Source organism: Flavobacterium suzhouense (genome assembly GCF_042684765.1).
In the GTDB taxonomy this organism is placed as follows: domain Bacteria; phylum Bacteroidota; class Bacteroidia; order Flavobacteriales; family Flavobacteriaceae; genus Flavobacterium; species Flavobacterium suzhouense.
In genome coordinates, this window is the sequence record NZ_JBHUMD010000002.1 from 1 (window position 1) to 47,926 (window position 47,926).

Consider the following 47,926-nt stretch of genomic DNA (forward strand, 5'->3'; position numbering starts at 1 on the left):
TGGTACTGCAATTTGTGGGAGAGTATGTCGTCGCCTTTCTTTTGAAAACCCTTCATCATTTACGATGAAGGGTTTTTTGCTTTATAACATTATTGGTACTGCAATTTGTAGGAGCCCCAATAGCTATCGGGGGTAGTCGCCTTTGCTGCGCCAATTCGGCCGAAGACCTCGTGCCTTTTGAAGACCATTCATCATTTACAATGAAGTTTTTTTGTTTTATAATACTATTGGCACTGCAATTTGTGAGAGCCCCGATAGCTATCGGGGGTAGTCGCCTTTGCTGCGCCAATTCGGCCGAAGGCCTTGTGCCTTTTGAAAACCCTTCATCGTAAATGATGAAGGGTTTTTTGCTTTATTGCACTATTGATACTGCAATTTGTGGTAGCCCCGATAGCTATCGGGGGTCGTCGCCTTTGCTGCGCCAATTCGGCCGAAGGCCTCGTGCCTTTTGAAAATCCTTCATCATTTACGATGAAATCAGATCTTTTGAAATCCTATACGGTGCGATAGGTTTTATGGGTGTTAACATCATGTTAAGCAGGGTTTAAGCCACATCCAGAATAGCATTATATACGTAATTAAAGTTGTAATTTAAAATGAGGTTATATGTTGTTTTTTGGATGGTATATTTTTATTTACAAAAGGATTTTAGATAGAATAAGAATAAAAAAATTGTGCTTAAAAATTTAATTTAAATAGTAAATAATATGCTTTATGATTTTTTTAATGTATAAAGAAAGAAAATTCCTTATTTGATGGTTTTTTTATAATTATTTTAATTTTAATATCACTATTTTTTTAAGTTAATTTCTTTTTATATTTCAAAAAAAGATGTAAATTTAAACATGTACAATTAACATTTAAGATTATTTAATGTTAGTTGTTTTTTAAATGTTCAAAAATCCCCCCATTTTAATTTATTGGTAGTCAGTGTTTTAAATTCTAAACAGTTATTTAAAATACGAATATTGCAGTTTTTATCGATGAACTACATTGTTTATTTTTCTGTAAATCAATAAGTTATAGTTTTAATGATTATTATTGCCGAGATAATGAAGGCGAAACCAGACTCATAATTAATTGAGTACTGGTTAAATGTTTTAAATGGGGGTTTGTATGAAAAGATTTTACTTGCTTGTTACATTGTTGATGTTCTCATCATCAGTATTTTCTCAATTGTCTGATTTTACATTTAGTGTTGTTAAAACCAACGAAACGTGTTTAGGAAACGGGTCACTTACGTTTATGGTTACTAATACTACACCAAATGCTTCGATATTATATAAGGTGTTTATCATGCCTGATGATGTAAATCCGTTTACTGTTACTACATCGGATTACTTGGGCAGCCTTTCTGCAGCAACCTACAAAATAGAAGCTATACAGTCTTTAGGCAATCAATCTAACAGGAAAGATATAACGATTACAATTGAAAATAAGATTGTACCTTTTGCTTTTGAAGTTACGACATCTTCACACCATTGTGAGGACGTTGGAAGTATAATTGTAAATGCCACATCCGGGGTTGGAGAATCATATGAAATTATTTATGGACCTGTTACCAGACCATTACAGTCATCAAATGTTTTTGAAGGTCTTCCTCAGGGAACTTATAATATCAGAGCTTTTGATAACTGTGGAGTGGGTAAAGTAAAGACTTATACATTGGTTGTGGTTTCAGGGGCAATCAACATATCAGCGACTAGCTATCCCGAAACGGTAAGTACTGTTTGTGACTCTATAAAAGTAATGAATACACTTAATGCTACAACTGGTACATTAGGTTATCCTTTAACTGTAGAGAGTACACTTTCACCTTTAGATATAGGAGGTAATCCAATAGTAGTTAATCAAACATTTACTACTGGTGATCCGTATGTTTTAGATGTAGTAATGACAGTTCCACGCTATCAAACGGAATCGTACACTTATAATATGAAAGTTACTGATGTATGTCAGTATGTTTATGAAAAGAATGATAATGTTGTAGACCCTAATATCTCACTTACATTAGGTACCGGTAAAGTACCTTGTGCTGAAAAGTACATTAAGCTTGATGCTTCAAAATATACAACTTCTTATACTGTAAATTTTTTGAGTGCTCCTGCAGAATTTGTTGCTGCTGATTATAATAGTACACCCAATGGTCCTTTTACACAGAATAATATAAACTATGGTAGTGAAACCAATTCTGTCCCTTTTGGTGATTACATTATTGAAATAACTGATATCTGTGGTAGAAAAGCAATTGATACACTTAAAATAGAGTTTATTAAACCTATACCTACCCAATATGGTGTGAATAACGGCTGTTTTTCTTTGTTTGGATACATCAGGGCAAGTGTGCCAGATTCTAAACTTGTATCGGCTATAATTACTGATGCTCCGTCATCATATCAGGCTACTTTACCTCAAAATGTATCATCAAGCATTACGCTTGACGGTATCCTGGCTCTGGACGATCTTCCGTTAGGTATTTATACTATCACTATAACTGACGATTGTGGTTTTGTTTATGAGATTATAGTTGAAGTACCGCCGTATATAGAAAGGGCTTTTGCTAATGCTATGCTGCCTTCTTGTGATGTTGGGTATGGAACGCTCAGTGCCAGTAGCGGCAACGGGATTTTAACTGCTGCATCAGTAATTAGTGCTCCTTCGTCGTTTAATCATCCGTTACCTTATAATGTTACTTCTAAAATAGCTGTAGATGGTATTCTTTATATGAATGCACTTCCGGCAGGAACTTATATTGTTAGGGCTACAGATATATGTGGTTTGGTTAGGGATCAGGAAATTGTTGTTGAGGGTTATGTAGCTCCTGTTGATCCATTTTTGTATACACCTAACTGTGGAACTTTTACGGTAGAGCTTAATGATACCAGCAATGGAGAATCAGGTAGTGGCTATTGGTTACAGCTTTTTGATCCGGTTACACATACATGGATGCATCCTTTAACATTTGCTGCTTATACAGAAGGAAGTGTACCTGATAATACGACTGGTTTATCACTTGAAAATAAAGCGGTACGTAATAACCTGAACTTTAGTGGTAAAATGAGAATCATTAAAAAGTTTGAGTGTTATGGTGACGGTACAAATGAAAAAACTAAATGTGTTAGCGTTTTAGGCGAGTTTACTTATACAGAACAACTGGAAATTATGGCAGCTTATACACTTGCCTGTGCCGGTCAGCCTAATGACGTTATTCTGGATATAATGGGTTATCCTGTTACTTATAAAATTAAGTCCAAAAATGGTCAACCGTTTTATGTTGATAATGGACCAAATAATATTTTTACAAATCTTGAACCTGCAGAATATCTTTTCCAGATTGAAGATGCATGTGGTAATGTAGATGTGAAAGGTTTCAATGTGCAAAGTCTTCCTTCTATAACTGATGCTACAAAACCTGATGATATGATTGTTTGTGTGGAGCAGGGAGAAACAGATAATTTTGAATTCCACCTTACAGATCAGAACGCACAGGTATTAGGTTCTTATTATCCATCTATGTATACAGTTTCATATCATGCTTCTCAGGCAGATGCTGATAATAATGTTAATGCGCTTCCTGAATTTTATCACAACATCGATAACGGGCAGATTATTTATGTTCGTTTGATACATAATGAAATCGGTGTTTGCTATGGTACAACTTCCTTTAGATTGTTTGTTGGCGAAAAACCGGTACCTGTACTTAATACTAAAGGGACTATATGTAATGAAGGCGTAGTTTCAATAACAGCCGAAGCTGGCTATAAAAGCTACGTTTGGTCTACAGGAGAGACTACCAGAACTATTGTTGTAAGCGAGCCGGGTACATATACCGTTACCGTGGAGAAAGCTTATGGTAATGAAAGAACGTGTTTTGGTGAAAATAGTGTTGAAATCAAAACGTCTGTTACTCCTAAAATTGTTAAGATCGATACATCAGACTGGACCAGAGAGCAAAACAGTATTACTGTTCAGGCAGAAGGTTCGGGTTATTATGAATATTCGTTAGACGGAATAAACTATCAGGAAGATAGCACCTTTACCGGTCTTGAGACAGGAGTTTATCAGGTATATGTTAAAGATGCTCTGGGTTGTGGTGAAGATGTTCAGGAAATAGTATTAATGACGTATCAAAATTTCTTTACGCCTAATGGAGATGGTAGCAATGACTATTGGAAAATAGAGTATTCTGTAAAAGAACCACATTTAAAAGTTGATATCTTTGATAGATATGGCAAGCATGTTAGTTCGTTTGGACCTATGAGCCAGGGGTGGGATGGTAAGTTCAATGGAGTCGATCTACCTTCGTCAGACTACTGGTTTGTGGTAACCAGGGAAGATGGCAGAATATTCAAAGGGCACTTCTCAATGGTACGTTAAATTGATAATATAAAAAAAGTCCTGCGCCTACAAGTGCAGGGCTTTTTGTTTAGATAAGTTTTATAGACTGTTTGAATCTTTCAAACTCAAGTTGAGCTGTTTGATTTTGTGCATAAGACTGATGTAGGTTGAAGTCATAATAAAAGCCGTTATGTTCTGCTTTTATAGATGTAAGTTCAACTTTTAAAGGATAGGAAATATCTATATGCTCAAACATATATTCACATTCAAATTCATGGAATGTAATGCCAGATAACTGGTAGGGTGTTTTCCTTTTAATAACCCTGAAATCTTTTAAAAATGCTTCAGTTCCCATTGCAGAATCTTCTATTACTTCTTCAAGGGTTCTGCATCCAAATGGATATAAATCCTCTTTTGGAGTAATATTCAGCATTATGGTAGGAGAGAATATCCCTTTATTTTCAGGCGTATCTTCATAGTATTTGGTGGCAATACATATTGGGTATCCTATGTCTTCCCATTCTATATCTTTGTTCCAGCCTTCTTCAAAGATTTGTTTATCTTTTAATTTTCCGAAATCAGATACTTTAATAAATCCCCAACCATGAGGTTTGTCAAATATTACTCCAAGTTTTTTGTTTACATAGGTATCATTATTTGTGAATACAGAAAGATAAGGATCTAATAAAATGCCTGTTGAAGCTAAACCTATAAGTTTTAAGAATTCTCTTTTTCCAATACCCATACTTTAAGTGTTTATCTCAAGGTCTCTGATGTAATCTTCATACTCGTAGAAGAAACGCTCAAAGGCATCCATGCTTTCATAAAAGAAATCAAAGATCTCGTTCCAGGTCGCTTTATTGTAAAGGCTGATGCCTCCTGTCTTTTCTACCCAAACACGGCTAATTACTTTTCCGGTATCCGGCAGATGATAATTTCTTTCTAAAATAGCTTCGGATAAAAACTCTTCGTGCAGTATGTTTTTAAGCGATTCAATCTTTTCATAATAAATGATTCTTTTATCGTCTTCTTTGGGTTCTATGTCCAAAAGCACCTGGGCTTTTTTATTATCTACATAGAATTTGAATGATACATCCTTGATCTTGGTATCATACAACAACCATTTACGCGGATAGGCTTCGGCGAATGCCGTCCAGAATTCTTTTTTTATGATTTGGGCTTCTGCTTTGCTAAACATACACTGTGCTTTTGTGAGTACTTATAATTGAGTATCTTTATGGTAATTAAGATTGATGCCAAAATGCTCTTTACCGAATTCCTAAAATACATCCCAAAGATAGTAAATCAACAGCTACCTGCCTTAACCGCTCATGCAAAAATGGCCCCGGTATCCAGGCTCCCAACTTTAGATCCTGAATATTATAAAGATAATAATCCACGTCGTTCGGCTGTCATGATGCTTTTTTATCCAAAAGATGAAAAGGCAAACCTCGTACTGATAAAACGTAATGCTTATGAAGGCGTGCACTCATCGCAGATTTCCTTTCCGGGAGGTAAGGCTGAGCCTGAGGACAAAGATCTTGCAGCTACAGCAGTTCGTGAAACTTTTGAAGAGGTAGGGGTAGTGCCTTCTGACATTGATGTGATAATGCCTTTTAGCGATATTTATATTCCGCCAAGTAACTTTCTTGTATCTCCTTACCTGGGTATATCACTCGCGGAGCCCAGTTTTATTCCTAACCCTGATGAAGTAGTGGAGATTATTGAACTTCCGCTCGATGTATTTTTGGATGACTCTATAGTTATTGAGACCGATTTACAAACATCTTATGCCCAAAGAATGAGTGTGCCAGCCTTTAAAGTAGGTCAGCATATTGTTTGGGGAGCTACTGCCATGATACTCAGTGAGCTTAAAGAAACAATAAAAAGCGTACTATAATGGCTTAGTTTTTGTAAGTTTGCAGGATATTTTGGTATAAATCATGGGTTTATTTAAAAGAAATCCCTTCGGACATATATTATTCCTTAAAAAATGGCTAATACGCGTTTTTGGGATACTTACGCACAGGCGATACAGAGGATTTAACGAATTGCAGATAGACGGCTCTGAAATCATCAGGGCGTTGCCGGATAGAAATGTCCTTTTCATATCAAATCACCAGACATACTTTGCCGATGTTGTGGCAATGTTCCATGTGTTTAATGCTGGTCTTAAAGGCCGTGAGGACAATATTAAGAACGTAGGATATATATGGCATCCAAAACTTAATATTTATTACGTAGCGGCCAAGGAAACGATGAAAGAGGGGTTATTGCCGAGAATACTCTCTTATGCAGGTGCTATTACAGTAGAGCGAACATGGAGGGCTAAAGGGCAGGATGTGCAACGTGAAGTTAATCCTAATGACACTGAGAATATAAAAATTGCTTTAGAGGATGGCTGGGTAATAACATTCCCTCAGGGAACTACAAAGCCTTTTAAGCCTATCCGTAAAGGAACAGCTCATATTATTAAACAGCATAAGCCACTTGTGGTGCCAATCGTGATAGATGGTTTCCGAAGATCTTTTGATAAAAAAGGATTAAGACTTAAAAAGAAAGGTATACTTCAATCATTCATCATCAAGGAACCGCTGGATATTGATTACGACAACGAAACTGTTGATGAGATAGTTGAAAAAATTGAATATGCCATAGAACAGCATCCGTCTTTCCTGAAAGTTATTCCGGCAGAAGTTATGGAAGCCCAGGAGGAACTGAACAAGAGACAATGGAATTATTAAAAAACAAAAGAGCGACCCATTTGGTCGCTCTTTTGTTTTTCTAGTTGCCTAAAATATTTTGTTGTTCCTGTTTTTTGTCATTATTCAGAATGTCTGTTTCCTGAGAGTTTTTATTCTTAGAAGGTATTTTATACGTCAGGGAAAAACCTATTCTTCGAGTGTCATATTTGGTTTTGTAGTTCAGGTTAGTTCCTGCCATGGCAAATTCTTGCCTATTTGTATTCAGGGCATCATTCAAATATAGTGACACAGATAAATTGTCAGAAAAAAACTTTTTGGCAAAGGTCAGGTCGAGCTGATGATTCATGGGTTTTTCTATGGAGTAGTAGTAATAATTTCCGCCGGTATTAGATGTCGAGTAATTGGTAGTAAACTTTATCTTTTTAGGAAGCAGTAGTTGTACCATGGCGTTCATGTTCCATATTCCTTTAGTGTCAAGCCCGTCGATAATTTGTTTCGAGTTTCCTGCATAGATATACATAAAGTTTATCTCGTCAGGATTAAAATCCATTTTCAAAGTCTCTGTTAGTCCTTTCGTAATAAGCATAAAAGGAAGAGGGATTCCGAAGTTGAAATTACGGTAAGTTACTTTGGGTACATTCTGGGTTATACTCGCAGCCCCGTTAGGAGTTGATATTATACGATTAATGATTTGATTATCGGCATGGGTAAACGAATAGCCTATAGTGAAATATTCAAAGGCGCTTAGTTCAACCTCATAATTGTTATAGATTGTTGGATCTAGATAAGGGTTGCCATAAAAGCCAATGTTCGGATTTTGATAGCTGGTATTGTTTGGATTTAGTGCTGAAGTATTAGGCAGGCTGATTTTTTTATTATAATTGGCTTTAAAATATACCTGAGGTATTAAAGTGTACTGAATGGTAGCATTTGGGAAAAATCTTGTTTGCCTGAATGGTATAAGATCATCGGTATCAGTAGTACCTTTTACATCATATGATTCCAGGCGGGCTCCTAATATAAAATCGAATTTTTTATAATTAGCCTGACCTTCAGAATAAGCAGCAAGTATCGTTCTGCTATAATCCAGATTCTCGATGCCAAAATTTTTAGCTTCAAAGTCCAGTTGTTCAGCTAGTATGCCCGCACTGAATTTGGTTTTATCCAATAAATCAATTTCCTGAGAATAGTCCGTTTTGAACTGATAATATTTTTTATCACTGTTATTGTCTAATACAGGGTTGTTATCAGCTCTTGAATTAAGATCAAAGTTACTATTCCCATCATTATAGTTAAAACGGAAGTCGAGTTTAGTTTCCGGATTTTCAAAACGTTTTTGATATATAGCCATTACATCATTGTAATAGCGTTTAGATTTGCTTTTGTCATCTGATGTAAAACCATTACCGTCAGCCTGTACAAAAGAGTTATTGTTATTTCCGTTAATGTCATAATTAAGAAGTAACCTGTCCTTTTTAAAATCGAATTTAACACCTGTTTTTAAGTAGTAAAAACGGCTAATATTGTCGGAGTAATTTTGGGTTACAACAATGTCATTATCGGTAAGTCTGGTTTTGGTATAACTTTCACTATAGTTTTGCCCACCCTGTATCTGCCAGCTAAAAACTTTATTGGCAGCACTCAACATAAGGCTGTTATTAAAGCGGTTTCTTGATTTAGTATATTTTGTATAACTATATCCGTTAGAGTAGGTAGCAGTCAGATATCTTTTGGCATTTTTAGCTGTTACAATATTTATAATAGCTCCGCCCGATGTTGCCGGAAATTCCGCGCCTGGATTGGTTATAATCTCTACTTTTTCAATGGCGTTAGCCGGCATTCCCTCGAGATAGGCATTCAGCTCATTAGAATAGATGTTTAACGGACGTCCATCCATATATACCTGAAGCTGTTTACCCTGATACATCATTCCTGCAACTTCTGAAATAATAAGTCCCGGAAGTTTTTTTAAGCCTTCCATTAATGAGCCGGAATTTAAGTGCGACTGATCTGAAAAGTTATAAATAGTCCTGTCAGCCTTTCTCTCAACTGCTTTTTTGTTTTTCTGGATAACCACTTCGTCAAGTTCCTTATCCATTTTTTTAATGGTATCAGTGGTATTTTCCTGAGAGAAAATACTAAATGAAGTTGCTAATAAAATAGTCGTAAAAAGATGTTTCATTGTCGGCTGATTGATGATTTTAATTACAATATCCTGTTGTTAAATTATATAACAAGCTTATAGGATACAATTGTAAGAAAATTAAATCAGAATAACTGTGGAAATACAATTATTTTACAGCTTCAACTTTATAACCTTTTTTACGTAACAACATAATTACACCGTTCTCACCGCCTAAGTGACCGGCACCTACACCAAATAAAGTAGGTTTCTCTTTGGCAATTTTTTCAATACGCGGAATCCAGTTCTTGTTGCGGTTTATAAGTAGTACATCGTCGTGTGAAGCGGTTTTGTTTTTAGAAGACTTCATAAATGCCATAAGCTCATTAAGCTTTTGAGCATTATATAGTTCCATCATTTTGTTGTATTCGGCTCTGTCATTAGCCATATCGTCTTTTGCCGAAGCTAACAGGTCTTCCATTTGTTCTTTGTATGGAATCGCATCAAAGACATGGAGTTGTTCCTGTACCGTTTCTAAACCAAAAATTTCTTCGTTTTGTTTTTTGCTTGCATCTATAAGTGACTGTTCTATAGATTGCGCCTTGCAGTCCAACATTGCCGGCATAAGCATAGCACTTACCAAAAAAGGTTTATAACTGTCCAGCATTTTGAGCGGCATACCCGTTTTAGATTTAATAAAATCTTCTACCAGCTTATAATCTTCAGTGCTAAGTAGTGATGTCATGGTAACACCATCTTTCATGGTCATACCTCCCATCATTTCTTTCATCATGTTTGGGTCATCCATATCAAGTTCAAGGTATAGCTGCCTGGTAGCATCCAGAGCAGCGTTCACTTTAGGGGACAATGTAGCATCGCAGGTAATGTGAACTGTTCCGAAAAGATAGGAAGGCTGACTCAGCCCATTACCGGATATTTTCCATAAAAGGCTATTGTCAGGATTTTGGGCATTAACAAAAAGAGAAATAAATCCAAAAGTGACAATCAATAATCTTTTCATTTTTTAGAAGTCTATTTTTTTAAGTTCGTCGTAATTTTTCTTCAGACGTTTAAGTAAGAGTCCGTAAATAAGCTTGTAAAATAACAATACAACTCCGGCAAAAACAGCTACACTTATGGCTACAGCGGCAAAATAAACGAGGCATACTATAAATAGTTTTCCTTTTTCTTCAGCAATATGCAGCGTGTTAATCATCTCAGGTTCATTATAGAAGAATAAAACAAACATAATTATAAGCAATATAACCATAAAGAATATCTTAACAAAGATGTAGTTAGATACGGTTTTGCGTGTTTTTAAGATGTTTGACATAAGGTTCTTAACCTTGTCAGTAGTAGTGATTTTTTTATAATTGATATAAAACAGGCAGAAGAAGTAAACCATGATTGCATAATCAAGTATCGTAACAACGGTGGAAAAGCCATTCAGATAGCTCTCCATTTTTGTGGTGCCTGCATTATCATTGAATAATAGAGTAAGAGCAAGAAAGAAAGCAAATTCCAGTATACTTATTACAAAAATCCATTTTACTACCGAAGTAGAATTCTTATGCAACATCGCATAGATTTCCTGTTCCGAAAGTTTCGGGAATTTATTTTCGTTCTTTTTCCAGTCCTTCTTTAATAGATCTAACTCTTCCATATGTCCACTTACGGATTTAATATCGTTTTTAGTTTGCCTTTTATCCTGTTCATTTTTACGCGGGCATTTACCTCACTAATTCCAAGGGTTTCGGCTATTTCACTGTAGTCTTTGTCTTCCAGGTACATAAATACCAATGCCTTTTCAATGTCGTTAAGCTGTTGTACAGCCTGATAGAGCAATTTTATATGCTCTTCTTCTTCATAGTTGTATTCGTCCTGATCAATTTTGTGCAATTTGCTGTCAAATTCAATAGTACTAACAGACTTTGTCTTTTTTCGGTAAAGTGTAATGGCAGTGTTCAGTCCCACGCGGTATGCCCAGGTGGTAAATTTAGAATCGCCCCTGAATTGAGGATAAGCTTTCCAGAGCTGTATGGTAATTTCCTGAAACAGGTCTTTGTGAGCATCTTCACTATCGGTGTAGAGCCTGCATATTTTGTGTATCAGGTTTTGGTTTTCCTGAAGTTGTTGTACAAAAGACTTTTCAAGTTCTGAACTCATATTGCATAAGTAGCTAAAAGCTGTAATTTGTTACAACTAATTACAATTCTTTGTCTTTATAATAGTTAACCAATAATCCTACAAACTTACTGTATGCTTCCAGTCCATCTTTTTGTTTGTTGATTTTTAGGTAATTATCATAAAAATATTTGAATATAGTTTCTACAAACGATTCATATTTTTTATTGAATGCTTCGCTTTCTTTAAAATTGGCAAGCACACCGGGTAAAACAAGTTTAGCCATGCTTTTAGCTTTCTTTTCATCAATTTTATTAATGTTGCGGAGGCAGTATTTTAGCGCAAGCGTATAGCCTGAATACTGAAAGTATAAATCTTTGTTGTGTATCGAAGCCATATAGCCAATAAAATTGGCTTCGCTTTCGCTGGCATAGCCTATTTGGTGCGACATTTCATGGCAGGTTGTAGCCGGATACCCGTACAATGGAAGATTATAGTTTACCTGGGCTTCATTGGTAAATGGGTTTAAATAGCCTCCAAACCCCATATAGGATAAAGGTGTACTGATGAGCGATGATTTTATGCTTTCATGCTCAAAAGCAAAATAAGGGAACTGTTTTTCTATTTCTTTATAGCCATCCGTCGATTTGCTGTAAATCTCATCAATGGTATAAGGGATCACAATTTTTACGCTGTCATTTTTTTCTATTTGGCGATGTATTGCATTGGTTCTGTCAATCATCCTTTTGGTAAAGGCAATCAGCTCGTCGGGAGTGTATTCCTTTTCTATGCCCATTTTCTCATTAAGAGGAACACGATGATAATTCATTGCCCAAAGTAAATGGAACAGGAAGTAAAATACCGAGAATGCTCCAACCATTCTTAAGATGTTGTCTTTATAATTTTTACGCCATGTCTTTCTTGTTTTCCAAAACCAGCGAAGTGCTAAGATTATAACAACTCCATAAATCAGGTCGCCAATAGAAAAATTAAACATGCCAAAGAAGATGCGTTCTGCTTTAGAAAGGTAAGGAAAGAGTCCGTTGCTGTAATAACGTTCTACAAATTCAGGAAAGAACGAGAGTATGTTTATGATAATTATTTGTAGTAACAGCAGCAGCGGGAGTATATATTTTTTCTTCATCAGGAAGTAGTAATTCGATAGCGGATTGTAAATATAAGTAGTATTTTTGTATGGATAAATTAAAATTAACCCCATGAAAAAGTTAGATGCTCCGGAAAAGGTTATTTTTATTTGCGATGGCAAAAAATGCGGTCATTATTGTAAAGAACTCCGCAAAGGTTTCAGGATCGAGCTGAAAGAAAGCGAACTGAAAAAAGAAGTTGACGTAGTACGTATGACCTGTACCGACAATTGCAAACACGCTCCTGTAATCTCAATACAGCCTAAAAATGTATGGATAGGGGAGGTCGAGGAAAAGGAAATCCCGAGGATTGTAAAAGAATATTTTAAATAAGAATAAAACAACAAACACACATAAATATAAATGAGCCAGGAAATAAGAAATCTTGAGCCTAAAGCGCTCTGGAATAAATTTGCCGACCTGAATGCAGTACCGCGTCCTTCTAAAAAAGAGGAGAGGGTAATTGCTTTCATGAAGGATTTCGGAAAACAATTAGGCCTTGAAACTATCGAGGACGAAGTTGGTAACGTTATCATTAAAAAGCCTGCTACCAAAGGAATGGAAAGCCGCAAAACAATTGTTATGCAGTCGCATCTTGATATGGTGCACCAGAAAAATGCGGGTACAGACTTTGATTTTGATACACAGGGAATTGAAATGTATGTAGACGGTGACTGGGTTCGTGCTAAAGGAACGACTCTTGGAGCTGATAACGGACTTGGTGTTGCAACTATAATGGCGATACTTGAAAGTACTGATATTCCGCATCCGGCTATTGAGGCGTTATTCACAATTGATGAAGAAACCGGAATGACCGGTGCGATGGGGCTTAAAGGCGGACTGCTTCAGGGTGAGATACTTCTTAATCTTGACACAGAAGAGGATGATGAGATTGATATCGGTTGTGCCGGTGGGGTAGATGTTACCGCCACGCGCGAATACCATGAAGAAGAGGTTCCTGAAAACTCTGTTGGTTATACAATCACGGTAAATGGCCTTAACGGAGGTCACTCAGGAATGGATATCGATAAAGGACTTGGCAATGCCAACAAAATAATGAATCGTCTTTTATTTGATGGTTTTGAGAATTTCGGGCTTCAAATTGCTGAGATCAATGGCGGTAGCCTTCGTAATGCCATCCCTAGGGAAAGCGTTGCAACAGTAATTATCTCTGAAATTTTTGATGAAGCTTTCGTATTCGACATGCAGGAAGTGATCAATGATATCAAAACAGAGTATAAAACTACTGAGCCTAATCTTAAGATAACTATAGAAAAAGGCGAACTGCCTGCTAAGATTATGGAGCTTGGCGTTCAGGAAGGGCTTATACGTGCATTATATGCTGCCCACAATGGTGTGTACCGCATGAGTGCCGATATGGAAAACCTTGTTGAAACGTCTAACAATATTGCAAGGGTTATCGTAAAAGATGGTAACATTCACGTTGGCTGTTTAACACGTTCATCGGTAGAGAGCTCTAAGTTTGACCTTGCTAATGCACTTCGTTCTACGTTTGAGCTTATAGGCTGTGAGGTTATTTTTGCAGGCTCATACCCGGGATGGACGCCAAATGTCAGCTCTCCGATACTTGAAGTACTAAAAGATATCTACGAAAAACAGAACGGAAACCAGCCACATGTGGTAGCATGTCACGCCGGATTAGAGTGTGGTATCCTTGGAACCAACTATCCTGATATGGATATGATTTCTTTTGGTCCTACGATCAAAGGAGCGCATAGCCCGGACGAAAGAGCAAGTATTAAATCGGCTCAGAAATACTGGAAATTTGTATTGGAAATTCTTCAGAACATTCCGTCTAAGAACTAAGTTTAGTCTTTTGAAATACAGTAAATTAAATCCCGCGATAAACGTGGGATTTTTTTATGAAAAATATGAAGGGAAACATATAATTTTAATACGATTTTACGTTACTGCTAAAAACCACCAAACACCATGAAACATATCTTTTTGCTGCTGGCACTTTCGGCAGTAGTTGCCTCCTGTTCCCACAAAGCTGAACATGTGGAGAAGGCTTTTTATTACTGGAAAAATAACGAATACAGCTTCAGCGAATCCGAAAGGAACCTACTGGAAAGTACGGGGGTAAAAAAAATGTACGTCAAATTTTTTGAAGTTGAAAAGAATGAGGTTATGGGGAATATCCCTGTAGCAAAAACGGAACTCCATATGTATAATAATATGGAGGACGTCAATCTCGTTCCTACGGTGTATATACGTAACGAAGTTTTTAAGGGCTGTACTAAGCAAAGTCTTGATCTGTTAGCAGACAATGTAAATTTTCTGATAAACAAATACCGAACGGACTATAAATTCAAGAATATTCAAAAAGTAGATGAATATCAGATGGATTGCGACTGGACAATAAGTACGAAAGACAATTATTTCTATTTCCTGAAAAGATTAAAAGAACTCTCTCAAAAAAAAATAAGCTGTACATTAAGATTGTATCCGTATAAATATCCCGATAAAATGGGAGTTCCCCCTGTGGATAGGGTAATGCTTATGTGCTATAATCTTATAAAGCCATTGGAAGACCACGAACGAAATTCTATTCTGGACAACAAAGAGTTCTCGGCTTATTTGGATACTGATGAAAAATATCCTTTACATATTGATATTGCACTACCGGTTTACTCATGGGTTCAGGTGTATCAAAACAATCATTTTCAAAAGCTGCTATATACCGATACCAAAAGTATTAAAGCAATTTTAAAGCCTGAAAAGGATTTTTGGTATCAGGTGCAAAACGATACTGTTATCAACGATTTTTATCTAAGGCAAGGCGATAAGATTAAAATTGAAGAGATAGGAGGTGAACAATTGAAAGGAGCGATTGATATAATTAAAAAGAGAGTAAAATTGGATAAGTCCATTACAGTTAGTCTTTTCCATTTAGATGACGAACAATTAAAAAGCTACAGCAATGAAGAAATTAAAGGTTTTTATAGCCGTTTTACTGAGTAGCAGTATTACAGCCAATGCCTGCGGATATTATCCGTATGGTGAAGATATACGTTTTTGCTTCTTCAAGCCGGAGTTTTATGGCTATAATGAGTTCTCTGAATTTGATTACACATCGGATTCTTTTGATGATAAAAATATTTTTGAAGGTAAAGCAAATCCTAATGAAAAGAACTGGTACAGCTACTGTAAAGGAAAGGTATCCATTGATGCTATAAGTGATGCTGTATACAATCTGCGCCCGACTGATTTTACTGCTGCTTCTAAAAATGAAATGGTAAAGTACTTTTTTAAATGCAAAGACAATGAAGCTATTGAATACCTTAAATATGCAAAGACCTGTGAGATGGCAAACGAATTTTACAGCGATCCCTGGGAAAGAACGGAATATGTTAAGTTACCTCAACGCCAAAAACTTATTAATAATGCATTAAAAGCATCTGAAAAAGTAAATAATAAAGCCATACAGCTAAGATATATTTTCCTGGCAATACGCATGGCTTTCTATGATGGCAATTTTGATAAGATCAGTCAGCTTTACAATACTTATTTTGCCAATTCTACGGATAAGGATATAGTGTATTACTGGAGCTTGTATTTTCAGTCTTATGCAGAGAAAAATCAGTCATTGGTCAATTTTTACGCAGCTCAGGTTTTTGCAAAAGCACCCGATAAACGATTTGCTGTAATTGGCAATTTCAAAGATTCCATACCTGTTGCCGAAACGCTTAAATATGCAACGAACAACAGAGAGAGAGCTAATGTATATCTCCTTAAAGGAGCGAGAAAATCAGACAGGGCGCTTGACGAAATAAGAAAGATATATTCATATAGTAAAAGTAGTGAGGGATTATCTTTTTTACTGTTGCGTGAAGTAAACAAGATAGAAGACTGGATTTATACACCGTACTATTCTTATTTTGAGCCCGCTCTTGGATTTGAATCGTATGGTGATGAAGAAGAGACAAGTGTAAAGTTAATTCTAAGAAGAGTAGAAAAAGACAGGCAATATGCCGGTCAGGTTTTGAATTTTGTCAACTCTGTAGATTTAGGAGAGGTTAATAATCCTATGTTTTGGCAAATGGCCAAAGCACAATTGCAATTTGCTGTAAAAGACTTTAACGGAAGTTTGGCGACCATTGAGCTACTTGAATCTAAGATCAATAAAAATGAAAAAACTTATAATGAGCTCCAACTTATTAAAGCACTTGCGCTAACCGCATCTCAGGAATATGGAAAGGCTGAGATTCCTGAAGAGGTAAAAGCCATACTACTTAAAAATAGTGGGAATCAGAAATTTGTTTTCACTATTGGAAGGGAGCTTGAATATAAAGGAAACACTACCGATGCGGCTTTGCTTTATTCCTGCCTTAGCGATGGCTATTCGGAGGATTATTATACTAATACGGCTTACTGGAAGAATAAAAAAAATGTAGGGTATGGCTATGAAGATTATTATACTGATTATTTCGGTTACATAAATTCTACATATACTCCTGATCAGGTTAAGGATTTGATTACCGATATAGAGCAAAACAGATCAAAAGATAAATTTTCAATGTGGAAATATAATAAACTTGCGTCTCAATTACCGGTATTATATGATTTGTTAGGGACAAAGTATATAAGGAAAAATAAGCTCCAGATGGCATTGGTAAACTTTAACAAAGTTGATAAAACATATCTGGATGGCAATCAGGCTGCATGGGAACGTGTCGAAAATTACGGAGATGTGTTTGATAAAAATCCATTTTATCAAATAAAATATACTCCTGATTTTATTCCGATAAAAGATAATATTAAACTCAATAAATATACAGTTACAAAACAGCTTATTAAGTATATTAAAAGAGCAGAGAATGTAAAGGAGAAAGACAGGGACTATTATTATTTTCTGGTTGCCAATTGTTACTATAACATGACGCAATATGGTAACTCATGGATGATGCGACGTTACTCTTGGAGCAGTAGCTATGCGACAAGTGTGGTTGAGGATGAAAAAGAGTTTAGAGAATGCAATTATGCACGACATTATTATGAACTTGCGCTGAAGAATGCTAAAACTGATAAGTTTAAAGCTTTATGCATTAGGATGATAGCGTTATGTGATACTAACAGGGCAGACTATAGTGCAAGGGATGTATATCCTCAACCGGACTATTTGAGCCCGTATTATAATACCCTTAAGGTTAAGTATCCTCTGTATTACGATGACCTTACATCTAACTGTACAGCTTTTGCGGATTACTTTCAAGCCCGTAGATAAAAAAGAAACCCTTCGCAATCACGAAGGGTTTTATTTTTTATTTCTTGTCTACAACAGGGCGGTTTTCTCTGTTTGCCAGTTCCCATGCAGTTACAAAAGCAAGCTGGGCTCTTTTTGCCAATAGGTCGTACTCAATTTTTTCAGGTTTGTCACCAGGCTGGTGATAATCATCATGCACCCCGTTAAAATAGAAAATGATCGGAATTCCCTTTTTCGCAAAGTTGTAATGGTCAGATCTGTAATAGAACTGATTTGGGTCGTTTACGTCGTTAAACGTGTAGTCAAGATCCAGCTTGGTATATTTTTTATTAGCATCTTCATTGATGTTATGAAGATCGGTACTTAAACGGTCAGAACCGATAACATATACATAGTTGCCATTGTCTTTATGCGCATCATCACGACGGCCAATCATATCAATATTAAGGTCGGCAATGGTATTACTTATCGGGAACAAAGGATTCTCGGAATAATAGCGTGAGCCATGAAGTCCGTGTTCTTCACCGGTAACGTGAAGGAAAAGTATAGAGCGTTTGGGTCCGTAACCGTCCTTTTTAGCCTGTGTAAATGCCTGTGCAATTTCAAGCAGGGCAACAGTACCCGAACCATCATCATCAGCACCATTGTAAACTTCACCGTTTTTCATGCCTACGTGGTCATAGTGTGCTGAAATAACAAGAACCTCATCTGGTTTTTCAGTACCTTCAATATAGGCCCATATATTTTCGGAATCACCAAGTTTTGGACTAAATGGGCGCATCATAAAAGATGATGGTACTGGCTGATAAAAACTTGTAGCACCTTTAGGGTAGGAGATACCGTCTTTTTTATACTGTTCTATTAAATATTTACCGGCTTTTTTTTGGCCTTCTTCACCGGTATTACGTCCCTGCATTTCATCACCAGCAACAATATACAGGTGCTTTTTTAGGTCGCCCGGAGTAATGGACTTCATGTATTTTTCAACATCGGCCTTAGCATAGTCTTTTTGCTTAGGAGCCTGAGCAGTACTGGAGCACGATACTATAAAGCACGATACGGCAGCAAGCAATAGTGTGTGTTTCATTTAAATCAAGTTAGTATAAAAGTAAATATAGGGATTATATTAATGGGGATATGCCAATAAATAAAATAATATAGCTGTTGTTGTCAATAGAATTAAAATAACATTTATAATGAATAGTAAAAAACTTTTCAGTCTTGAAATAGCTTTTGTTTCACCATAAAATTTACTATGCGCCCTAAAGAAATAAAAAAATGGATATATACAGGATGCAATACCAATCACGATGCCAATTATGATAAATATGGTGTCATAAACAGGGTGGTTAACCAGTTTTGATAGCCATGAAATAATAAGATTAATTGTTGTGATTAATAACAGAAAGGAGAAGTAGTGTAAAGTAAAGATTCCATGATCAAAGAAATACCAACGCCTTTTTCCGTGGAAAAGCCATAGCCAAAATGCAAAAATAGGCATATAAATGAATAGCACTTTAGGTAATAAATGCGCTAAAGCAATCACTAAATCTTTACTGTTAAGCGCTTTGTTTTTTTGGTTTAGTTCAATCCTATGACCAATATATTTTATGAATGGAATTTTTTTATCATTTTTGAGAGTCGCCCTGAGAGAATCTAACTGATGAATATTATTTACCTTCACTCCCTCAATAGTGAGAATACTGTCTTTTTCTTTTTTTATTGATTCTAACTTTTTATCATCCAGATCCTTTTTAAAAATATCTGAAACCGTAAGTGTCACGGTTGTATCTTTCTTTACAACCGGAGTTGTCCTGGCTGGTTCAGCAGAATGCTCTGTCTTTTTTGAGCCATGAGTATTTTCATGTAGTTCTTCATCGCTTGGAGCCATCAGCGCCATAATGAAAAAACACACAAAACTTATAAAAATATAAAGTTTTACCGGTGCTACATAACGCATTCTGTGCCCTAACAGATACTCAATGGTAAGTTTGCCCGGCCTGAACAGCAGGTACTTTATAGTTTTCCAAAAGTTACTGTCATAATGGGTTATATCTTCAATGGTATGCGTTATAAGGTGATGAAATGGCTGCCTGGTTTCAATATTGTGTTGTCCGCATTTGGAGCAATAAGCAACCTCAACGGTATGGCCGCAGTTTTGGCATTCCTTGTCATGGCGAAGGTCGTGATGTCCCATTATTCAGATAGTTTGATTGGAGGGTTAAAACTATTAAAAAAATGTGTAAATAGCAGTATATGTTTAAAACTTGATTTAAAAATAAAGAGTCTTAACAAAAAAGCCTCCCATAAGGAGGCTTTGTAGAATAATTTGTTTAATTATTTTGAACCAAACAATTCGTTTAAGAACACCATAAAATCGCTCCATGAACGTTTATCGGCTTTTTCATTATAGGCAGCACCTTTAGAGTTATCGTTTCCTGATTCTTTTTCAGTAAATGCATGTACGGCATTGCCATAATATACCATTTGCCAGTCGGCTTTTCCGTCTTTCATTTCCTTCTGGAATGCATCAATATCTTTTTGAGGAACATAGGGGTCATCTGCACCATGAAGCACAAGTACTTTTGTTTTTACAGGTTCATTTGGTCTTGAAGCATCTTTGCCAAGTCCTCCGTGAAATGAAACCACTCCCTGAACCGGTAAACCGCCACGAGCAGCTTCAAGAGCACCAGTACCACCAAAGCAATAACCGATGATAACTATATTGTCGGCATTTGCACCGCTTTTTACCAATTGCTCTAAAGCTAATGAGATGCGTTTTTGATAGAGTTTATAATCATTCTTATATTTTCCCGATTGTTTTCCGGCTTCTTCAACATTTGATGGGTAGTTACCTTCACCATATATATCGGCAATAAAAGCATGGTAGCCAAGTCCTGCCAGTTTCTCAGCAGTTTCTTTAGAGTGGTTGCTTATGCCTTTCCAGGCAGGTAATATAAGTATCCCCGGTTTTTTACTTAAAGATTTTGAAGGTTGGGAAGCAAAGCCATTAAGCTTTTGGTTTCCGTCATGGTAAGTTACGGGTTTAAGTTGTGCATTAGCCTGTAAAGCTACAAGTGTAAGCACAATTAATAGTTTTGTTTTCATTAGTATAAATGTTTTAGTAAATATAAAAAAGAAAGCTTTTATACACAATTGGTATAAAAGCTTTCGGGGAGAATCAAAGTTTCAACCTTGGATTAGCTTCTTTGCAGTTCATGTTTACCTTCTTTAATTTCTTCTACCATCTTTTTATTAAAAGCAGGCAAATCATCGGGTGTACGGCTGGTTACAAGTCCGTTGTCAACCACAACTTCTTTATCTGTCCAGTTGGCACCGGCATTTTCCAGATCTTTTCGTATTGACATGAATGATGTAAGCTCCCTGCCATCTACTACTTCTGCATTAATAAGTATCTGCGGACCGTGGCAAATGGCTGCTACAGGTTTTTTCTCGTCAAAAAAAGCCTTAACAAATGCAATCGCATTATCGTGTCTTCTCAGCAGATCGGGATTAATAACTCCACCCGGTAATACCAATGCATCATAATCTGATGAGGTTACTTCGTCAAGGGTCTTGTCTACATTATATTCTTTACCCCAGTTTTTTTCCGCCCATGCTTTGATGGTTCCGCTTTTCAGGCTGACAATCTCTGCTGTCCAGCCCTGTTGCTCTAAATGTTCTTTAGGTGATTTTAGTTCACTTTCTTCAAAACCGTTGGTTGCCAGTATGGCGATTCTCTTGCTCATAATTGTAATTTTTTGATATTAGTAATTTCTATATCATAAAATTACTTTGCTGATTTTCAGTTAGCTTATAATGCTCTATTAAACTTGTGCTAATGTTTGTTAAGACTAAAAACAAGAAGAGCATCACAAATAGTTTGCAATGCTCTTCTCTAAATATAAATAGAATTAACTTAACCTCGTCTTCCTCCACCACCGCCACGTTGGGCAGGGGCTGATGCAGGAGTACTTTGCCTTGCAGGAGCTGAAGAAGGTGTACTTCTTACGCTTGGCGCGCTGCTTCTGGACGGTGTACTCATGTTGTTTGCCGGTGCAGATCGTTGTACGGGAGCGCTGCGTTCAACACTTCTTATTGGAGCAGGGGCGCTACGTTCTACTCTTGCCGGCTGAGCCGTTTGTGTTCTTGTATAAGAAGAATTGTCACGGCCATTATTATTTACTGTTCTCGAAGGAGAATCGGCGGTTCTTACATTTTGTGTGCCTCTCGACGAACTGTTTTCATAACCTCCTCTTACAGCATTTCCGTTTTTACGAACAGTATTAATGTTGGAAGTATTCACATTGTTCGATCTTGACGAGTTGCTGAAAGAATTTCTTGATGTAGTAGTTGTTCCACGAGATCCTTTAACTGTACCTCTGCTTTGCTCTAAGGCATAGCGGTTACTTACATTAGTATTTCTGCTTGCGAAAGAAGTATTAGGGTGCTGTCTTTCATAGCTGTTCTGTCTTCTGCTACTGTACATGTTCTGAGCCCTCGAGCTATTTCTTACAGTAGTATACGCATAAGAGTTTCTTGGGTTGATGTAAGTACGCACATGGCTTCTGTATCGGTATACAGGACATGGAGCCCAATAGGTATAATAAGTAGGATAGTAACCCCAATACCACGGTGAGTAATAAGGACGATAGCTACTTACCCAAAAAATGTCGAATATAAAAGGATTGTAGGCATATACCGGCTCATATATATAGTTGGGGCCATACATGTATACATCTCCTACTACCTGAACCTGTACATTGTTACTTCTGTCTCTTTCAACCTCTACAGTTGCTATATCCTGAAATACATCGGCACCAAGTACTGCTTGTATGATAATAAGGTGCGTATTGTTTTCTGTTGCTTCTATAACCCTAAGGTAATCTACCCTGTTGTCTCCGTTCAGGTCAAGGTTCGATATCTGAAGGTCTGGGTCATTCAGTCTTCTTTCAAAATCTTCAAGGTCGCTGGATTCACCAAATATAGATGCAACAGCCCTTAAATCTAAGTTATCGCTTATGTCGCTATTGTTAGCTCTCACAGTAGTTATATCCTGTGCAAAAGCATCACCTGCAATAAAAAAAGCGAAAAGTGCTATATGTTTAAAAATCGTTTTCATGGTTTAGTAAAATTAGGACTTGCCCGGCAATTTTATAAGTTATTTGGTAATATCCAATTACTGTGCCAATATTTTTTTTATACCTTTATCACCTTCCAAAAAACCAATAAAAACAAGGTTTTTTAATTTATACAAATAATGCAAATACGTAAAGCATCGCTTGAAGACTTTCAGATTATTAATGACTTAGCTATTAAAACATGGCATGTAGCATACGATAAAATACTTTCGCCAGAGCAGTTGAACTATATGTTAGAAATGATGTATAGCCTCGTGGCAATAACAGAGCAGATTGCCGTTAAGGGGCATCATTTTCTTTTATTGTCAGAGAATAACAAATATCTGGGCTTTGCTTCTTATGAACTGAATTACAAACCAGGTGTTACCAAACTACACAAATTATATGTGCTTCCCGAAACACAGGGCAAAGGTGCCGGAAGGTTACTCATTCAGAAGATAGAAGAAGCTGCCAGAGCCAATACTAATCATAAGGTGAGCCTAAATGTAAACCGATACAATTCGGCAGTTAATTTTTATCTTAAGAATGATTATGCTAAGATTGCCGAAGAAGATATTAATATAGGTAATGGCTACCTGATGGAAGATTTTGTTATGGAAAAAAGCCTATTGTAGTACCATCTATTTTTGAGTTTATATTATGATGCCTGTAACTTATGTTTAAGGCTTTGGGAGTTAACTTTATGGCTATAACTATAAAACCAAAAAATCATGATAGTACAAATTCCGGATCTGCCAGCTAGTATGGTAGGTTTTCGTTCAGATGGAGAAGTCACAAAAGAAGATTTTGATATTGTAAAACTTCAGGTTGCCAATTTGGTTGAAAAAACCGGTCAGCTTAACTATCTTTTGTTTCTTGATAATTCTCCAGCTGATTTTACAATTGGTGCCTGGATTCAGGATGCCTTATTAGGTATAAATCATATTACAAGGTGGAACCGTGCAGCCATAATTTCTGATTCGGAAACCGTTATTAATTTTACTTCAGTATTTAGTAAAGTAATGCCGGGCGAGTTTCGTGGTTATCATAAAGCCGATTATCAAAAAGCGGTCGACTGGGTATCGGGTAGAAGTGAAGATTAGCCATTTACAACATTTATAAATAAAAAAACTCCCTTTAAGGGAGTTTTTTTATGACAGTTTAATCCTCATGTCTGGGAGGAATGAACTTTACATTTTTCTCTGTTTCTTTTTGTTCTACATATACGGCATAGTCTGCGGGTTCAATTTTTGAGCCTTTAAAACAGGCGTACTCACGGGTATATTCTGCACCAAAATATAGTATCGCTGCTGTATAATATACCCACAATAATATTACTATAATCGATCCGGCTGCGCCATAAGGAGATCCGGCTGCGGTAGTTTCTATATATAAACCTATAATATAACGCCCCAATAAAAATAGGAGGGAGGTAAAAAATGCTCCGGCCCGAACATCTTTCCAGCCAATTTTAGCATCCGGAAGCACCTTGAATATTACCCCAAACAGAACAGTTATAACCAAAAAGCTGATTACGATATTGGCGATATTAAGTAATATAATGGTAAGGTCAGGAAAATAAGCCTTTAATATATCATTAAGCGCCATGAGCGCCCCGTTGATTATTAACGAAACTATCAGGAGGAAACCAAGCCCTACAATTATAGACCCCGATAAAAGCCTGTCTTTTATAAGTTTTAGCCAGCCTTTTTTAGGTTTTGCCTTTACCCTCCATATCATATTAATAGAATCCTGTATTTCGCCAAATACTGTGGTGGCACCTATTACAAGTGTAATACCCCCAATAATTGCAGATATAGTTGATTTGCCTGAAAGTTCGAGGTTCTGGATTATTTGCTGAACCTGTATGGCCGCCTGACTGCCTATAAGGCCATTTATTTCTTCAAAAACACGTCCTTCGCTTGCTTCCTGGCCAAATATGGCACCAGCCAATGATATTATCAGCAGTAGGAGTGGGGCTAATGAAAAAATGGTGTAATAGGATAAGGAGGCGCTTAGTTTAAGTCCTTTGTCTGCCATAAAACCTTTAAAGGTGTTTTTTAGTATTGTTGCGGCATTTATTAGCGATTTTTTTCTGAAATACTTTATCATAGAATACAAATTACTCATATAAAAATACGCATCGCATAAGGTAAATGCTATGATATTAACATAACTATAAAATTCTGTGATAAATTATGCATGCATATTTATTATGCGTGCAATATCTCTCAGCAAAACCCAATTATTTCATAAAAGTGATTTCTGAACCACTCTATATCATCCTCGTTAACACTAAAATACTTAACTTTATAGTGGTATTAAACGCGGTTTTTTTGTGCGTTTTAAATAGAGAAATCCATGAGAATAGTGATAGTAGGAGGTGGCTTTGCAGGTATTAATCTTGCTAAAGGCCTCGCAGGTGACAAAAACTTTGATGTCACCCTTGTAGATAAGAACAATTACAATTTTTTCCCTCCGCTAATTTACCAGGTAGCAACTGCTTTTCTGGAACCTTCAAGTATAAGTTATCCGTTCAGGAAGTTATTCCGTAAAAATGAAAATATTCATTTCAGATTGGGTGAAGTACTTTCAGTAAGGACTGAAGACAATGTTGTTGTATTAAATAACGGGGAGCTGGAATATGACCGCCTTGTTTTTGCTACGGGTGCAGAATCAAACTATTTCGGGATGGAGAATGTTCGTAAGAACGCTATTCCTATGAAAACGCTAAATGATGCTATCGAGATGCGTAACAAGTTGCTTCAGCGCATGGAGAAAGCTGCTATCTGTAAAAATAGCCGTGAACGCCGTAAGTACCTGAATATAGTTGTAGCCGGTGGCGGACCTACCGGTGTTGAGGTTTCAGGGATGTTTGCAGAAATGCGTAACGGTATCCTTAGAAAAGAATACCCTGAATTGTCTACCAGCGTGAGTAATATTTACCTTGTGGATGGGGGAGATGCTCTTTTGGCTCCTATGAGCAAAAAATCACAGAAAGATACTTATGAAGCCCTTGAAAAGCTTGGTGTAATAATAAAACTAAATACACGTGTTGTCGATTTTAAAGATGACACGGTATATTTTCATAATGGTGAAACCATACAGTCTAAAAATCTGATATGGGCGGCAGGTGTTTCTGCTAAGACATTTGACGGTATTCCTGAAACAAGCTATGGTCGCGGTAAAAGATTTAGTGTAGATGGTTACAATAAAGTGGCCAACACAACTAATATTTACGCGCTTGGCGATACCTCAATTATGGAGGGTGTAGATAGCGCTTTTATGGGAGGTCACCCACAGTTGGCACAGGTTGCTATACAGCAGGGAACGCTATTGGCCAAAAACCTTAAGCGAGAGCTTAAGAATGAAGCCCTAAAAACCTTTAAATATAACGACAAAGGATCGATGGCCATTATTGGGAAAAATAAAGCTGTTGCCGATCTACCCAAGCCAGAGATGCACTTTAAAGGTTTTATAGCATGGATTATGTGGTTATTTATTCACGTTATGTCGCTTATCGGATACAGGAACAGGATTATTACAGCCTATAACTGGATGATTGCATATCTTTCTAAGGACCAGTCTTTAAGGATGATCATAAGACCTGATAAGAGCAGAAAGAAGGGGGAAGTCAATCCTGATTAATATATAGAAGGCATTCACCACGGTGAATGCCTTTTTTAATTTATGTTAGAACGGATATCCTATCGCTAAATTCAATACAAAATTTTCCTTTCGCCAGTATTTACTGCCCACGTCTATATCGTCCAATACCCAGCGGTCACCGTCGGGCAGCCAGGGCTTTCGTAATGGGAATGCACCATCAAGCCTTAATATAAGGAAAGACAGGTCTAGCCTTAATCCGATACCTGTACCTACGGCAAATTCTTTATAAAAGTCTTTAGAGATTTCGGCACCTTCCATTCCGTCTTTTTTGTTCCATAACCAGATGTTACCGGCATCTACAAATATGGCTCCGTGTACAACGCTGTATAGTTTCATCCTGTATTCAGCATTAATTTCCATCTTTATATCTCCCGATTGATCAGGAAGGAAAGAATTGGCAGTAACTGTAGTATCTCTATAGGTTCCGGGACCAATAGATCTAGCCCTGAATGCCCGTATACTGTTTGTTCCTCCTACAAAAAACTGTCTTATATAGGGAAGCTCTGAAGAGTTTCCGTATGGATATCCAAAACCTATGGTAGCTCTTGTTGCCAGTTGAGAGTTTTTACTGAATTTATGGTAAAATCTAAAGTCGTGTTCTGTTTTTGCATATTGGCTAAACGGAACTCCAAATACAGATATAGTGTCTCCTTTTTTAATATTGGCACCTGTGACTAACCCTGTAATATTTCCGGCAAGATCCAGGGAACCTTTGTAATAAATAGTATTCTTTTTAAACTGCCTCATCGTATTTGTATAGGTATACGAATAGGTTGGGCCAAAAATCAATTGTTTGTCTATGGCTCTTTGCAATGATCCACTTTGGTCATCTTTAATACGGTTTCTGTATTCCTCAGTTACATGGCTAGGACTAACAAAAATGGCATCAAATACTTTCAGTTCGTGCTCTTTGGTAATGTCTTCTTTCCACAGGTAACCAAACGATGTTTTGAAAGAATTCAGTGAATACAGTTTTTGCCTGTTTTGGTATTCATAACCTATAGCAACTTTGGTGCGTGGTACATAGGCACTTGGTGTCTCAACTTTAATAGGTGTAATAAATCGTGGCCATGTAAGGCTCACATCACTACCTATACGATATACATTATAACCCTTATTTTGCCCTGCCATTTGTACCTCAAGTCCTCCAAAGGCAGATATGCTCAAAAGTTCTGCAGCCTTAAAAGTGTTGCGGTTACTCCAGTTTACAGTTAGCTCACTACCATTATAGTTAGCAGAGTTTGTTTTGGCAGAAAGCTCCATCTGAATCGACTTTTTAGGCAGCGGAGTCAGAAAATAATAAGTATCTAGGGCTGTATCCAGTGAATCAGAAATTTTAAACTGGTTTTTTACGAATCTGAATGTACCCAGGTTAACCAGTCGGTTTAATGACAGGTTATGGTCTTTACGGTTATAAATATCTCCTTTGTGAAAGTATAAGGTACGATCATAGATTATAGGACGAAAGTTATGTTCTTTATCTATTATGGTATAATCTTTATATCTGGTAACAGAATCGTTTTCGGTAGGAGTGCTAAGGGTATCGCTCGCTGCACTTAATGAATAGTTTGGATAGATAAAAATGTTATTGATGGTATATACCTTTTTAGCCCTTTCAGGCACATCATCTTTCAGGCGAATCCTTAAATCTACCTGATGGTCGCCAACAGTACTGTCTACCCTTATAATGAGATAGTCTGGGTTAAAAAAGAAATAGCCTTTCTCTTTTAGTCTTTCATCTATACGGTTGCGCTCATCTTTAATCTTGTCCAAATCATAAGGAGAGCCTTGTTTTAAACGGGTTCTTCTTTTGGTTCGAGTTACGGCACTGTCAAGTCGGGTACCTAATGAGTCAGGCCATATCACATTGCGGATGGTATATTGTTTTCCTGGCTTTACAGTATATATGGCTTTAGCCTTCCTGTTGGATGAGGTAGAGTCGGCACTGGTACGTGATTTAAAATATCCTCGGTTTTCTGCTCTGTTTTGTAATACATCAGCATTATAATCCATATCCACCTGACTGAAAGTAACCGGTGGTTCGCCAACTTTATTCCTTAACCAATACTGAAAGCCTTTCTCTTTCTTAGGTTCTCCGGCAAAGTTGTACATACTCAGTTTAAAGCGCCATCCTAATATTGTCCTGTTAGGTTTAGGGCGCAGCAATTCCTGCATTTCTGACTTTAGTGCTTTTTTATCGCTTTTGCTCATCAGGCTGTCTTCAATTTTTACTTCAGCTCCGGTGTAAAGCATTTCACCCTCAGGCAGGTATTTCGTATTACTGCAGCTATATACAAGCAGTAAAAGAAAAGGGATGTAATATATTGGTTTGATTTTCATGCTTAATTTTCTTTTGGCGTGTCTTTATCCTTTTCTTCTCGGGCTTTACGTTCTTCCTCTTCTTTTTCCTGTTGTTTTTTCTTTTCTCTTAATTCTTTCTCTTTTCTAATCATTTCTTTTTCTTCTTCGGTCCTGTGGAAAAGCTCTCTGAATTTATTGTAATCAAGCGTAAATATCAACGATACTCCTGTTTCTATAACCTGTCCCTGTACAGCGGCATCATATTCATCTTTGCTGTAACCTCTAACAGTATAGCGGCCGTCTTTGGTTAACTGATAATCCACAGCAACGTCTCCGGCTATGTTATTGGTCTTTTCGTTAGTCTGTCCCTGACCTTCAACACCAACAGTACTGCCGACGGTAACTTTTAACCTGTCGTCAAACAATCTTTTAGAGGCACTGACATTCAGGTCGGTTCTGTTTTGCCTTTCTCCACTAGTGTAATCTTCAGACGATTCAAGATCAAAATTCAGTTCTACTCCCTGTATCAAATCGCTTGCAAGGTTGTTAAGCTGTTGCGAAAGTATTTTGCTCACACTCTGCCTTGCCAGCATTCCTGTAGAAGTTCCTGCTTCAGTAGAAAATGGGTTTTCTCCCACAAAACGGTTTAGTAACAGTACTGCAAACACCTGCTTGTTTAGCTCAGATGGCTCCTGACGTAATTGTTCCAGTTTGGCATTGGTAGTGTTTACCACTTTGGTCGATACATTATTACTTCCTTCGTCTAGCTCGATATCGAATGATAATTCAGGCTTAAGCAGTTCACCTTCCATTTTCAGGATGGTATTAAACGGAATTTTTTGTTTAAATGTGTTTTGTATCGACTGCTGTTCACCGGCGATCTGAGGGCCAACAAGATCAATAGGAGCAATGTCGGTTTTATAAACCGCGCTGATGTTTATATTGGCATCGGTAGGCTCGCCGGTCCATAATATGTAACTGCCGGATTGAATCTCAAATTTTCTTTTAATAAAGTTAAAGGTCATTTGGTAGGCACCTTCGCTAAATTCATAACGTCCGGTAAGTGTTGTCTTTCCTGATTTATCAATTCCGCCGGTAAGCTGTGCTTCCCCTTTAAGTTGAAGGTAATCTCCGTTTCCTTTATCAATAACCAAATTGAGTTCAGCTTCTTTAACCACTTCAATATTTACGAGTACATCCATGCCTTTTAATTCAGTAGAATTTACAGTCTGCTCAATTTTAAGGCGCTCCATCATTTCCTTATTGTCTTCATCTACAAACTCAACAATGCCCTCCCTGTCTGCAATCGACGGATCCTGTTGCGGCAGCACAACGGTAAATTTAGTATCGTCGTCTATTTTAAGATTACCACCTATTATTGGGCTTTCCGGTGTACCTTTTATGTTTAAATGCGTATCAAAGTATAGAGTGCCATAGTAAAAATCATTGTCTTTAGCCGTTGAATTCACAGCCCTGAAATCATCTGCATCTACGGTTAGGTTAAAAGCAAAATCCCTGTAATTTGTTGTGTTTACGGTTCCGTTAACATCAAGTGTATTATTTTCTTCATCATTTACCTGAAAGTTGTTCAGTACAATTCCGGTATCGGTAAAACGTATCTCATCATTCATGCCTTTAAAATATGCATTGAGCTGTTTTACTCTCAGGGCTACGTCATTAAAGTTCAGGTTACCGTTTATATCAGGATCGGTTGTTGTACCGGCAATTTTAAAATTGCCGGATAAGTATCCCTTACCATCTTTAATCTCGCCCATGCTAAATGCCTGAAGACTTTCAATATTCAGTTTGTTAATGTCAACATTCAGGTCAAAACTTTCAGCTTCAGCGTTATAATTACCGTCTATGGTTGCCTTGTTATCACTGCCGCTAATTTCAACATTGGCGGTATAAGTGTTAGCAATCTCATTGTTCACTTTAATTTTAATGTTTCCAACAGTGTCTTTACTTATTGCAAGGTTTTCAATGTTTAGGTCTGATGTAAATACAGGTTTAGTAGTAAGGTTTCGAAGTTCGGCCTTACCGTCAAGAGTTCCTGTTATTTTAATTTCCTGTTTATTGATGATATTAGTAAGCGTCTCGATCTTAAAATTATCAAGTTCAATGTCCAGCGGGGCATTTGGAGTTTCCGAAGCCGATTGTAATTTTAGTTCACCACTATCGCTCTTAATGTCAAAGTTGTTGGCATAAATACCATCTTTACCAAAGCTTATACTATTGTTTTCGTCTATTCTCCATTCCTCATAATTAAGCTTCAGTCCATCAGGGTTAAGTGAAAGTTCTGTATTCTTATCAGTAGCTTTAAGCTTACCGGCTATCCTGTATTGTTCTTCTTTTTTCTTGTCTTCTACCTGTAGTTTATAGTCAATAATGTTATCTTTTACACTACCGGTAAGTCTGGTATGCTCCAGCTGAAACTGTTCGCTTTGTACCTGACCTATTTCCACATTATAAGCCAGAGAATCCTGTTGGGTTTCTACTTTCAGATCAACGCCTGAAATGGTGTAACTGCCATAAACTATCCTCGGGATAGCCCCGTTTATTTTCAGGCTGTCAGTAGTACTGTCATAACGGCCTTCAATTTTAATAGGTTCTAATCGTGTTATCTGCGGAACCAGTTTATAAAGTATAGGGTCATTATCCACAACCAGTCCGAAATCAAACTGTTGCGGAACATTAGATTTTTTAGGTGTAGTAGGATTTGTATTGTAATATTTAGCAATAGTGGCCGAAAGGGCAGGACCAACCTGTGTGAGTTTATAGTTGCCTTTCATATAGGCCTTAAGGAATTGCGACTTGATCTGAATAGCGGTAGTATCAGGCTGGCTGATGGCCACTATGTTGATAGAATCCAGTGCGAACTGCTCTTTTTCGTTGGCAAACATAAAGCTATGCAGCTTAATAGTACCGTTAAGGTTATCCGGATCGGCATCAGCTATGTCAGCATCTACATTACCACGTAGTTTTAACGGCCCGGCATGCAGGTTCAGTTTGTTCAGATCGGCAATGTCAACATTAAGCCTTATTTTTCCGTTAGGATATTTACCGTTAAAGCCCCCATTGGCCAAAAGCTGGAACTCCAGATTAGGATCGGCCATATCTGCTTTGGCATCAAATTTACCATTACTGATGGCTCCGTCTACATTCAGGTTTTTATAAATGTAACTATTGTATTCAGCACTAACTATATTTGCCAGTACTTTGGCATTAGCAGTTTGAGGGTCGAGTCCCTTACCTTTTACTTTAGCCTTTAGCGTTATCCTTCCTATAGAGTCATTAGTAATCAAGGTTCCAACATCAAAATTATCGATGTCAACATCGGCATCATAAATTTCGCTGCCCTTTTTGCGCTGGTCAAAAATGGCTTTTACTTTAGCATTACCAAAGCTGCTGGTAAGATTTACATCTGTAGCAAAGTTGTTTATTTTTCCTTTAAATTTGGCTTTCGCCGAAAGATTACCCGGTAATTGTATGTTAGCAGGTAACGTACCTTTAGGGATGTAGGTATTGATGTCTTTTGATGTTGAGGTAAAAGCACGAACGTTCATGTCAAACCATGCTTTTTGCACATCAGGCAGGCCAATAATCCTTCCGCTGGCTGCAATTTTTGTTGCTCCTATACCACTTACTTCCAAATTGTCAATCTTAATGTCGCTTATCTTACCTTCTACACGGCTGTTGATGTTAAGTACACCATTGGCATTTCCTTTAAACGGAGCAGTGTCGGCAAGAGTAGGCACAAAGAGCAATACATCTTTAAAACCAATACGACTGTCTTTAATATCGGCATCTACTGTAAGGTTACCAATATCTTTTGTAATGGCATCCAATGAAGGATAAGAGACCGAAATATGGTCTTCAATCTGAGTATAGGGTGTTTCAAGATATAAATCATTAAGCTCGGCGCCTTTAGTTCCATACGAGAAACCTGTACGCAATTCCTCAACGTTCAGTCCGCTTTTTTCTTTTACGCTAAATGTTGCGATGTTTCCTGAAATGGCCTCAGTACTGTAAGACAGATCTTCAGCTTCCAAGTTCAGGTCGGTAATGTCAAGGTGTTTATAATCAATGCCTTTAGTGACTGGGGCAGAATTCTCATCATCAAATTTGAATGCCACATCTTTAATGTCTGTATTGGCAAGTTTAAATTTCCACTGTGCCTGTTGCACGGCAGTGGTTTCTTCTGGCAGCGATTCTTTAACCTGCTTTTCAAATTTCCCTAAGGCCAATTGCCCTTTGAGCCCTTCAATCTCAAGATTATCCAGGTCAATAAGCTGCTTTTTAAGATCAATGTCGTTAACCTTAGCAAATAGTTTTTTTAGTTTTAATCCGGTATCAAGGCGACTGCCTTCGTTGTCATAACCTACATCAATATTAGCAATATTAATTTTACCAAGCTTAAGTTTCAGGTCGGGTTGTTTAGAGGCTTCTTCAGCGGCTTTCTGAGTTCCTTGAGCAATTTCAGCAATCATTCCCTGTTTTAAGGTAAGCTTAAGACCATCCAAATTGATTTTTGGAACGCTATATTCCATCTTATCTAAATCGAATTTGCGGATACGGGTGTCAAAATGGGTTAGATTTACTTTGAGATCATTTTTGGTAATCTTATCGTCATAGCTAATGCGAATCCTGTCGAGGTTTACCTTGTTGATTGAAAATTTCATTGGAGCCGAAGTGGTGTCCTTTGGTTTGTCAGATGCAAAAGCATTGATGATGTAATCAAAGTTAAAAACAGCGTCTTCATTGCGCTTTACATTAGCAACAATACCCTGAAGATTGACAGAATTGATCTCCACCTCGTTGTCAAGCAACTTAAAAAGGCTTATATCAACAGCAAGTTTTTCGCCGGCTAATAGCGTATCGCCCTGCTGGCTTTCAAAATAAACACCCTCCAGAATTACCTTTTTGGGGAGTCCTATTTCTATCTTCTCAATATTAACGTCAGTGCCAATTTTCTTCTCCAGATAACTGATAGCCTTTTCTTTAGCTATGTTTTGAAAATAGGGGATTTGAAGCAATAGCACAAGCAATAGAAACAATCCAATAATCGATCCTATTGTCCAAAGGATGATTTTTAATCCTTTACGCAGGTATTTCTTAATCTTAGCATTCATTTGAGTTTTAAAAATAGTTATAAAATGACTATCACTCTTTTAAAATTTTGCTAAAAAATTACTTACAAAAATATTAGAGGTTATTCTTACTTTACAGATTGAGGTGTTTTATTGGATTAAAAGCTAACATAATCTTAACCGGTGTAAGCCTATTTGTTCGTAATTTTATTCTTATTTATTGCTATGCCTCATACAGATACCATTTTGCCTGTTCCGTTTTACCGTAACAGGGATATCAGCTGGCTCGAATTTAACGGGCGTGTTCTTGCTGAAGCTGCATCGGAAAATACACCTTTACTGGAAAAGGTAAAGTTTCTGTCTATTTATTCTTCTAATCTCGATGAGTTTTACAGGGTTCGCATTCCTGCTCTGATGGCTCTTAAAAAGCTGACAGGTAAAAAAACTGAAACCGACAGAAAAGTATATAAAAAGATACTTAAGGATATAAATGAGAAGGTATACGAGCAACAGCAACAGTTCGGGAAACTTTTAAAACAAGAGGTTTTACCGGTTCTTGAAGCGAACAACATTCATCTTATTTATGATAAGCCGTTTCCTGATGAGGTTAGGCAAGAGGCCAGAGATTATTTTTTCACCCGTATACTTACGTATCTCAAACGCATGGAACTGAATGCTGATACTGATTTCTTTTCCGAAAATAATAAACTGTATTATATGGTTTCGGTGACGGATACTGAAGGCACGGAATGTTTGCATATTATAAACATCCCTTCGGGAGAGATGCCAAGGTTTTTTAGTATCAATAATGAAAATGGTCAGTACATCTTGTTTATTGATGATATTATTAAGGAAAATCTCGATGCTGTTTTTCCGGATGCTGTAATCAACGGAGCATATACTTTTAAAATTACCCGCGATGCGGCATTAGAGTTTGATGATGATTATGAAGAAGGACTTGCTGCTCAGATGGAGAAAAAAATCGCCAAGCGCGACTTTGGTATCGCTACACGTTTTCTTTACGATTATGCAATGCCCGAAGAATATTTAAAAGTGCTTATAGAGTTACTGCAGCTAAAAGGGGCGAACGTTATAAAAGGGCGATCACACCATAATCTGAAAGACCTTGCTGAATTGCCTGTAAAAAACAGCGTGCTTGAATACCCAAAATGGTCGGCACTTCCTTTTGTATTTGAAGAGCGATCGCTGTTTGAACATATTCAAAAGGAGGATGTAATGATTCATACGCCTTTTCGCTCTTACGATACCGTGCTGCGTTTTTTTAATGAAGCAGCTATACACAATGATGTAGAGGAGATTTATGTTACTGTTTATCGTATGGCTCAGGATTCGCGAATAGCTAATGCCCTTATCAGTGCTGCCGGCAACGGAAAAAATGTTACAGTAATTGTTGAACTTAAAGCCCGTTTTGACGAATCAAACAACCTTAGATGGTCAAGAAAGCTTAGTGAAGCAGGAGTGACTATTATTCATAGTGTCCCATCACTTAAAATACATGCTAAAATTGCTTTGGTAAAATTCAGGAAAGGATATAAAATAAAAGCACTTGGATTATTGGCAACCGGAAACCTTAATGAAACCACAGCCCGCTTTTATACCGATCATATACTGCTAACTTCAAACGTAGACCTTACCCGAGAACTTAGGCATGTATTTAAGTTTCTCAGCTTGATGAAAAAAAGAGAAGCCAAAGATTTTTATGAATTCAGACATCTTTTAGTAGCACAGTTTAATTTAAGGGACAGATTTCTTGCACTTATTGACAGGGAAATTGATAATGCTAAAAAAGGACTTCAGTCAGGTATTACCATAAAGCTCAACAATCTTGAAGAGCAGGTTTTGATAGATAAACTATATGAAGCTTCAAATGCAGGAGTAAAGATCAATTTGCTGGTAAGAGGTATTTGTTGTCTTGTGCCCGGAATTGAAGGACAGAGTGAAAACATTACGGTGAAACGTATTGTTGACCGTTATCTTGAACATGGTCGTATTTTTATTTTCAGCAATAATGGAGATGTTGAGGTTTACCTCGGTTCTGCCGACTGGATGAACCGTAATATTTATCGTAGGGTAGAGGTATGCTTTCCGGTATATGACGCGAGAATTAAAGATGAGTTGATACACCTTGTCAACCTGCAATTGCGTGAGGAAAGTTTCGACGTGAAACGTTCGCAGGAAAAGATATATGAGTTTTTAAAAGATGAGGTAACGCATTAATTTTCTTCGTCTTCAACCTGAAGTATATGTAATATGCGATGTATTACGGGAGCAAAGAACACTGCAGTAATACTAAGAAAAGCTACGCCACTGTATAGTGCATAAATAGAAGAAAAATATTTTAGCGGCATCATTTGGCATTTCTGACACGGGACCCATCCCGGTCAGTATCATTGAAGCCATATAAAAGCTATCTACCCAGTTAAGGCTTGCAAAATGGCGATAGCCTAAAACCCCAATTCCTACCGAAAAGACTATAAGTGCTATGGCAACAAGGTGTAACGCCCCATTCGAAGTGCAAAACGTTTAACAGGTAAAACTTGTTGTCGGCGGTGTTCCATTATACGAATGTACTAAAAATAGCTACACGTCAAATCCTTCAACTTCTTTAACTTCTCCCGGCTGAAGATTTCCTAAATATACGTTGCCAACACGTACTCTTACCAGCCGAAGCGTAGGATAGCCAACCGCGGCAGTCATTTTGCGAACCTGCCTGAATTTGCCTTCGGTAACGGTAATTGATACCCATGAGGTTGGCCCGTGACGTTCGTCCCTAATTTTACGTCCGCGTTCAGGGAAATCTGGTTTTTCAGTTATTATGTGTGCTTCGCACTCACGGGTTACATAACGTGTTCCTTTAAAGCCAATCTCTACACCTTTTTTTAACTCATCGACAGCTTGCTGAGTGATAACGCCATCGACCTGGGCATAATATTCTTTCTCAACTTTTTTACTGCGCACAATCTCACTCATCATACCATCGGTAGAAAGCAACAACAACCCTTCTGAATCCTCATCCAGCCTGCCGATAGCCATAGTACCCTCAGGAAAATCATGTAATTCTCCCAATAGCTTTTTGTTGCGTTTCAGGTTGTAAATAAACTGACTCAGGTAACCAAAAGGCTTATAAATGATAAAGTGATGCTGCATGAGGCAAAGTTAAAGCTTTTCTCAGGATGGTGAAAACTGCTTATATTTGATATGCAAACAACAAACAATCTAAAAATATGACACCGCAAACACTTGAAATTAAAACTGCTATACAAATACAAAAGCCGGTTCATGAAGTTTTTGAAGCAATCGTAGATCCTGCTAAAATGTCGAATTATTTTATTGCTTCGGGCTCAGACCGGATGGAAACGGGAGCAAAGCTTACCTGGCGTTTTCCTGAGTTTGATATGGATGTACCTGTGAGGGTGGGTGAGGTACGCAAATATGAATACATTTCTTATTACTGGGATAATGCCGATAAAGAAATGCTGGTTGAAATGACGCTAACGGCTAAAGGTAACGATACCATAGTAAGAGTAATGGAAAAAGGCGCACCCAATGATGAAGCCGGCATAAAATGGCTTATGGGGAATACTGAGGGCTGGGCAAACTTCTTAGCCTGCCTTAAAGCATGGCTGGATCACGGCATCCATCTTAGAAAAGGTGCTTTCGATTTTATGTTTGAGAAATAGGGTATTTTATAATAAACGGAAAGGCTATCAGATGATAGCCTTTTCTATTTTTCAAGTATTACAGTCATTCCCTGTCCTCCGGCGGCACATACCGAGACAAATCCGCGTCCGCTGCCTTTTTCATGAAGCAGTTTTGCCATGGTAGCCAGTACACGGCCTCCGGTTGCTGCAAACGGATGTCCTGTTGCCAGGCTGCTGCCATTGATGTTAAGTTTTGCAGGGTCGATGCTACCAAGTGCCTCAACTCCAAATTCTTTAGACAATTCAGGGCTTTCCCAAATTTTCAAAATAGCCAATACCTGTGCCGCAAAGGCTTCGTGTATTTCATAATAATCAAAATCCTGAAGCCTAAGCCCTGCTTTTTTAAGCATTCGCGATGCTGAATATACAGGAGCCAATAGTAAATTGTGTTTGTTCTCAATATATTCTATAGCCGCCATTTCGGCATGAGTAATATAAGCGAGTATAGGCAGGTTGTTTTGTTTAGCCCATTCTTCACTGGCAATGAGCAGGCATGAAGCCCCATCTGTTAGTGGAGAAGAATTTCCTGCTGTTAGTGAGCCATTTTCTTTATCAAAAGCAGGTCTTAGCCTTGCCAGTTTTTCCATAGTGGTATCACGGCGCATATTGTTGTCCTGTTCGAGTCCCATGTATGGAGAAAGCATATCCTTAAAAAATCCCCTGTCAGTAGCAGCTGCCATTTTCAAGTGACTTTGCAGCGCATAAGCATCCTGTTCTTCTCGTGAAATCTTGTAATATTTAGCAGTATACTCAGTATGTCCGCCCATAGATAATCCTGTTCCGGGCTCAAGGTTTTGAGGAGCGACAGGCGTAAAATCGCTAAAGCGTATTCCGGCAAGATGCTTAAGTCTTTCCAGGGTTCCTTTACTGCGACGGGCTGCTAAGAATATCTTTCGGATATGTTCGTTAAACTCTAAAGGAACATTACTTGTAGAATCGACTCCTCCTGCAATACCACATTCAATTTGCCCCAGCGCAATTTTATTAGCGATATAAACAGCCGATTCGATTCCTGTATTACAAGCCTGCTGAATATCGCAGGCAGGGGTTTTTGGGTCGAGGGAGGTATGTAATACACATTCCCTCATCAGGTTTATTTCCCAACTATGTTTAATAACAGCTCCACCCGCAACCTCGCCCAGTTCTTTTCCATGGAGTTTATAGCGGTCAATAAGGCCATTGAGTGCAGCGGTCATCATATCCCTGTTGTTGGCTTGGGTGTATGCGGTATTGTTTCGGGCAAAAGGGATACGGTTGTATCCCACAATGGCTGCCCTGCGAAAAGGAGTATCTGTTGGCATAGCGAATGATTTATTACTACTAAGTTACTTAAATTCTGTCAGAGTCACTTAAAGTAATACAATCTTAATATTAGAGTAATCACTTATTCTCTTTCAATTTTAAGATTTGCACCACCAATAAAACACACTATGGGATTATTTGACAAACAGTTTCAAAAGCTAAAAAAAGAATTCAGTAAAAAAAATACACGCTATTATCGTGAGGGGGTAAAAGAACTGGAAGAACTATATGAAGAATTAAAAGGGGCTTATGAAGCCTTAGATATGATAGCGTTAGAGTTTTCGGCATTTAAAGATTTAGTTGCCAGCAGTCTTACCGAAGAAGATAATTCAAAAATGGAATATTTCAATCAACATTTTAAAAAGCTGGACAAGGTTTCAAGAGATGCAGTTCGTGACGTGAGAGACCTTTTAAGAAATCAAAAGAAAAGGCTGAGAGAAGCGATTAACGAAGAGTAAAATGAAACAGCCCCGCATCTGCGGGGCTGTTCTTTTATAAGGTGTTTTTAGATATTATTCCTGTCTGTTAATGTAAATCCATCCGGTGTCAGTGCCTCCGGCTGTACGCTCAATAACATAATAGTAAGTACCTGTAGGCAATTCATCACCTTTATTGGTTTGTCCTACCCATTCGTTTTTATAGTTGTCTTTGGTATATACTTCCTGACCGTAACGGTTAAAGATAGCTAACCTCTTAACCCCAATGAACTCAAGGTCAAAGTAATCATTCAATCCATCATTGTTAGGTGAAATACCTTTCTGGATGCTACATCCAATGCCATCTACTGTAAACATTTTTGTGGTTTCGCAACCATTTATGGTAACAGTTAAGAACAGATCCATTGGGAATGTATCGTTCTCAGGAGTGCTGTTAGCATATTCAGATACATTGATGATATTCGAATCTGTACCTATGGTATTACCCGAAGCATTAGACCATCTGAATGAAATGGCAGCATCTTCGTTACTAAAGTCTCCGGTAACAGGAGAAGCTGTTACTACATAGTTTGTTCCTTCACACTGTCCGTTGAAGCTGAATTCATACTGGCTTACGATAGTGAAAGTAAATGTTGACGATCCATCATGAACACAGTTTGCAGCATCACCTATGATTGTATAAGTAACAGTATGCATACCAGGGTTACTCGCGGAAATGTCTACCATACCTGTTGTACCGTCAATTACAAGTCCTGGAGTACCGCTAAATGTACCGCCTGTTGTAAAGTTAGGATCAAGGTTTGGTGAAGCATCAGCAGCATCAAAACAGAAAATGTCGTTATAATCAAAAGCAGTTACCGGAGTAAACACCTGAGTGATGGTTATGCTCGCAGTACCTGTACCTGCTGCAACACAGTTTGGTACGTTCTGACCTATTGCATAAGTAACAGTATGTTCTCCAGATGTACTTGCAGCAATATTAATTTCACCTGTTACAGGGTCAACTACAAGTCCGTTATCTCCTGTAAATGTACCACCTGTTGTAAAGTTGGTATCCAGAACAGGTAGTTGGTTAGCCGAGTCAGAACATACAGGAGTCGTATAAGAGAAACCTGTTATCGCATCTGCTAAAGGAGTTATAGTAATTATTGTACTTGAAGTGTTTCCAGAGTTACATACAGAAGAATCAGGATTTACAGTATAGCTAACTGTATACGTTCCAGCTACACTAAGATCAAGCAATATTTCTCCTGTTGCAGGATTTAAGATAAGTCCCGGTTGAGATGAATAATAACCTCCAGGTGTTTGTCCCGTAGCAGGAACAGCAACCGGATTAACATCTTCCTGACAGATGCTTGTTACAGCATAAGTAAAGTCAGTAACAGGAACGATTGAAGGATTCACCGTTACCACGATTTCAGTTCTTGCGCTTTCACAAGAGTAAGCAGAAACCTGGCTTACATAATAACTTGTCACTCCTGCAGTAGCAGTAGAAGGTGTTGGAGCAACTGTAGATGCAGTTCCACCTGTAGCCTGAGTATACCAGTTAAGTGTATTTCCTGTAAGTGCTGTCGCAGTAAGCGGAGCAGCAGTAGCATTTTGACAATACTCAAGAGCAGGCATAGCAGCCGGAGCAGCCGGTATTGGGTGAACATTAACTGTTATTGCAACTCTTGGGCTTTCACACTGATCAGTCGCTTTTTGAGATACATAATATGTAACACTAGTTTCAGCATTTGTATCCGGAGTTGGTGCAGTAGTATCTGCAGTACCACCAGTTGCTGTAGTATACCAGTTAAGTATATTGCCTGTTAGAGCAGTAGCTGTTAATTGAGCAGGAGTTTCGCCTACGCAGTAGTCAATTGTTGATACAACAACAGGCTCTGGTACACTACCATTGTCATAAGTAACTTTAATAGCACTACTACAGTATGCAGTTGTCCAGTTGAACCAATATTCGCCATTTGCAGCAAATCCGGTTATAGTTGTTGTATTACTGCTAGGATCTGCAATTTCTGTTGGTGAAGGGTTAGTAGGGTATGCACTCCACTCACCTGTTCCTGAACCCACAACAGTAACTACGTTGTCTATACATGTTGCCTGTGATGGCGTTACAGAAACTACACTGTTGTCAGCAGTAAACCTAATGCCGTCAAGGAAGTTACCGGTACTTAGAGCAGTAGGTCCGGTAGCAGAAGTTGAAATTGCAATAAACATAAATCGTGTTACGGTTTGTCCCGCAGGTACAGTATATGTTCCGGTATAAGTAACCCAGTTGTCTTTACCTGTTGAAGCTACAGTAACTGTTGATAGTGTTCCTCCAGGAGTACCGGCTTGTAATTCTAAAACATCTGGACCTCCGGCAGATCTTCCTTTGTGGCCAAATGAGTAGGTAAATACAGTACCGGCAGGGCTATCATAATCCTGATAAAGTCCTGAAGGTTCATAAGCATTTAGTTCTATAAACTGGTTTCCTTCATAACCAGGGTGTGACTCCATGTTTGGAACCGGCCAAAACTCCATTCTGTTATCAGATGCAGTTGTTCTCCATCCCTGTACAGTATTTTGGTAAACGTCCGTAGCAGGGTATATTCCGGTAACAAGCGGGAATTCAAAACTTGGATTAATTGTTGTGATAAGACAATCCTGCGGATTACCTTCAGATGGTGGCTCCGGAGTATTAACACAAATTTTAAATACAGTGTTTAAGTTTGCGGTAGTTGCATTTAGATAACATCTTACTTTGTAAGTTGCTCCCACCACAAGGTTACGAGCCATCATTACATTCGTGGTAGCACACTGTAATTGTAACAACGATCCACATGTTTCACCCTGATATAACTCTATAACTACGGCTTGAGAAGCAGTACTGTTAATTGCAAAATTATCAAGTATAATGTTAGCACGATCTGAAGTAGCTACAAATTCATACCATATATCGGCAGCATTCGATCCACCACAAGTATATGGCTGTGGAGAAGGAGTAGCACCAGTGTACATAGCAGTTGAAGATGACTGGCATTCCTGTCCGTAAGAGTTTTGTAGAAGGGTATAAGCACCTGTACATTCGTCATTACCAATTGCGGTTTGGAATGCAAACGGACCTGCCCATTTACTCTTGTCAGATGAACTACAAACAGCTCTTACATAATATACATAATTAGAAGATGGCTGAATAGCCGGATCTGAATATGTGAAAGGATTAGAACCTGCACTTACTCCAGGAGTTGATGCTGTAGGAGTTTGAGAGCCTGGCGTAGTAACATATACTTCCCAAGCTGTTGCTGTACCTGCTTCAGTCCAGTTAAATGTAGCTCCGGTCTGTGTTGAAGCTGTTGCTCCAAGAGCAGTAGGCTTAGGACATGTAATAAGCGTTAAATTGATATTATCAATAGCTCCCGCCGGCTGGTCTCCCGTGAAGGTGTTGTTTGTCCATTCGAATATAATACGCATGTTAGTGCCTGCATATCCTGTAGTATTCAGAATGTAGCTCTGGTTAGTCCAGTTTGCGTTGTTGGTAACAGTACCTAATAACTGACGATCTGTACCACTGGCAGTAATTGTTGTACCAGGTGTGGGAACAAAAGTATTTATCACACGCCAAACCTTAATATAATCTACCGATGCCTGTCCTACTGATTTCCAGTCAAAACTAAGGTCTACAGCTGTTGTGCCTGTAGGGATAATGAAATCTTTATAAGCATGAACCGTCGAGCCGGCTGTAACTGTATACGTATTAGTAACACCACCATTATCACTTATATAAAGTGAATTTGAAGGGCTGTTATAAGTAGCATCGCCAACAACCCATCTGTTTGTTTGCGTACCGTTTTTAATTACCCATCCATGTGTTGTACCATCAAAGTTTTCATCATAGTTAAGGCTTACAGGTTCTAATACAGTATTAAACTCATAAGGACCTAACCATAAACTCTTACCACCCGATCCACAATCATTTCTTACCCAGAAGTAATAAGTAGTTGAAGGCGGAAGACCTGATAAGGTTACAGCAGCTGTAGGAGATGTTCCTAATGCTGTGGTTGATACTCCTGGAGGTGTTGGCTCCTGAGAATAGTAATACTCATAAGTAGGAGAGACTGTTGCTGGTGGTGTCCAGGTAAATGTAACTCCTCCTGAGTTGTTTACAGGCATTTGTAAATTAGAAGATGCCGGACATGTAACCACTTTAAGGTTAATGTTATCTATAGCAGCAGGTGGTTGCTGACCTCCGGAAGCACTATTTCTCCATTCAAAAACCAAACGCATTGTTTGTCCCTGAAGCGCTGTTGCAGGGATAAGAATGTTGGATGTTTGCCAAATAGAGTTCAACTGGAAGTTACCTCCAACCTGTACACGCCCTGTTCCCGCAACTATAGCAGTTCCGGCAGCCGGTATGTAACTTGTAGGTACCAACCATATCTTGAAATAATCAATGTTAGACTCTCCCATACCTCTCCAGTCAAAAGTAAGCACTAGTTCCTCAGCAGGATTAGGTATAGTAATGTCTCTGTAGGCATGTACTAGTGTTGTTGCGCTAAGGTTGTAATTATTAGTAGCACCATTAGTATCTGATATGTATAGTGAGTTAGGTGCACTGCTGCTAGCAGCGGTTCCAACTACCCATTTATTAGTTTGGGTCCCGTTTATCAAATCCCAGTTATGCGCTCCCATATCAAAATTCTGGCTATAATCCATAGTCGCAGGAATTTGTGGTGTAAGGAAGCTAACAGGACCTACCCAGTAACTTTTTGAAGTTGAACAATCCGTTCTTACCCATATATAATATGTAGTAGATGCAGGAAGGTTCGGGATAGACACGGTCGCTGCTGTAGTTGATCCTGAAACAGTTGTAGCTGCTGTTGGAGGTGTCGGGTCTGTAGATAGATAATATTCATAACCTGATGCGCCTAAAGCAGGAGGTGTCCAGGTAAATGAGGCATCTGTCGAGGTTAGGTTAGACATAGTAAGTGCCGATGGCTGAGGACACTGTACAACTTTAAAGTTAATGTTGTCAATTGCAGCCGGTGGCTGATTTCCTCCAGTTCCATCATTTCTCCACTCAAATATCAGTCTTCTTGTAGATCCACCAAGGTTTAATGATCCGGCCTGAATGATGCTCGAAAGATTAGTCCATGAACTATTTAGTGATAATGCAGTACCCACCTGAGTAGCATTGGCTGTAGTAATTTGTGTACCTGGTGTCGGATTGAATGTAGTTGGAGCGATCCATACTTTTATCCAGTCCAATGTTGCGGCTTCTGCAACGCTTTTCCAGTCATAAGTAAGTTCTATCTGGTCTACTCCGGCAGGAATAGTGATATCTCTATATGCATGTACAACAGATGCTGCACTTGTATTGTATGAATTTGTTGTGCCGTTATCCTGAGAGATATATAACGAGTTTGCAGGGCTATTGCTTGTAGCAGGACCTACCACCCATTTATTGGTTTGGGTTCCGTTACTTAAAGCCCATCCGTGCGAGGCACCATCAAAATTCTGAGCATAATCCATAGTCGCAGGTATCTGCGGAGCTATAAATGATAATGGTCCTGCCCATGTACTTGTGTCTCCTGTACCACAATTTGCCCTTACCCAGAAATAATAAGTTGTAGAAGGCTGTAATGGTACATTTGTAGCAGTTGTAGTTGCAGAAGTACCTGTTTCAGGCGTAGTAGCCACCGGTGTAGTAGGTGAAGTACTTAAGTAATACTGGTATCCTTGCGCGGGTACAGATGTAGGTGCTGTCCAGCTAATGTTTACAGAGCTGTTTGTAAGTGTTCCGGCAACAACCTGAGGTGCTGAAGGAGCAGGACATGTAATTACTGTAAAGTTGATGTTATCAATAGCTGCCGGTGGTTGTGCACCTGTAGCAGCAGTATTTCTCCATTCTAATACCAGTCTTCTGGTTTGTCCCTGAATTGCTGAGACATCAACCACACCGTTAAAGGTGCTCCAGTTTGCATTGTTATACAGATCGTTACCGATTTTAATATTGGTTGCTGATCCTACAAGTAGTGTTCCGGGAACCGGGGTAACAGTTATAGGCAGCAAATAAGCTCTTATGTAATCATTTGCTGCTGTTTCACCAATACTTCTCCAGTCAAAAGCAAGGTTAAGACTGGTTACTCCATTAGGAATTATTACATCTCTGTAGGCATGTACTACAGAAGCAGATGTAATAGTATAAGTATTGCTTGCACCATTATCGTTACTGATATAAAGTGATTGCGAACCGCCATTGTTTACTGCACTTCCAACAACCCATTTGTTTACCTGAGTTCCGTTGTTTATTGTCCAGTTATGAGGCGATGTTTCCCAATTTTGAGTATAAGGTATCGTAGCAGGAATTTGCGTTGTACTAAACGCAAAAGGTCCACTCCAGATACTAAATGTACCATCACCACAGTTTGATCTTACATAATACTCATAAGCTGTTGAAGGCTGTAATGTGGTACCATCAGTCATTGAAGTCGCTGTGATGGTATTTGACGTTACGTTTATTCCTGCTCCTGTTGGTAGTCCTGTTCCCGCCGGCTGAACAGCAAGCTGCCATGAGGTAGCAGTACCTGCCGCCCATGTTAGGTCCCCACTCGTAGGAGTTGGGTTAGAAGCTGCAAGTCCGGTTGGTGCAGCACAATATACCTGTTGTATTGATAAAGTATATGGAGTTGTTTGAGCTGCCGTACTGGTGGATATAACAATATAAATACTGTTTCCGGCAGTTACCGGTAAAGTAGCAATGTTTACATTTCCGATGCCTCCACCTATACAAGCTACATTAATGTCTGAACAGTTGTCATATACGAACATAGCCGCTCCGGTTCCGGAGTTAGTCATGCTTATATTCAGGTTACCTGTTACAGTAGGGGTATAAGTATATACTACATCATTACCCGAAAGATAGGTGCCTGTTGTACCACAGGTTGTACCCGGAGCTCCTTCATATACATCGCTAAAGTTAGATGTATTGTTGGTGGTTGAATATGGTATTGTAGGGACAACTAAAGGATAATTACAACTTTCGCCAAGTGTTCCTGTTTTAAAGAAATAAGGCCCTAACCACGCACTTTGTCCGGTATCAGGGCATATTGCTTTTACAAAAGCCTTGTAGTTTGTACTGGCCGTAAGACCGCCTTTTGTATACGGTGGCTGTCCTGCATAGGCTTCACCTACACCGGTAGATGGAAGATTAGCTTCTAACACCTCAATTTCCCAAGATGTGGCTCCTCCGTTATTTATCCAGTTAAATGTAGCTGAGTTAAGACCAACACTTGTAGCGCTTAACGTAGTAGGATCGGCACATTGCGCTGTTACTCTTACATCGTCAATAAGCCAACGGTCACAGTTGTCTCCTTCCATTACAAATGCAATGTGTGCATTTCCTGAAATTGCCGGCAGCGTAATTACTTTTTCGTAGTAGGTAGTTTGTAATGGATTTAATGTTGTTTCTGTCCAGGTTTGAAGATCCGTATATGCAGTCAAATTGTTTGGATCTGCATCGGTTGAGATCTTAACCTTGTAAACACCTCCCTGATCACCGGCAAGTGTAAGCCTCGAGAAAAATCGAAGTTGTGCATTAACCGGCATGTTAATGTAAGGAGTGATTAACCAGTCTTTCGGAATTTGCATTCCGGTGGCAACGTTTTCCCTGTCCAGATAGGCGGAGTAGTTACCATTATTGGAGGGTTTTGTAGAACTGTTCGCTTCTCTAACCCATGTTACATTGGGTCCCAGTTCATTCACCACTGTCCATCCGGGTGGTGCGGCAGGTGTACCTGTCCAGGGATCTTCAAATCCCTCGTTGGGTAACTGTGCAAAACCACAAATTGACATTAGCAAAGCTAAAATCAAGAAAGTAATTTTTTTCATATCAATTAGTTAATATTAGGTTTAAGGCTCTAAAACTAACTAAAAAAGAAATGTCAGGATTTTATTTACAAAACAAAAAAGTGAATAATTAAGTTTACAAACAAAATTATTGAAGATTGTTATGTTTTTAACTTAATTTTATTTTATAATGTCGACGTATTCTTATATATTATGAGATTTTTTATCTAAAATCCAATAATTAAGAAAAATTCTATAATTGTGTGAAGTTATGATTTTTTATAAAACGCGAGAAAAATTTTTGGTTTTATTTAACATTTTTTACATTTATTAAGAGTGGTTTTTAAAGCTTATGCCAATTGAAAAATATAACCTGCATTTAGTACTTATATAAAAAAAAGAGCCGTTGTAAAACGGCTCTTTTAAATTAAAAATTTCTGGTTCTTATTGCTGTCTGTTAATATATATCCAGCCGGTATTATTTTCACCGGTAGCACGTTCAATAACGTAAAAATAAGTTCCTGTAGGCAGTTCGTTTCCATTGTTGTCCTGGCCACCCCATTCTTTCTTATAATCGTTTTTACTGTATACTTCCTGACCGTAACGGTTAAAGATACTCAGCTTTTTCACGTTAAGCGCAGTAAGATCAAATACATCATTCATGCCATCCCCGTTTGGAGAGATACCTCTTTGTATTTCACAACTAGTATCAGAGACAATGATAGAATCTTCACCGGTGCAACCTTCGGCAGTTGTAATAGTTACAAAATATTCACCTGCTGATGGAGCAATAAACT

Annotated in this window: 33 protein-coding genes; 13 read left to right on the forward strand and 20 right to left on the reverse strand. The window is 38.1% G+C overall.

Going from position 1 to position 47,926, the window contains the following annotated elements; genetic code table 11:
* Window positions 1-1,116 precede the first annotated feature (1,116 nt).
* Window positions 1,117-4,377, forward strand: coding sequence for a T9SS type B sorting domain-containing protein (locus ACFSR3_RS00715; protein ID WP_379819263.1), 3,261 nt, complete (start codon window positions 1,117-1,119; stop codon window positions 4,375-4,377).
* Window positions 4,378-4,426: 49 nt separating this feature from the next.
* Here the strand turns inward: ACFSR3_RS00715 and ACFSR3_RS00720 are convergent, their stop codons facing one another.
* Window positions 4,427-5,083, reverse strand: coding sequence for a hypothetical protein (locus ACFSR3_RS00720; RefSeq protein WP_379819264.1), 657 nt, complete (start codon window positions 5,081-5,083; stop codon window positions 4,427-4,429).
* A 3-nt stretch (window positions 5,084-5,086) separates the two neighbouring features.
* Window positions 5,087-5,536 (reverse strand): DUF4268 domain-containing protein, encoded by a 450-nt coding sequence (locus ACFSR3_RS00725; RefSeq protein ID WP_379819265.1) that lies wholly within the window; start codon window positions 5,534-5,536, stop codon window positions 5,087-5,089.
* Window positions 5,537-5,575: 39 nt separating this feature from the next.
* On the opposite strand from ACFSR3_RS00725, the gene ACFSR3_RS00730 reads away from it, so the two are divergent.
* Both ACFSR3_RS00730 and ACFSR3_RS00735 read left to right on the forward strand, forming a co-directional pair.
* Window positions 5,576-6,238 carry an NUDIX hydrolase gene (locus tag ACFSR3_RS00730; protein WP_379819266.1) on the forward strand — a complete coding sequence of 221 codons (663 nt, stop codon included), beginning with the start codon at window positions 5,576-5,578 and terminating at the stop codon, window positions 6,236-6,238.
* 43 nt (window positions 6,239-6,281) lie between these two features.
* Complete coding sequence (locus ACFSR3_RS00735; protein ID WP_379819267.1) at window positions 6,282-7,082, forward strand: lysophospholipid acyltransferase family protein; 801 nt, start codon at window positions 6,282-6,284, stop codon at window positions 7,080-7,082.
* A 40-nt stretch (window positions 7,083-7,122) separates the two neighbouring features.
* Here the strand turns inward: ACFSR3_RS00735 and ACFSR3_RS00740 are convergent, their stop codons facing one another.
* From ACFSR3_RS00740 to ACFSR3_RS00760, 5 genes are all read right to left on the reverse strand, one after another.
* A complete protein-coding gene (locus ACFSR3_RS00740; protein ID WP_379819268.1) occupies window positions 7,123-9,225 on the reverse strand; it encodes a TonB-dependent receptor domain-containing protein in 2,103 nt (700 codons plus the stop codon).
* A 109-nt stretch (window positions 9,226-9,334) separates the two neighbouring features.
* Complete coding sequence (locus ACFSR3_RS00745; protein WP_379819269.1) at window positions 9,335-10,186, reverse strand: TraB/GumN family protein; 852 nt, start codon at window positions 10,184-10,186, stop codon at window positions 9,335-9,337.
* Window positions 10,187-10,189: 3 nt separating this feature from the next.
* Window positions 10,190-10,828 (reverse strand): hypothetical protein, encoded by a 639-nt coding sequence (locus ACFSR3_RS00750; RefSeq protein WP_114759190.1) that lies wholly within the window; start codon window positions 10,826-10,828, stop codon window positions 10,190-10,192.
* An 8-nt stretch (window positions 10,829-10,836) separates the two neighbouring features.
* On the reverse strand, window positions 10,837-11,331 hold the full coding sequence (locus ACFSR3_RS00755; RefSeq protein WP_114759191.1) for an RNA polymerase sigma factor: 495 nt from the start codon (window positions 11,329-11,331) through the stop codon (window positions 10,837-10,839).
* 40 nt (window positions 11,332-11,371) lie between these two features.
* A complete protein-coding gene (locus tag ACFSR3_RS00760; RefSeq protein ID WP_379819270.1) occupies window positions 11,372-12,508 on the reverse strand; it encodes a DUF3810 domain-containing protein in 1,137 nt (378 codons plus the stop codon).
* Here ACFSR3_RS00760 and ACFSR3_RS00765 point away from each other — a divergent pair.
* The 4 genes from ACFSR3_RS00765 to ACFSR3_RS00780 all read left to right on the forward strand — a co-directional run bounded on the left by ACFSR3_RS00765 (window position 12,507) and on the right by ACFSR3_RS00780 (window position 17,682).
* On the forward strand, window positions 12,507-12,767 hold the full coding sequence (locus ACFSR3_RS00765; protein WP_379819271.1) for a (2Fe-2S) ferredoxin domain-containing protein: 261 nt from the start codon (window positions 12,507-12,509) through the stop codon (window positions 12,765-12,767). The genes ACFSR3_RS00760 and ACFSR3_RS00765 overlap by 2 nt on opposite strands.
* Window positions 12,768-12,797: 30 nt before the next feature.
* Window positions 12,798-14,261 (forward strand): aminoacyl-histidine dipeptidase, encoded by a 1,464-nt coding sequence (locus ACFSR3_RS00770; RefSeq protein WP_379819272.1) that lies wholly within the window; start codon window positions 12,798-12,800, stop codon window positions 14,259-14,261.
* 126 nt (window positions 14,262-14,387) lie between these two features.
* Window positions 14,388-15,419, forward strand: a complete 1,032-nt coding sequence (locus tag ACFSR3_RS00775; RefSeq protein ID WP_379819273.1) for a hypothetical protein — start codon at window positions 14,388-14,390, stop codon at window positions 15,417-15,419.
* Window positions 15,379-17,682: a hypothetical protein gene (locus tag ACFSR3_RS00780; RefSeq protein ID WP_379819274.1), complete on the forward strand. Its 2,304-nt coding sequence runs from the start codon at window positions 15,379-15,381 to the stop codon at window positions 17,680-17,682. Before ACFSR3_RS00775 ends, ACFSR3_RS00780 begins: the two co-directional genes overlap by 41 nt.
* 37 nt (window positions 17,683-17,719) lie before the next feature.
* Here ACFSR3_RS00780 and ACFSR3_RS00785 read toward each other — a convergent pair whose 3' ends face one another.
* The 5 genes from ACFSR3_RS00785 to ACFSR3_RS00805 all read right to left on the reverse strand — a co-directional run bounded on the left by ACFSR3_RS00785 (window position 17,720) and on the right by ACFSR3_RS00805 (window position 22,783).
* Window positions 17,720-18,748, reverse strand: a complete 1,029-nt coding sequence (locus ACFSR3_RS00785; RefSeq protein WP_379819275.1) for a M28 family metallopeptidase — start codon at window positions 18,746-18,748, stop codon at window positions 17,720-17,722.
* 39 nt (window positions 18,749-18,787) lie between these two features.
* Window positions 18,788-19,858: a DUF3667 domain-containing protein gene (locus ACFSR3_RS00790; RefSeq protein WP_379819276.1), complete on the reverse strand. Its 1,071-nt coding sequence runs from the start codon at window positions 19,856-19,858 to the stop codon at window positions 18,788-18,790.
* A 140-nt stretch (window positions 19,859-19,998) separates the two neighbouring features.
* Entirely contained in the window at window positions 19,999-20,769 is a 771-nt protein-coding gene (locus ACFSR3_RS00795) for a dienelactone hydrolase family protein (RefSeq protein WP_379819277.1), read from the reverse strand.
* 92 nt (window positions 20,770-20,861) lie between these two features.
* Window positions 20,862-21,410 carry a type 1 glutamine amidotransferase domain-containing protein gene (locus ACFSR3_RS00800; protein ID WP_379819279.1) on the reverse strand — a complete coding sequence of 183 codons (549 nt, stop codon included), beginning with the start codon at window positions 21,408-21,410 and terminating at the stop codon, window positions 20,862-20,864.
* A gap of 170 nt (window positions 21,411-21,580) precedes the next feature.
* Window positions 21,581-22,783, reverse strand: a complete 1,203-nt coding sequence (locus ACFSR3_RS00805) for a hypothetical protein (RefSeq protein WP_379819280.1) — start codon at window positions 22,781-22,783, stop codon at window positions 21,581-21,583.
* Between the two features lie 138 nt (window positions 22,784-22,921).
* Between ACFSR3_RS00805 and ACFSR3_RS00810 the strand changes: the two genes are divergently transcribed.
* Together ACFSR3_RS00810 and ACFSR3_RS00815 are read left to right on the forward strand one after the other, a co-directional pair.
* Entirely contained in the window at window positions 22,922-23,416 is a 495-nt protein-coding gene (locus ACFSR3_RS00810) for a GNAT family N-acetyltransferase (RefSeq protein WP_379819282.1), read from the forward strand.
* Window positions 23,417-23,512: 96 nt separating this feature from the next.
* Complete coding sequence (locus ACFSR3_RS00815) at window positions 23,513-23,884, forward strand: SpoIIAA family protein (RefSeq protein ID WP_379819283.1); 372 nt, start codon at window positions 23,513-23,515, stop codon at window positions 23,882-23,884.
* A 58-nt stretch (window positions 23,885-23,942) separates the two neighbouring features.
* Here the strand turns inward: ACFSR3_RS00815 and ACFSR3_RS00820 are convergent, their stop codons facing one another.
* Window positions 23,943-24,893 carry a YihY/virulence factor BrkB family protein gene (locus ACFSR3_RS00820; protein WP_379819284.1) on the reverse strand — a complete coding sequence of 317 codons (951 nt, stop codon included), beginning with the start codon at window positions 24,891-24,893 and terminating at the stop codon, window positions 23,943-23,945.
* Window positions 24,894-25,142: 249 nt separating this feature from the next.
* Here ACFSR3_RS00820 and ACFSR3_RS00825 point away from each other — a divergent pair, with 249 nt between their 5' ends.
* Window positions 25,143-26,429: an NAD(P)/FAD-dependent oxidoreductase gene (locus ACFSR3_RS00825; RefSeq protein ID WP_379819285.1), complete on the forward strand. Its 1,287-nt coding sequence runs from the start codon at window positions 25,143-25,145 to the stop codon at window positions 26,427-26,429.
* Between the two features lie 45 nt (window positions 26,430-26,474).
* Here the strand turns inward: ACFSR3_RS00825 and tamL are convergent, their stop codons facing one another.
* Entirely contained in the window at window positions 26,475-28,790 is a 2,316-nt protein-coding gene (tamL, locus tag ACFSR3_RS00830) for a translocation and assembly module lipoprotein TamL (protein ID WP_379819286.1), read from the reverse strand.
* Between the two features lie 2 nt (window positions 28,791-28,792).
* The gene (locus ACFSR3_RS00835; protein WP_379819287.1) at window positions 28,793-33,883 is read right to left on the reverse strand and encodes a translocation/assembly module TamB domain-containing protein; all 5,091 of its coding nucleotides are present in this window, start codon (window positions 33,881-33,883) and stop codon (window positions 28,793-28,795) included.
* 183 nt (window positions 33,884-34,066) lie between these two features.
* Between ACFSR3_RS00835 and ppk1 the strand changes: the two genes are divergently transcribed.
* Window positions 34,067-36,079, forward strand: a complete 2,013-nt coding sequence (ppk1, locus tag ACFSR3_RS00840) for a polyphosphate kinase 1 (RefSeq protein WP_379819289.1) — start codon at window positions 34,067-34,069, stop codon at window positions 36,077-36,079.
* On the opposite strand, the gene ACFSR3_RS00845 is transcribed toward ppk1, so the two are convergent.
* Both ACFSR3_RS00845 and ACFSR3_RS00850 read right to left on the reverse strand, forming a co-directional pair.
* Window positions 36,076-36,213: a hypothetical protein gene (locus ACFSR3_RS00845; RefSeq protein WP_379819291.1), complete on the reverse strand. Its 138-nt coding sequence runs from the start codon at window positions 36,211-36,213 to the stop codon at window positions 36,076-36,078. The two genes, ppk1 and ACFSR3_RS00845, sit on opposite strands and share 4 nt — an antisense overlap.
* Window positions 36,214-36,442: 229 nt before the next feature.
* Window positions 36,443-37,009 (reverse strand): pseudouridine synthase, encoded by a 567-nt coding sequence (locus ACFSR3_RS00850; protein ID WP_379819292.1) that lies wholly within the window; start codon window positions 37,007-37,009, stop codon window positions 36,443-36,445.
* 77 nt (window positions 37,010-37,086) lie between these two features.
* On the opposite strand from ACFSR3_RS00850, the gene ACFSR3_RS00855 reads away from it, so the two are divergent.
* Window positions 37,087-37,542 (forward strand): SRPBCC domain-containing protein, encoded by a 456-nt coding sequence (locus ACFSR3_RS00855; RefSeq protein WP_379819293.1) that lies wholly within the window; start codon window positions 37,087-37,089, stop codon window positions 37,540-37,542.
* A gap of 44 nt (window positions 37,543-37,586) precedes the next feature.
* Here ACFSR3_RS00855 and ACFSR3_RS00860 read toward each other — a convergent pair whose 3' ends face one another.
* Complete coding sequence (locus tag ACFSR3_RS00860) at window positions 37,587-38,864, reverse strand: acetyl-CoA C-acetyltransferase (RefSeq protein WP_379819294.1); 1,278 nt, start codon at window positions 38,862-38,864, stop codon at window positions 37,587-37,589.
* Window positions 38,865-38,993: 129 nt separating this feature from the next.
* Here ACFSR3_RS00860 and ACFSR3_RS00865 point away from each other — a divergent pair, with 129 nt between their 5' ends.
* A complete protein-coding gene (locus ACFSR3_RS00865) occupies window positions 38,994-39,323 on the forward strand; it encodes a hypothetical protein (protein ID WP_114759210.1) in 330 nt (109 codons plus the stop codon).
* A 54-nt stretch (window positions 39,324-39,377) separates the two neighbouring features.
* On the opposite strand, the gene ACFSR3_RS00870 is transcribed toward ACFSR3_RS00865, so the two are convergent.
* Window positions 39,378-47,171: a fibronectin type III domain-containing protein gene (locus ACFSR3_RS00870; RefSeq protein WP_379819295.1), complete on the reverse strand. Its 7,794-nt coding sequence runs from the start codon at window positions 47,169-47,171 to the stop codon at window positions 39,378-39,380.
* Between the two features lie 402 nt (window positions 47,172-47,573).
* Window positions 47,574-47,926 (reverse strand): gliding motility-associated C-terminal domain-containing protein (locus tag ACFSR3_RS00875; protein ID WP_379819296.1); only part of this gene is annotated, 353 nt, incomplete at its 5' end.

Coding starts and splice junctions, on each gene's coding strand:
- ACFSR3_RS00845 (WP_379819291.1), bottom strand. CDS start 36,213: ATGATGCCGCTAAAATATTTTTCTTCTATTTATGCACTATACAGTGGC.
- ACFSR3_RS00825 (WP_379819285.1), top strand. CDS start 25,143: ATGAGAATAGTGATAGTAGGAGGTGGCTTTGCAGGTATTAATCTTGCT.
- ACFSR3_RS00860 (WP_379819294.1), bottom strand. CDS start 38,864: ATGCCAACAGATACTCCTTTTCGCAGGGCAGCCATTGTGGGATACAAC.
- ACFSR3_RS00820 (WP_379819284.1), bottom strand. CDS start 24,893: ATGATAAAGTATTTCAGAAAAAAATCGCTAATAAATGCCGCAACAATA.
- ACFSR3_RS00810 (WP_379819282.1), top strand. CDS start 22,922: ATGCAAATACGTAAAGCATCGCTTGAAGACTTTCAGATTATTAATGAC.
- ACFSR3_RS00735 (WP_379819267.1), top strand. CDS start 6,282: ATGGGTTTATTTAAAAGAAATCCCTTCGGACATATATTATTCCTTAAA.
- ppk1 (WP_379819289.1), top strand. CDS start 34,067: ATGCCTCATACAGATACCATTTTGCCTGTTCCGTTTTACCGTAACAGG.
- ACFSR3_RS00850 (WP_379819292.1), bottom strand. CDS start 37,009: ATGCAGCATCACTTTATCATTTATAAGCCTTTTGGTTACCTGAGTCAG.
- ACFSR3_RS00740 (WP_379819268.1), bottom strand. CDS start 9,225: ATGAAACATCTTTTTACGACTATTTTATTAGCAACTTCATTTAGTATT.
- ACFSR3_RS00855 (WP_379819293.1), top strand. CDS start 37,087: ATGACACCGCAAACACTTGAAATTAAAACTGCTATACAAATACAAAAG.
- ACFSR3_RS00750 (WP_114759190.1), bottom strand. CDS start 10,828: ATGGAAGAGTTAGATCTATTAAAGAAGGACTGGAAAAAGAACGAAAAT.
- ACFSR3_RS00770 (WP_379819272.1), top strand. CDS start 12,798: ATGAGCCAGGAAATAAGAAATCTTGAGCCTAAAGCGCTCTGGAATAAA.
- ACFSR3_RS00725 (WP_379819265.1), bottom strand. CDS start 5,536: ATGTTTAGCAAAGCAGAAGCCCAAATCATAAAAAAAGAATTCTGGACG.
- ACFSR3_RS00790 (WP_379819276.1), bottom strand. CDS start 19,858: ATGGGACATCACGACCTTCGCCATGACAAGGAATGCCAAAACTGCGGC.
- ACFSR3_RS00800 (WP_379819279.1), bottom strand. CDS start 21,410: ATGAGCAAGAGAATCGCCATACTGGCAACCAACGGTTTTGAAGAAAGT.
- ACFSR3_RS00785 (WP_379819275.1), bottom strand. CDS start 18,748: ATGAAACACACACTATTGCTTGCTGCCGTATCGTGCTTTATAGTATCG.
- ACFSR3_RS00795 (WP_379819277.1), bottom strand. CDS start 20,769: ATGAAAACAAAACTATTAATTGTGCTTACACTTGTAGCTTTACAGGCT.
- ACFSR3_RS00865 (WP_114759210.1), top strand. CDS start 38,994: ATGGGATTATTTGACAAACAGTTTCAAAAGCTAAAAAAAGAATTCAGT.
- ACFSR3_RS00765 (WP_379819271.1), top strand. CDS start 12,507: ATGAAAAAGTTAGATGCTCCGGAAAAGGTTATTTTTATTTGCGATGGC.
- ACFSR3_RS00715 (WP_379819263.1), top strand. CDS start 1,117: ATGAAAAGATTTTACTTGCTTGTTACATTGTTGATGTTCTCATCATCA.
- ACFSR3_RS00805 (WP_379819280.1), bottom strand. CDS start 22,783: ATGAAAACGATTTTTAAACATATAGCACTTTTCGCTTTTTTTATTGCA.
- ACFSR3_RS00835 (WP_379819287.1), bottom strand. CDS start 33,883: ATGAATGCTAAGATTAAGAAATACCTGCGTAAAGGATTAAAAATCATC.
- ACFSR3_RS00870 (WP_379819295.1), bottom strand. CDS start 47,171: ATGAAAAAAATTACTTTCTTGATTTTAGCTTTGCTAATGTCAATTTGT.
- ACFSR3_RS00755 (WP_114759191.1), bottom strand. CDS start 11,331: ATGAGTTCAGAACTTGAAAAGTCTTTTGTACAACAACTTCAGGAAAAC.
- ACFSR3_RS00760 (WP_379819270.1), bottom strand. CDS start 12,508: ATGGGGTTAATTTTAATTTATCCATACAAAAATACTACTTATATTTAC.
- ACFSR3_RS00815 (WP_379819283.1), top strand. CDS start 23,513: ATGATAGTACAAATTCCGGATCTGCCAGCTAGTATGGTAGGTTTTCGT.
- tamL (WP_379819286.1), bottom strand. CDS start 28,790: ATGAAAATCAAACCAATATATTACATCCCTTTTCTTTTACTGCTTGTA.
- ACFSR3_RS00780 (WP_379819274.1), top strand. CDS start 15,379: ATGAAGAAATTAAAGGTTTTTATAGCCGTTTTACTGAGTAGCAGTATT.
- ACFSR3_RS00745 (WP_379819269.1), bottom strand. CDS start 10,186: ATGAAAAGATTATTGATTGTCACTTTTGGATTTATTTCTCTTTTTGTT.
- ACFSR3_RS00775 (WP_379819273.1), top strand. CDS start 14,388: ATGAAACATATCTTTTTGCTGCTGGCACTTTCGGCAGTAGTTGCCTCC.
- ACFSR3_RS00730 (WP_379819266.1), top strand. CDS start 5,576: ATGGTAATTAAGATTGATGCCAAAATGCTCTTTACCGAATTCCTAAAA.
- ACFSR3_RS00720 (WP_379819264.1), bottom strand. CDS start 5,083: ATGGGTATTGGAAAAAGAGAATTCTTAAAACTTATAGGTTTAGCTTCA.